This window comes from Ponticaulis profundi (assembly GCF_042659465.1).
Classification (GTDB): domain Bacteria; phylum Pseudomonadota; class Alphaproteobacteria; order Caulobacterales; family Hyphomonadaceae; genus Ponticaulis; species Ponticaulis profundi.
In genome coordinates this window covers 190013-247255 of the sequence record NZ_JBHSSW010000004.1, presented here as the reverse complement: position 1 = coordinate 247255, position 57243 = coordinate 190013, and the positions used below count along the sequence as shown (strand labels likewise).

At 55.2% G+C, this 57243-nt stretch carries 57 protein-coding genes (2 of these 57 only partly in view); 36 read left to right on the top strand and 21 right to left on the bottom strand.

The window, feature by feature from the left end; translation table 11 throughout:
• Both ACFQDM_RS04490 and ACFQDM_RS04485 read right to left on the bottom strand, forming a co-directional pair.
• On the bottom strand, nt 1-346 hold the 5' end (the start) of the coding sequence (locus ACFQDM_RS04490) for an ABC transporter permease subunit (RefSeq protein WP_377376031.1). The gene continues 626 nt to the left of window position 1, outside the view; 346 of the gene's 972 nt are visible here — the first part of the coding sequence; the start codon lies at nt 344-346; the stop codon falls past the left edge of the window.
• A gap of 30 nt (nt 347-376) precedes the next feature.
• The gene (locus ACFQDM_RS04485; protein ID WP_377376029.1) at nt 377-523 is read right to left on the bottom strand and encodes a hypothetical protein; all 147 of its coding nucleotides are present in this window, start codon (nt 521-523) and stop codon (nt 377-379) included.
• On the opposite strand from ACFQDM_RS04485, the gene ACFQDM_RS04480 reads away from it, so the two are divergent.
• The 3 genes from ACFQDM_RS04480 (at nt 522) to ACFQDM_RS04470 (ending at nt 3103) form a co-directional block, all read left to right on the top strand.
• Nucleotides 522-959, top strand: coding sequence for a TIGR01244 family sulfur transferase (locus ACFQDM_RS04480; RefSeq protein ID WP_377376025.1), 438 nt, complete (start codon nt 522-524; stop codon nt 957-959). The two genes, ACFQDM_RS04485 and ACFQDM_RS04480, sit on opposite strands and share 2 nt — an antisense overlap.
• A 275-nt stretch (nt 960-1234) precedes the next feature.
• Complete coding sequence (locus ACFQDM_RS04475) at nt 1235-2173, top strand: hypothetical protein (protein ID WP_377376023.1); 939 nt, start codon at nt 1235-1237, stop codon at nt 2171-2173.
• Between the two features lie 27 nt (nt 2174-2200).
• Nucleotides 2201-3103 carry an MBL fold metallo-hydrolase gene (locus tag ACFQDM_RS04470; RefSeq protein WP_377376021.1) on the top strand — a complete coding sequence of 301 codons (903 nt, stop codon included), beginning with the start codon at nt 2201-2203 and terminating at the stop codon, nt 3101-3103.
• Between the two features lie 28 nt (nt 3104-3131).
• On the opposite strand, the gene ACFQDM_RS04465 is transcribed toward ACFQDM_RS04470, so the two are convergent.
• Entirely contained in the window at nt 3132-3962 is an 831-nt protein-coding gene (locus ACFQDM_RS04465; RefSeq protein ID WP_377376019.1) for a DUF1499 domain-containing protein, read from the bottom strand.
• A 139-nt stretch (nt 3963-4101) separates the two neighbouring features.
• Here ACFQDM_RS04465 and ACFQDM_RS04460 point away from each other — a divergent pair, with 139 nt between their 5' ends.
• Nucleotides 4102-5415 (top strand): phospholipid carrier-dependent glycosyltransferase, encoded by a 1314-nt coding sequence (locus ACFQDM_RS04460; protein WP_377376017.1) that lies wholly within the window; start codon nt 4102-4104, stop codon nt 5413-5415.
• A 4-nt stretch (nt 5416-5419) separates the two neighbouring features.
• Here ACFQDM_RS04460 and ACFQDM_RS04455 read toward each other — a convergent pair whose 3' ends face one another.
• Nucleotides 5420-6514 carry a glycosyltransferase family 2 protein gene (locus ACFQDM_RS04455; RefSeq protein ID WP_377376015.1) on the bottom strand — a complete coding sequence of 365 codons (1095 nt, stop codon included), beginning with the start codon at nt 6512-6514 and terminating at the stop codon, nt 5420-5422.
• A gap of 127 nt (nt 6515-6641) precedes the next feature.
• Nucleotides 6642-8276 carry a long-chain-fatty-acid--CoA ligase gene (locus ACFQDM_RS04450; RefSeq protein WP_377376013.1) on the bottom strand — a complete coding sequence of 545 codons (1635 nt, stop codon included), beginning with the start codon at nt 8274-8276 and terminating at the stop codon, nt 6642-6644.
• A gap of 165 nt (nt 8277-8441) precedes the next feature.
• On the opposite strand from ACFQDM_RS04450, the gene ACFQDM_RS04445 reads away from it, so the two are divergent.
• Entirely contained in the window at nt 8442-9398 is a 957-nt protein-coding gene (locus tag ACFQDM_RS04445; protein ID WP_377376010.1) for a glycerophosphodiester phosphodiesterase family protein, read from the top strand.
• Here the strand turns inward: ACFQDM_RS04445 and ACFQDM_RS04440 are convergent.
• Both ACFQDM_RS04440 and ACFQDM_RS04435 read right to left on the bottom strand, forming a co-directional pair.
• Nucleotides 9395-10387, bottom strand: a complete 993-nt coding sequence (locus tag ACFQDM_RS04440) for an alpha/beta fold hydrolase (RefSeq protein WP_377376008.1) — start codon at nt 10385-10387, stop codon at nt 9395-9397. The genes ACFQDM_RS04445 and ACFQDM_RS04440 overlap by 4 nt on opposite strands.
• Before the next feature lie 223 nt (nt 10388-10610).
• On the bottom strand, nt 10611-11345 hold the full coding sequence (locus tag ACFQDM_RS04435; RefSeq protein ID WP_377376006.1) for a hypothetical protein: 735 nt from the start codon (nt 11343-11345) through the stop codon (nt 10611-10613).
• Between the two features lie 343 nt (nt 11346-11688).
• Between ACFQDM_RS04435 and ACFQDM_RS04430 the strand changes: the two genes are divergently transcribed.
• From ACFQDM_RS04430 to ACFQDM_RS04385, 10 genes are all read left to right on the top strand, one after another.
• The gene (locus ACFQDM_RS04430) at nt 11689-12474 is read left to right on the top strand and encodes an SDR family NAD(P)-dependent oxidoreductase (RefSeq protein WP_377376004.1); all 786 of its coding nucleotides are present in this window, start codon (nt 11689-11691) and stop codon (nt 12472-12474) included.
• Between the two features lie 136 nt (nt 12475-12610).
• A complete protein-coding gene (locus ACFQDM_RS04425) occupies nt 12611-13552 on the top strand; it encodes a DMT family transporter (RefSeq protein WP_377376002.1) in 942 nt (313 codons plus the stop codon).
• Nucleotides 13553-13562: 10 nt separating this feature from the next.
• Nucleotides 13563-14300 (top strand): RNA methyltransferase, encoded by a 738-nt coding sequence (locus ACFQDM_RS04420; RefSeq protein WP_377376000.1) that lies wholly within the window; start codon nt 13563-13565, stop codon nt 14298-14300.
• 136 nt (nt 14301-14436) lie between these two features.
• Entirely contained in the window at nt 14437-16605 is a 2169-nt protein-coding gene (locus ACFQDM_RS04415; protein WP_377375998.1) for a TonB-dependent receptor, read from the top strand.
• 55 nt (nt 16606-16660) lie between these two features.
• A complete protein-coding gene (locus ACFQDM_RS04410; RefSeq protein ID WP_377376347.1) occupies nt 16661-17797 on the top strand; it encodes a PepSY-associated TM helix domain-containing protein in 1137 nt (378 codons plus the stop codon).
• Entirely contained in the window at nt 17794-17979 is a 186-nt protein-coding gene (locus ACFQDM_RS04405; RefSeq protein ID WP_377375996.1) for a hypothetical protein, read from the top strand. The genes ACFQDM_RS04410 and ACFQDM_RS04405 overlap by 4 nt, the downstream gene beginning before the upstream one ends.
• Nucleotides 17980-18017: 38 nt before the next feature.
• Entirely contained in the window at nt 18018-18215 is a 198-nt protein-coding gene (locus tag ACFQDM_RS04400) for a hypothetical protein (protein ID WP_377375994.1), read from the top strand.
• A 74-nt stretch (nt 18216-18289) separates the two neighbouring features.
• Nucleotides 18290-18913, top strand: a complete 624-nt coding sequence (locus tag ACFQDM_RS04395) for a glutathione S-transferase family protein (protein ID WP_377375992.1) — start codon at nt 18290-18292, stop codon at nt 18911-18913.
• A gap of 51 nt (nt 18914-18964) precedes the next feature.
• Complete coding sequence (locus ACFQDM_RS04390; RefSeq protein WP_377375990.1) at nt 18965-19825, top strand: peptidylprolyl isomerase; 861 nt, start codon at nt 18965-18967, stop codon at nt 19823-19825.
• Between the two features lie 172 nt (nt 19826-19997).
• Entirely contained in the window at nt 19998-21017 is a 1020-nt protein-coding gene (locus tag ACFQDM_RS04385; RefSeq protein WP_377375988.1) for a hypothetical protein, read from the top strand.
• Nucleotides 21018-21032: 15 nt separating this feature from the next.
• On the opposite strand, the gene ACFQDM_RS04380 is transcribed toward ACFQDM_RS04385, so the two are convergent.
• On the bottom strand, nt 21033-22718 hold the full coding sequence (locus ACFQDM_RS04380) for a mechanosensitive ion channel family protein (protein WP_377375986.1): 1686 nt from the start codon (nt 22716-22718) through the stop codon (nt 21033-21035).
• A 262-nt stretch (nt 22719-22980) separates the two neighbouring features.
• A complete protein-coding gene (locus ACFQDM_RS04375) occupies nt 22981-24837 on the bottom strand; it encodes a M2 family metallopeptidase (protein ID WP_377375984.1) in 1857 nt (618 codons plus the stop codon).
• Between the two features lie 446 nt (nt 24838-25283).
• Here ACFQDM_RS04375 and ACFQDM_RS04370 point away from each other — a divergent pair, with 446 nt between their 5' ends.
• Nucleotides 25284-25901: a porin family protein gene (locus ACFQDM_RS04370; RefSeq protein WP_377375982.1), complete on the top strand. Its 618-nt coding sequence runs from the start codon at nt 25284-25286 to the stop codon at nt 25899-25901.
• Between the two features lie 60 nt (nt 25902-25961).
• On the opposite strand, the gene ACFQDM_RS04365 is transcribed toward ACFQDM_RS04370, so the two are convergent.
• The 5 genes from ACFQDM_RS04365 to ACFQDM_RS04345 all read right to left on the bottom strand — a co-directional run bounded on the left by ACFQDM_RS04365 (nt 25962) and on the right by ACFQDM_RS04345 (nt 32878).
• Nucleotides 25962-27164 (bottom strand): PQQ-dependent sugar dehydrogenase, encoded by a 1203-nt coding sequence (locus ACFQDM_RS04365; protein ID WP_377375980.1) that lies wholly within the window; start codon nt 27162-27164, stop codon nt 25962-25964.
• Between the two features lie 108 nt (nt 27165-27272).
• Complete coding sequence (gene purL / locus ACFQDM_RS04360) at nt 27273-29513, bottom strand: phosphoribosylformylglycinamidine synthase subunit PurL (protein WP_377376346.1); 2241 nt, start codon at nt 29511-29513, stop codon at nt 27273-27275.
• A gap of 138 nt (nt 29514-29651) precedes the next feature.
• Nucleotides 29652-31127 carry a tetratricopeptide repeat-containing sulfotransferase family protein gene (locus ACFQDM_RS04355; protein ID WP_377375978.1) on the bottom strand — a complete coding sequence of 492 codons (1476 nt, stop codon included), beginning with the start codon at nt 31125-31127 and terminating at the stop codon, nt 29652-29654.
• Nucleotides 31128-31139: 12 nt separating this feature from the next.
• Entirely contained in the window at nt 31140-31595 is a 456-nt protein-coding gene (locus tag ACFQDM_RS04350; RefSeq protein ID WP_377375975.1) for an ion channel, read from the bottom strand.
• Nucleotides 31596-31672: 77 nt separating this feature from the next.
• Nucleotides 31673-32878 carry a DUF3089 domain-containing protein gene (locus ACFQDM_RS04345; protein WP_377375973.1) on the bottom strand — a complete coding sequence of 402 codons (1206 nt, stop codon included), beginning with the start codon at nt 32876-32878 and terminating at the stop codon, nt 31673-31675.
• A gap of 189 nt (nt 32879-33067) precedes the next feature.
• Between ACFQDM_RS04345 and ACFQDM_RS04340 the strand changes: the two genes are divergently transcribed.
• From ACFQDM_RS04340 to ACFQDM_RS04310, 7 genes are all read left to right on the top strand, one after another.
• A complete protein-coding gene (locus ACFQDM_RS04340; RefSeq protein WP_377375971.1) occupies nt 33068-33433 on the top strand; it encodes an EthD domain-containing protein in 366 nt (121 codons plus the stop codon).
• A 91-nt stretch (nt 33434-33524) separates the two neighbouring features.
• Nucleotides 33525-34529 carry a zinc-dependent alcohol dehydrogenase family protein gene (locus ACFQDM_RS04335; RefSeq protein ID WP_377375969.1) on the top strand — a complete coding sequence of 335 codons (1005 nt, stop codon included), beginning with the start codon at nt 33525-33527 and terminating at the stop codon, nt 34527-34529.
• Nucleotides 34530-34689: 160 nt separating this feature from the next.
• Nucleotides 34690-35307 carry a 30S ribosomal protein S4 gene (rpsD, locus tag ACFQDM_RS04330; RefSeq protein WP_377375968.1) on the top strand — a complete coding sequence of 206 codons (618 nt, stop codon included), beginning with the start codon at nt 34690-34692 and terminating at the stop codon, nt 35305-35307.
• A gap of 166 nt (nt 35308-35473) precedes the next feature.
• Nucleotides 35474-36784, top strand: coding sequence for a tetratricopeptide repeat protein (locus tag ACFQDM_RS04325; RefSeq protein WP_377375965.1), 1311 nt, complete (start codon nt 35474-35476; stop codon nt 36782-36784).
• Between the two features lie 77 nt (nt 36785-36861).
• Nucleotides 36862-37692: a polyphosphate kinase 2 family protein gene (locus tag ACFQDM_RS04320; RefSeq protein ID WP_377375963.1), complete on the top strand. Its 831-nt coding sequence runs from the start codon at nt 36862-36864 to the stop codon at nt 37690-37692.
• Between the two features lie 155 nt (nt 37693-37847).
• The gene (locus ACFQDM_RS04315) at nt 37848-40037 is read left to right on the top strand and encodes a sugar-binding protein (RefSeq protein ID WP_377375960.1); all 2190 of its coding nucleotides are present in this window, start codon (nt 37848-37850) and stop codon (nt 40035-40037) included.
• 86 nt (nt 40038-40123) lie between these two features.
• Nucleotides 40124-40492: a hypothetical protein gene (locus ACFQDM_RS04310; protein ID WP_377375957.1), complete on the top strand. Its 369-nt coding sequence runs from the start codon at nt 40124-40126 to the stop codon at nt 40490-40492.
• Between the two features lie 54 nt (nt 40493-40546).
• Here ACFQDM_RS04310 and pdxH read toward each other — a convergent pair whose 3' ends face one another.
• Entirely contained in the window at nt 40547-41224 is a 678-nt protein-coding gene (gene pdxH / locus ACFQDM_RS04305; protein ID WP_377375955.1) for a pyridoxamine 5'-phosphate oxidase, read from the bottom strand.
• A gap of 61 nt (nt 41225-41285) precedes the next feature.
• On the opposite strand from pdxH, the gene ACFQDM_RS04300 reads away from it, so the two are divergent.
• The 5 genes from ACFQDM_RS04300 to ACFQDM_RS04280 all read left to right on the top strand — a co-directional run bounded on the left by ACFQDM_RS04300 (nt 41286) and on the right by ACFQDM_RS04280 (nt 44666).
• On the top strand, nt 41286-41975 hold the full coding sequence (locus ACFQDM_RS04300; protein ID WP_377375953.1) for a cyclase family protein: 690 nt from the start codon (nt 41286-41288) through the stop codon (nt 41973-41975).
• Nucleotides 41976-42015: 40 nt separating this feature from the next.
• Nucleotides 42016-43119: a chorismate synthase gene (gene aroC / locus ACFQDM_RS04295; protein WP_377375951.1), complete on the top strand. Its 1104-nt coding sequence runs from the start codon at nt 42016-42018 to the stop codon at nt 43117-43119.
• Nucleotides 43116-43616, top strand: a complete 501-nt coding sequence (locus tag ACFQDM_RS04290) for a hypothetical protein (protein ID WP_377375948.1) — start codon at nt 43116-43118, stop codon at nt 43614-43616. The genes aroC and ACFQDM_RS04290 overlap by 4 nt, the downstream gene beginning before the upstream one ends.
• 175 nt (nt 43617-43791) lie before the next feature.
• A complete protein-coding gene (locus tag ACFQDM_RS04285) occupies nt 43792-44034 on the top strand; it encodes a hypothetical protein (RefSeq protein WP_377375946.1) in 243 nt (80 codons plus the stop codon).
• Nucleotides 44035-44102: 68 nt separating this feature from the next.
• Nucleotides 44103-44666, top strand: coding sequence for an MlaC/ttg2D family ABC transporter substrate-binding protein (locus ACFQDM_RS04280; protein WP_377375943.1), 564 nt, complete (start codon nt 44103-44105; stop codon nt 44664-44666).
• Between the two features lie 70 nt (nt 44667-44736).
• On the opposite strand, the gene ACFQDM_RS04275 is transcribed toward ACFQDM_RS04280, so the two are convergent.
• From ACFQDM_RS04275 to ACFQDM_RS04260, 4 genes are all read right to left on the bottom strand, one after another.
• Complete coding sequence (locus ACFQDM_RS04275; protein ID WP_377375940.1) at nt 44737-45288, bottom strand: DUF924 family protein; 552 nt, start codon at nt 45286-45288, stop codon at nt 44737-44739.
• Entirely contained in the window at nt 45285-46352 is a 1068-nt protein-coding gene (locus tag ACFQDM_RS04270; protein WP_377375938.1) for a methyltransferase domain-containing protein, read from the bottom strand. Before ACFQDM_RS04270 ends, ACFQDM_RS04275 begins: the two co-directional genes overlap by 4 nt.
• Before the next feature lie 64 nt (nt 46353-46416).
• Entirely contained in the window at nt 46417-47142 is a 726-nt protein-coding gene (locus ACFQDM_RS04265) for a TlyA family RNA methyltransferase (RefSeq protein ID WP_377375935.1), read from the bottom strand.
• Between the two features lie 105 nt (nt 47143-47247).
• Nucleotides 47248-47385: a hypothetical protein gene (locus tag ACFQDM_RS04260; protein WP_377375931.1), complete on the bottom strand. Its 138-nt coding sequence runs from the start codon at nt 47383-47385 to the stop codon at nt 47248-47250.
• A gap of 176 nt (nt 47386-47561) precedes the next feature.
• Here ACFQDM_RS04260 and ACFQDM_RS04255 point away from each other — a divergent pair, with 176 nt between their 5' ends.
• The 8 genes from ACFQDM_RS04255 to nadC all read left to right on the top strand — a co-directional run bounded on the left by ACFQDM_RS04255 (nt 47562) and on the right by nadC (nt 54809).
• The gene (locus ACFQDM_RS04255) at nt 47562-48164 is read left to right on the top strand and encodes an HD family hydrolase (RefSeq protein WP_377375928.1); all 603 of its coding nucleotides are present in this window, start codon (nt 47562-47564) and stop codon (nt 48162-48164) included.
• Between the two features lie 26 nt (nt 48165-48190).
• Nucleotides 48191-48727 carry a tyrosine phosphatase family protein gene (locus ACFQDM_RS04250; RefSeq protein ID WP_377375926.1) on the top strand — a complete coding sequence of 179 codons (537 nt, stop codon included), beginning with the start codon at nt 48191-48193 and terminating at the stop codon, nt 48725-48727.
• Complete coding sequence (locus ACFQDM_RS04245) at nt 48727-49692, top strand: NUDIX hydrolase (protein ID WP_377375924.1); 966 nt, start codon at nt 48727-48729, stop codon at nt 49690-49692. The genes ACFQDM_RS04250 and ACFQDM_RS04245 overlap by 1 nt, the downstream gene beginning before the upstream one ends.
• A gap of 72 nt (nt 49693-49764) precedes the next feature.
• The gene (locus ACFQDM_RS04240) at nt 49765-50208 is read left to right on the top strand and encodes an acyl-CoA thioesterase (protein WP_377375921.1); all 444 of its coding nucleotides are present in this window, start codon (nt 49765-49767) and stop codon (nt 50206-50208) included.
• A 320-nt stretch (nt 50209-50528) separates the two neighbouring features.
• The gene (nadA, locus tag ACFQDM_RS04235) at nt 50529-51674 is read left to right on the top strand and encodes a quinolinate synthase NadA (protein ID WP_377375918.1); all 1146 of its coding nucleotides are present in this window, start codon (nt 50529-50531) and stop codon (nt 51672-51674) included.
• A gap of 229 nt (nt 51675-51903) precedes the next feature.
• Nucleotides 51904-52365 carry a hypothetical protein gene (locus tag ACFQDM_RS04230; RefSeq protein ID WP_377375915.1) on the top strand — a complete coding sequence of 154 codons (462 nt, stop codon included), beginning with the start codon at nt 51904-51906 and terminating at the stop codon, nt 52363-52365.
• A 48-nt stretch (nt 52366-52413) separates the two neighbouring features.
• The gene (locus ACFQDM_RS04225; RefSeq protein ID WP_377375913.1) at nt 52414-53955 is read left to right on the top strand and encodes an L-aspartate oxidase; all 1542 of its coding nucleotides are present in this window, start codon (nt 52414-52416) and stop codon (nt 53953-53955) included.
• Nucleotides 53955-54809 (top strand): carboxylating nicotinate-nucleotide diphosphorylase, encoded by an 855-nt coding sequence (gene nadC, locus ACFQDM_RS04220; protein ID WP_377375910.1) that lies wholly within the window; start codon nt 53955-53957, stop codon nt 54807-54809. The genes ACFQDM_RS04225 and nadC overlap by 1 nt, the downstream gene beginning before the upstream one ends.
• Nucleotides 54810-54860: 51 nt before the next feature.
• On the opposite strand, the gene ACFQDM_RS04215 is transcribed toward nadC, so the two are convergent.
• Complete coding sequence (locus ACFQDM_RS04215) at nt 54861-55658, bottom strand: cell wall hydrolase (protein WP_377375907.1); 798 nt, start codon at nt 55656-55658, stop codon at nt 54861-54863.
• Between the two features lie 472 nt (nt 55659-56130).
• A protein-coding gene (gene ppdK / locus ACFQDM_RS04210; protein ID WP_377375905.1) for a pyruvate, phosphate dikinase crosses the window boundary here: on the bottom strand, nt 56131-57243 show its end. The gene runs 1575 nt beyond the window's last position; the window shows 1113 of its 2688 coding nt (coding positions 1576-2688); its start codon lies off the right edge, out of view; it ends in the stop codon at nt 56131-56133.

Below are 57243 nucleotides of genomic sequence, written 5' to 3'. Positions count from 1 at the left end.
CGAGGAACATGGCAATGCCACCGATCGTGGCACTGACGGGCAGACCTTCCGAGATCAGGTCTGAAACCGTTTTGTCTCTGTTCTTGAGAGAAGGACCGAAATCGCCAGTTACAACATCGCCGAGATAGTCGACATATTGTTCAAAAACCGGCTTATCCATGCCGTATTTTTCGAGGATTTTTTGCTCAACAGCCGGTGGCAGTTTCCGATCGGTATCAAATGGCCCGCCGGGCGCTGCACGCATCATGAAAAAAGCAACGGTGATGACGAGCAACAAGGTCGGAATCGCAACGGCCAACCTTCGCAAAATAAATGAGACAGAAATTCTGGAAAGAAAACGCGGCACTTTTACAAAAATACTCCAAACATCTTATCGTCAGAGGCATACACTGATGGTGTTCACCCATCGATAAGCATTATTTTTCCGCAGAAAGCTCTTTCCCACGGCTTTACCCTGTTTCTCATCACTGGCAACAGGGTTTAAAGCATGTTTTTTAAAACTTTCCGGATTGGAAACAGTCATGGCAGATTTTCGCAAGGTCACAGAGAAATTCTACGTCGCGCCTCAAATCACGGCGGATGACGTTAAACTTGCAGCGGAACAGGGCTTTAAAAGTCTGATCATGAATCGCCCGTCTGGCGAGACCCCGGATCAACCTGCAACTGAAACGCTTGTGGCACAGGCTGAAGCCGAAGGATTAACTTTTGCTCATATTCCAATACAGGGGCCACCTGAAGTGGAAGATGTCCGAAAAACGCTTTCTGAGCTGGAAACTGCGGGCGATAACAAGGTGCTGGCCTTCTGCCGCTCCGGGACCCGTTCCATCACCTTGTGGGCGTTTGCGCAGGCCGCATCCGGAAAGATGGATGTCGCCGACATCCTGCAACATTCTGAGGCAGCCGGTTACAATCTGACCGGTATGGCACCTGCCCTCGAACACCTATCAACAACGAGCTGATCAGGCTGCCGGAACCCTCAATGTGACCACACTATTCTGAGAGGCTGGTTCTTTTGCGTCGGATTGACCAAGGGCATGCATGGCGAGAATGGCAATCAACCCGGCACATAACGGTCTTATCACGCGAAAAAGAGTATCAGTGATTTTGCCTGTCACGAGAATGTCCTAAACTGGTCCTACACAAAGCGTTACCAGCTGCATCGCAATCTTCGGGCCAGTAGACGCCCTACAAAAATTGCGACATAGGGGGTGCTGGACGCACGGGAAGATAGAGTATGAGTAAATTCTGGCTCTCAGACTTTGAATTTCAGGACGGTACATTTCTGGTCAAAAAGACCGGACACCACGTGCCCCTGAACGTCGGACTGGTGACAGATGTTCTTGTCTGGATCAGCTTTTTTACCCTGACCCAGGGCTGGCGGTTCTGGCATATGGCACGCGGCCACCGGAAACCCCGTATTGCATTCCTGCCGGACACACCGCGCCCCTGGTATTTTATCTGGCCAGTACTTCATGCGGCTGGCGCAATTATTGAAAAAGACCCGTCTCGCGCTGACGTCATCTTCCACTTTGATGACACCACGCACTGCGAGGCAAAGCTTCCTGAAAACATTCCATCACATGCAAAGCTGATCAATTTCGGCTGTCGCGACGTATCTAAAACGCATGTTGCCGAAGCGTTTGAGCGGGTTGCCGGTTATTCGCTCGCGGTCGATCCGCGCGCATTTGATGGCCCCATGGTCGAGAAATCCGAAATCAATGCGGCCCATGATGGGCGCATCATCGAAGGCCCGATGGATCCGATTGACGGCAAGACCTATCAGCGCCTGATCGACAACCGTGTTTCCGGCGGTCTGGTGGAAGATCTGCGCACTACGTTCGTGGCCGGGGAACCCACCATCGTTTTCCGTAAGCGTCGCCCACAATCACGACGCTTTGCGAACGAGAATTGCGATGTGTCGCACATGCTGCCGCACACCTGTTTCAGCAGCGACGAAATGGCCATCATCCGCAATTTCGCAAAGGAAATCGGCCTGGACTGGGGCGGCGTTGACGTGTTGCGCGACGCGACGTCCAAAAAGATCTTCATCGTCGATGCAAACAAGACGGACATGGGGCCACCCGTTGCTTTGCCGCTCGGGCAAAAGCTGCGCTCTACCCGTCTGATGGCACGCGCGTTTTCGGCGGCTTATGCGCCAAAAGTTCGAGGCTAGCTCTCGACACAATAAGAGAGAACTCACATGGCATCACCGATTCCATATGTCCGGGAAATGGACTTCGAATATGGTCAAGTCGCGCGACTTAGCCCACTTGTCCGCCGCGTTGTGGCGAACAATCCCGGCGCTTTCACCTATTACGGAACGGGCGTATACATTATCGGCAACGGCACCGTCTGTGTCATCGATCCAGGCCCTGCCATTCCAGAACATCTGGAAGCGCTGAAGGCGGCCCTGGAAGGTGAAACCATCAGCCATGTCGTTGTGACACACAGCCATATGGACCATTCCCCACTCGCCCATCCGCTGGCCGAATGGGCCGGTTGCAAAGTATATGGCCGCGCCGCTGGCGCTCCCTCCGAAGCGGAAGTGCGCATGGAAGCCGGAGACGATCTGAGCTTCAAGCCAGATGTCACGGTCGGCGACGGCGATGTGTTTGAAGGTCCGGGCTGGACGATGGATGTTATCGAAACACCAGGGCATACCTCCAACCATCTCTGCTTTGGGCTGAGAGAAGAGAAAACGCTGTTTTCCGGCGATCACATCATGGGGTGGTCCACGACGGTTATTTCGCCGCCGGACGGCGATATGGGCGATTATTTCAACAGTCTGGAAAAAGTGCGCGACATGGGCTTTTCAAAGATTGTCCCAACCCATGGCCCGCCAGTAACCGAAGACGTCACAGGCTTTATTCAGGCCTATATCGATCACCGTAAAAAGCGCGAAGCGGCTATTCTGGCGCGGCTCGAAGCGGGTGATACGCGCATCCCTGACATGGTTCGGACGATTTACGCAGATGTCGACAAGAGCCTACATCCGGCAGCATGCCATTCGGTGCTCGGTCATATGATCCATCTGGTCAAGGATGGCCGTGTGAAAGCCGAGAATGGCGCAACCATTGACGGGACATACCGCACGGCCAGCTGATAGCCGCGCGGCATTGTTTCAGCGTTTATTACTCTGGAGGTGTGCCGATCCGTGCGCGGACACCTTCCAGAATGGCATAGACCCGTTCTGCATTTGCGCCGAGATCTGACAGGCCAACACGGGACACCGAGCGGACATCCATCTCACTGCCCTCGCCTTTCGGACGAATACGAACGGCCACATCGTCTTTAAATCCGAACCATTGCGAGGTGTATGTGCCTTCGAGCACATAGTTTTCCTCATCCGCCGTGACAATCTCTATGCCGAGGTCAGCCAATGTGGAATATGCGGCCGCATAGAGCACATCTGGCGGTGCCGGTGCGATATAGGTATTCATAGGCTGATAGCTTTCGCGTTGCACCTCAGCCACGCTGCGCCCTGCCATGTCCGGCCATCTCGATTTCGCGTATTCGGCGATGACCGGATCATCTTCGACCGGGTTTACCCCGTCGACTTTCTCCCGTTCCGTCATGATGGCATCTGAGAACTGGATCGGATCTTCCCAATCTGTCTGTATGTCATGAATTGGTGGAACGTTTTCGGACACCGATCCCATATTGGCGATGCGGCCAAAAATGAGCCCGACAATGATGAGCGCCGCAATCGACAGAATAAAGGGTTTTACCCGCGGCGACTTCACAAGCCCGAGCACGAGCGAAACCACCGCAGCAATACCGACCCCGAGAATCAGCATGGGACCGAGTTGGATGGTCATGGTGCCGAGGCCAAACTGCCAGCCCCAGAGGCCATACTTGCTGCCCAGCGCGGCTGCGATGAACCAGAGCGGCAAAGCCAGTGCCAGGATAAAAACAAGCCAAGCGAACTTAACGCGCAATCCGCCCTTTTTCGTGGATGCCATGATGACTAGCCCTTTCACCCGAATGAAGATTAGTGTGTGCTTACGCGAATGCCGTATCGTCAGATCAAGCGGTTATCCGTGAGTCGGAAACACATTTACGCGATTGCGGCGTGAAGGGAATGGCTGACTCAAAAAGAGCGTGAAACAGAAAGGTGCCCCATTGGCTCAATTCCTGACCCGGCAACTGACAGGACTTTTTCTGCTCGCACTGGCCCTTCTGGCCTTCACATTTGCGCTGGGTCACCCGGAAACACTGGTGTTTGACGAGAGCCATTATGTCCCCGCCGCGCGGGCTTTGCTGGACCTTTCAGAGAACACGAACCCGGAACATCCTCTGTTTGCAAAAGAGATGATCGCGCTCGGCATCTGGCTGTTCGGTGACAACGCCTTTGGCTGGCGCATTCTTGGCGCGGTTGTTTCTGCGTTGGGCGTATATGCCTGTTTTCAGATGGCGATCAAACTGTTTCGCAGCCTGCCTCTGGCGATTTTGACCGCGCTTTTGATAACGCTGAGCATCACCTACACGGTACAGGCGCGGACTGCCATGCTCGACACCTATGCCTATCCACTGTTTGCGATATCCGCAGCATGGCTGATGGCCTCTTCAAGCAGGCACGTACCAAAAGCGATTGCGATTTTCTGTCTGCTGGTCGGCGGGGTATTTCTAGGGCTTGCTGCTGCGTCGAAATGGATTGTCGGCATTTATGCATTCATTGCGCTCTCAGGACTGGTGCTCGCGCGCTTCTTCGAAACAATGGCACGGCGGCGCCCACTGCTTCAGGTGCTGTTCGGGCGGGACTTTCGCTCCTGGCCAGATATCAGCCTGTTCGGCTGTGCGATGATCTTTGGCCTGACGAGCCTTATGGTCTATTTCTCGACCTTCCTGCCGCTTCTGTTTGTGGCGCAGGACCCTCTCTCTCTACCAGAGTTGCTAACTTTTCAGTTCGACATGCTGGATCGTCAGACGCTGCCGCTGGCGGAGAACTCCTATGAGAGCGAGTGGTGGGAATGGCCGCTCATGCTGGAGCCGATCTGGTATCATTTCGAAAGCATTGACCATGGGGGGCATGAAGCGATCTTCTATGTCGGCAATGTCGTGGTGTATTGGGGCGGACTGGTGGCCGTGGTGTTTGTCCTGCTGCAGGGGCTGCGTCGGCAAAACGGCGTGGCGATTGCTGTTAGTCTGTCGTTCCTCTCGGCCTGGCTGATCTATGTCATTCTACCGAAGCAGATCGGGTTTTTCTTCTATTATCATGGCTGCGGCATGCTGCTCTGCTTTGCCATCGCCAGCGCAATCAGCCTGTTGCCGCATGGTAGGCTGCGATCCGGACTGACAGCACTGGCCGGGCTCGGTGCGATCGGCGTGTTCGTCTATTTCCTGCCGGTCGTTTACGCGCTTGAAATGCCGCGCGACCAGTGGCTCAGCTATATATGGCTGGAAGGGTGGACCTAAGCGCCTAGAGACGTCCCCAGGTGAAGCGGGATGACATCACGAAATTCCAGACAGACCCCACCAGAATGCCGGCGAGCGCCGATAGCGACCACATGATGCCAGTCTGTTGGAAAAGATAAGCCGCCACGCCGACATTCGCGATGGCACCCAGTCCACAGACGAGCGCAAAGCTCAGCCAGCCGCGGATCATGGCCCAACCCTTCAGCCGGACATCGCGGAAGGTGAGCATGTTATTGAGAAAGAAATTATAGGTCAGCGCAACAAGGACGGCACAGATCTGTCCGGCCATAAACCCTGCACCCATCAGCCGGAAAACGGCGAACAGAACACCCATATGGACCAGCACGCCCAGCGCCCCGACAGCGGCAAAAAGGACAAAGCGTGAGGGAATGATATGCCCAAGCGCCCGGTCATAGAGCATCATTAGAAACTGAACAGCATTCGCGGAGTCGAGTTTGCTTTCACCATCCTGTCGCGAGCGAAAGACAAACGGCACTTCATGGACGCGAAGCTTACCCTGATCGGCAAAGACAAAATCCAGTAGGATCTTGAACCCGCGCCCCGTCATGCGTGGAATAGCCTTTCGAAAACGTTCGGCTGATACCGCAAAAAAGCCGCTCATCGGATCGGTCAGGTCAATCTTCAGAAAACGTGATGCCAGGGAGGTCGCCAACTCTGACTTTGCGGCCCGGTCGTCCGACAGATCGCCCATGCCACCCTGCCCCACATAGCGCGACCCTATGGCAAGATCTGCACGGCCATCAAGGACGCTGGCGACAAGCTCTGGCAAAATAGCTTCATCATGCTGAAGGTCAGCGTCCATAACCGCAATAACGCGCCCGGAAGCCGCAAGCGCCCCCTCAATGCAGGCAGATGCCAGACCGCGACGTCCGATCCTGTGCAGACAGCGCACACGCAGGTTTTCACCAGCAATCTGCCTAACGATATCAGCTGTGCCATCCGGACTGTCATCATCGACGACTATAATCTCGAAATTATAGGCGGATAGCACCTCTGAAGCGCTCGAAATCGCCGTCGCAATATTGGCTGCCTCATTGCGCGTGGGCAGGATCAGGGAGACGTCAACTGACGAACTCATAAGGCTGCGTTCTCCCGACTTTCCATTCTGCAAGTGGTAGCGGATGCCTTGTCCGGGTCAACCGTAAACAAAAACAGGTGCGGATTTCGCCGCACCTGCCTGAATTGAGATTAAAGAACAAACCGGTCTAGTAGGTCGGAAGTTTGTAATCCTTGAACTGTTCGCGAAGCGCGAGCTTGTTGATCTTACCCGTCGCGCCGAGCGGAATATTGTCCACAAAGGTCACGCCATCCGGCGTCCACCATTTGGCGATCTTGCCTTCGAGTGTTGCAAGGATTTCGTCTTTGGAAACGTCTTCACCTTCGTGAAGTTGAATGATCAGCAATGGCCGCTCATCCCATTTCGGGTGATACACCCCAATGGCAGCCGCGTTAGCGACTTTCGGGTGGCCAACCGCAATGTTTTCCAGGTCAATCGAGGAAATCCATTCGCCACCTGATTTGATGACGTCCTTTGAACGGTCCGTGATCTGCATGAAGCCGAGCTCATCAATCGTCGCGACATCACCCGTGTCGAAATAGCCCTCATCATCCAGAATCTCGCCGCCAACACCTTTAAAATAGGTATCAACCACAGCGCAGCCGCGGATCATCAGGTGACCGGACGCTTCGCCATCGAATGGCAGCTTCTTGCCATCGTCATCCTTGATGGTGAGCTCGACGCCAAATGGCATACGACCTTGCTTGAGCTTGTATTTAACCTGAGTATCCCAGTCTTCACCCTGAAGTTCTGGTGGAAGCGTGCCCAGCGTTCCAAGCGGTGACGTCTCCGTCATCCCCCAGGCGTGGATCACTTCGACATCATAGTCTTCCTTGAAGGCACGCAGGATACGCTCTGGCACGGCAGAGCCACCGATCACAACGCGGTTAAGGTGAGGCAGTTTGAGATTGTTTGCTTCCAGATGCTGGAGCAGCATGAGCCAGACCGTCGGAACGGCGGCCGAGGCGGTGACCTTGTACGTGTCCAGAAGCTCGTAAATGCTTGCGCCATCCATCTGAGCGCCTGGCATGATCATGTCAGCACCAGCCGCCGGGCATGAGAAGGTCAGTCCCCAGGCGTTGGCGTGGAACATCGGCACCACAGGCAGAAGACGGTCATTAGCAGACACACCCAGAACGTCCGTCTGCATGGTCATGAAGGTGTGAAGCACGTTCGAACGGTGCGAATACAAGACACCTTTCGGATTGCCGGTGGTGCCGGACGTATAGCAGAGGCCACATGGCGTGTTTTCATCGAAACCACCCCATTCGCATTCTTCGCTCTGATCCTTGATGTATTCCTCATAAGCCACAGCATTCTTGAGGCTTGTTTCCGGCATATGCTCCGCATCTGTGAAAACAACAAATTTTTCAATTGTCTTCAGATGACCTTCAATCTTCTCGATCAATGGCAGGAAGGTCAGGTCCACAAAGAGAATTTTGTCTTCCGCATCATTTGCAATAAAGACGATCTGCTCTGGGAACAGGCGAGGATTGATCGTGTGCAGCACAGAACCGATGTTCATCGTGCCATACCAGGCTTCCATGTGGCGGGCTGTGTTCCAGCCGAGTGTCGCGATGCGATCACCCATTTGCACGCCATCTGCTTTCAGTGCGTTCGAGACTTTTTTCGCGCGATCATGAATGTCGCTATAGCTGGTCTCCGTAATGGGCCCTTCGACCGTCCGCGTGATGACTTTGCGCTGTGGATAATTGAGTTTCGCATGCGTCAGAATCTTGTCGACCGTCAGCGGCCATTCCTGCATTTTACCGATAAGTGTCATGCCTCTCCCCGGGGTTCTAGACTTATATGATGACGTAGGTGTCATTTTTCTTTCCCCTACGCAAACCTTCAAGAGATAAAATTACTGTCATCGGGGAAGATTGTTCCGAAAGACGAAGTTTTCGGCTAAGGAATTGGCATTGCGTCAGACGAGGGGTCGCGGATCATGAAAAATCAACTACTGATGAGCATCGCAATACTGTCGCTTGCCGCCTGCTCTGACAATAAAACCGACACACCCGAACCGGCGGCGACAAAGACACCCGCGCCTGTGGTTGCACCTGCCGTGATGCCGGAAGCCCTGCCCGATATTTTCAACTGCCTGCGTGAAGAAGGTGGCCTAGCCATCGCCGCGCACCGGGGCGGCCCTTATCCCGGCTATCCAGAGAATGCGATTGAGACCTTCCAGTTTGGCTATGACCAGGGCGTACGTGTTTTCGAAATCGATATTGCCGAAAGTCGCGACGGCGTTCTCTTTCTGATGCACGACCGGACGCTGACTCGCACAACAACAGGCGAAGGCTTCGTGGCCGATGTCGACTGGACGGCTATCAAAACGATGAAACTGGTCGACAATGATGGCGCCGAGACCGGGTATGCGATCCCAACATTACGTCAGGCGCTAGATTGGGCGGTGGAAACCGGCGCGATCCTCGAACTCGACAAAAAGCCAACAACGAGTTTCCGGAACATCATCTCTGAAGTTCGGGAAGCCGGCGCCGAGAACAATGTCCTGATGATTTCCTATAATGATCAGCAGGCCGCAGAAATTGCCGGCATTGCCGACGATCTCGTCATGACGGCATCAGCCTTCAATACCGAAGATATTGCCACGCTCATCGATCTTGGCGTCAAAGAGGGCAATCTGATCGCCTGGACAGGAACGCGCGAGCCTGACCCGAGCGCCTGGCAGGCTGTACGTGCGCTGGGAATTGAGCCCGCGTTCGGAACACTTGGACGACGCGGCGAACGTCTCGACGACCAGTATCTGGCCGATGGCGACGGCTCTGAGTTTCAGGAACTGCTGGATCAGGGACTGGTGCTGATCGCAACCGATCGGCCACTCGAAGTGGCCGAAGCGACCGATGGCGATGACATCGCCTCTGCGAAGTGCGGGCTTTAATCGGCTTCCGCCAATGGCAGGACGTCATTGACCAGGGTCATGAAGACAACGCCCGGCTGTTCAATCATGCCGAGATGAGCTGAATGTTCCAGCCAGACCTGCTTTTTGAAAGGTGCCTGCAGGTCGGCCATCCAGGTTTCCGTCAGCTCGGGAGGAGTGGTTATGTCATGACGTCCAAGAAACTGAACAACCGGTACTTCAAGCGTTTCCACATCCTTGAAAGAGACATCCGCCACCTGTGGCCAAAGGTTTGAAATGGAATAGAGGCTGCCATCATTCATCGCTTCGCGGTCATCGGCGTTGTGCGTTGGCGCAAGACGCGGTGCGTGAAAATAGAAATCAGCATCTTTTCGATAGGCTGCGAGCCCGCCCAGATATACCGACCAGGAACGCTGCAGCCCTGTCTTCTCCAGTGAAAGCTGACCTTCATCCGGGTAAGGCAGAATCTCGAGCAGGCCGCCAACCGCATCAGCCTTATCGGACGTTTCAGCTGCCGCAATGACGCGTTCCGTGCCGACCTCTTCATTCTCCAGAAAATCAATGATCTGGCCCATGCCGATATAGGCGTGCAGCAAGTCCGGCCTTTCCATGGCCACGCGCAGGCCGATTACCGAACCCCAGCTATGACCAAGCAGGAATACTTTTCTCTGATCGAGATGTCCCTCCAGAAACTGGATGACATTGATGGCATCTGACGTGATCTGGTCCGGCGTCAGTGTTGGCGCAACAGCGTCGGCATCATTGATCCGATAGGTCTTGCCCGCACCGCGCTGATCCCAGTGCACAACGGTGAAATAGTCTTCCCAGGGGCGCTGGAAAGTCCAGGCGACCGGCATCTCGGTTGCACCAGGGCCGCCGTGAAGAAAGAGAAGTATAGGATTGTCGCGGTCAGTGCCGCGAATGTTCAGGACCTGCCGGATGCCGCCAATTTCGATCTCGAGCGTTTCCTGAATGCCATTCGGCGTCACGATTTCCTGAAGATCGCTCATAACGTCGCGAGCTGGCAAATACGGGTCTACTGCCGTTTCTGTTGACCGGGGCACTGTCTCAATGGGTTGATTATTGACCTGCGCCAATGCGAACTGGGCCAGGACAGGGAGGAGCATAGATAGAAAACAGGCACGCAACATGAGACATCCGAAAAGATCAGGAACAGTAAGCGTTGAGCCTAACACGCAGCTCTCAGCGGAGGGAAGAATTCGGTGATGCGGATCATTGACAAGCGGTCACTTCGCCAGTCCGCTGATTTTCGCGGATGCACAAATAGCGGCTGGTGAAGTCTTCGAGAGACATGTCCTCTCTGTCTTCAGTACGATACAGCGCGTCTTCTTCTTCGGTCAGAATATTGACGAATTCCTCATAGCTCAGCTCGGGCTTCGCCTGAGCCGCTTCGCTCCGGTAAGCCATCCCGATGCGGTCACTCCGGAAATAGGGACCTGACATAAATGCCCCGTTTCGGTCGCGATAAACCCAGCCATAGCGGTCATCTGTCATATCCGGATCATAGGCATCTTCCCGCCAGCCTCGGGCGTCTATTGCCATGCGCATATTCGCGCGCAGGATTTCCGGCGGAAAACACGCGCCGATCAATTCGTATGCTTTGATAACCCCGGTGGATCTGTGCCGATAAACCGGTTTCCCATTTTGCATTTCCTCTAAAGGCTGCCAGATTTCCAGTTCATGATTATTGTGCCGGAACTCTATTTCGCCGAGCTCCATAAGTTGAGGGCCTCTGCCAAAAGACCAGGTGGTCTGGCTGACCAATCGTCCGAACGCTTCATCGGGATGCCAGAATGCCCAAACCTGCGCCCAGACTGTGAAGAGGCTTATGGCGAACACAATATTGATGGCACCCAACAGAGCGATCAGGCGAGCCCCGGACCGGCTAAACAATCCGTCGATCATCAGGACGAGCTGAACCGCTCCGCACAAAACTGCAATGATCATGACCCATTCGACCATTGAAACCGTGGCCGATGATGGCGCCGTCCCTCGGAAGAGCTCGAAATAACACATCCGATTAAAGACCAGGTCGATCTGAAGAACTCGGCCAACAACGGCAAACGTCACAAGCACAATGAAAAGGCTCAGCGTAACACATCCAAAAATATATGGCCTTCGGGCACGATGTCGTCTGGATCGAGTCAGCATGGAAAAACGGTACAGAAGATTGCAGACCCGATCTATCTAAATCGATGCGGGTAACGCAGGCTTTGCTTTGGTCTTGCCTTATGGTCGCAAACCGCCCATCACTTTCGAGATAATGATAGTGAACTCTCGGGAGGTAGACATGGAACCATATCGCGAACTCAATCGATCAATCAAAGGTAAGACGGCCATCATCACAGGCGCAGCCAGCGGCATGGGCCGCGCGACAGCACATCTGTTCGCACGTGAAGGCGCCAATGTGGTCGTCACCGATCTTGATCAGAGCAAAGTCGACACTGTCGTCTCCGAAATCAATGACGCAGGGATCAATCATGTCGTCGGCTGGGCCCTGGACGTCGGCGATCATGACGCCATCAAAGACATTGTTGCGAAGACCGCAGACAAGTTTGGCGGTGTCGACATTATCGTCAACAATGCAGGCTTTGCGCATCTTGTCTCTTTTGAGTCAGAGGACTACGACGTGTCTTGGGAACGCTCGATCCGGGTCATGCTGACATCGCATCAGTGGATGGTACGCGCGGCTTTGCCATATCTCGAAAAATCCAGCGAAGGCGGACGGATCGTAAATGTCGCCTCGACGGAAGGTTTTGGCGCGACCCCGCTGAATTCGCCCTATGTGGCTGCCAAGCATGGTGTGATCGGCCTGACACGCGCCATGGCCGTCGAACTGGCCCCCAAGGGCATCACCGCGAACGCGATCTGTCCGGGCCCGATCCATACCGGCATCACCGAAGGCATTCAGGACGATCACAAGACGATATTCGCAAAACGTCGTGTCCCGATGCGTCGCTATGGCTTCCCGGAAGAAGTTGCGAACATCACGCTGTCCTGCGTTCTGCCGGCTGCGTCCTATCTCAACGGACAGGCGATCCGTGTGGACGGCGGTCAACTTTCGAAAAACGCTTAAGCACGCTTGTCAGACTGGCTGGCGAGGCATAAGCCCGCCAGACTGCTCGGACGTTTGAGACCGGCTGTGGGCATCCTCAGCCGGTTTTTCATGCGCCGTGTCCTCACTGTCCGCCACCCGACCGGAGCCGCCTTGTATGACAGATGACCACATGCATCCTTTGATCGGACTGACCTGCGCGGTACTCGGCACAGTGCTGTTCGGCGCGAAGGCAATTGTGTTCAAGCTCGCACTCGAAGCTGGCGCAGGCGTCGAGCAGATGATGGCATTGCGCATGGGATTTTCGTTTCCGATTTTCCTGTTCGTCGGAATCTGGAGCCTGCGCAGTCGTCCGATCCGGCCAAAACCTCTCATGTTGCTGCTCGCTGGTGGGCTAGGCATCATGACCTATCATATCGGCACCTGGCTGGATTTTCAGAGCCTGCGCTTTATCTCGGCGCAGCTGGAACGCCTCATCCTTTTCACCTATCCGGCGATTGTCGCCGTGTTGGCATGGATGGTGTTCGGCGATCGTATGACCTGGCGCCATGCGGGGGCTCTCATTTTCTCCTATGTGGGCGTCATCATCCTGTTCGGACGCGAGCTCTCTCATGCAGGGCATGATGTGATCATTGGCAGCCTGTTCGTCTTTGGCGCGGCAGTGCTGATGGCCATCAATGTCACACTGGCCAAGTCGGCAATCGGCGCACTCGGGTCGGCGCTATTTACCAGCATGGCGATGGGCTGCGCGGCCCTGACAATTCTGGTACACTCTGCCGCCACAGCAAATGCGGGACATATGCCCGCTTTCACGCCGGACATCATCATGCTTGGCGTGGTGCTGGCAATTGTCTGCACAGTGTTGCCCAGCTTTCTGCTCTCCGAAGGCATTGCGCGCCTTGGACCAGGACCTGCGAGCGCAATCGGCAATGCAGGCCCGGTGGCAACCGCGATCCTTGCCGTCTTCCTGCTGAACGAAGCGTTTGGCTGGCCACATGCTGCAGCGCTGGTGCTGACGTCGATTGGCATCAGCCTGCTAGGCACCGGCAAAAAGAAGAAGACGCCCAGCCCTTCTGGACAAGTGATCAAGAATGTCTGATGAGGCGAACATGACTGTCTCATCCCCTTCTGTCATTCTGGTTGGCCCACAAATGGGCGAAAACATTGGTGCGGCTGCCCGCGTCATGGGCAATTTCGGCCTCTCCGATCTGCGTATCGTTTCGCCAAGGGATGGATGGCCCAACCCGGCGGCTGATACCATGTCCGCAGGTGCGTTTGAGGCTGGCGTCGTCACGCCGACCGTTTTCGACACTCTGGAAGATGCCGTCGGGGACATGTCATATCTGCTGGCAACGACGGCGCGGCAACGCGGAATGGAAAAACCGGTCTTCACGACCGGACCTGCAGTCGAAAAACTGCAATCCCACGCAGGAAAGACCGGCGTTCTGTTCGGTGCAGAAAAATCCGGCCTGCCGAATGAGGCTGTTGCGCTTTGCGACGCCATTCTGACCTATCCCGTCAACAATGCCTTCGCATCGCTAAACCTCGCGCAGGCTGTCGGCGTGTTTGCACACGCCTGGGCAGCCTCCGATGCGCCCGACATCCCGGAAGGCGTCGGCGAGACAGCATCACGCGAAGAACTCGTCGGCATGATGACGCATTTTGAGGGCGAACTTGAACGCGCCGGGTTCTTCTTTCCGGAAGCCAAGAAGGCCGTCATGGTTCAGAACCTGCGCAACGCCTTCACCCGTGCCGGCTGGACCTCCCAGGAAACCCGCACGTTTCGCGGCGCAATCAAGGCCCTTGCAATTGGACGTGGCAAGGCTCGCATTCAGCGCGAAGACTAGCCCCCGCACACCCCGTCTCTCATTTGCAACAGCTCACAGTATTTTGAGAATGACTCTCAAGAAAGCGCTTGCTCGCCCGAGTCTTTTTTGCGAATGAGACGCAAAATATATTTCAGAAAAATCAGAAAGTCCTGTCATGAAGCTTTCAGCCATTCGCTGCGTATCTGCCTTGGCGCTTGCTGCCTCCCTGCCCGCCATGGCGCAAACAACAATCGACACTGATGAAGAGCTGCGCCTGGAGAGTGTCGAAGTCAGCTCTGGTTCTCAGGTTTCCCTGACCGAGCCCTATGCGGGTGGACAGGTTGCGCGCGGCGGCCGGAACGGCCTATTCGGCAATATCGACTATATGGACACGCCCTATTCCAGCACAGCCTTCACTGAAGAACTGATCCGCAACCAACAGGCGGAAAGTGTTGGAGATGTGCTGCAGAACGATCCGGTTGTTCGCCTGGCTAAAGGCTTCGGCAATTTTCAGGAACTCTATATCGTTCGCGGCTTTCCTGTTTACTCCGACGATATGACGTATAATGGCGTTTACGGCATTCTGCCCCGTCAGTTTGTTGCCGCCGAGTTCATTGAACGCGTCGAAGTGTTCAAGGGCGCCAATGCTTTCCTGAACGGCGCAGCCCCCGGAGGCTCAGCCGTTGGCGGTGCCATCAACCTCGTTCCGAAGCGCGCTCCGAATGAAGACATAAATCGTCTGACGCTCGGATATGAACAGCAATCCATTCTGTTTGGTGCACTCGATGTTGCCCGACGCTTTGGTCAGAATGATGAAGTCGGCGTCCGCGTGAATATCGCAGGTCGTGATGGCGAAACATCGATTGAGGATCAGGATCGCGAACTTGGCGTTCTGTCCTTTGGCAGCGACTATCGCGGAGACCGCTTCCGGGCATCCTTCGACATTGGTTATCAGGACAATCATATCGATGCGCCGCGCCCTCAGGTCACCCCACTTGGCGATATTCCGGACGCCCCTGCAGCTGACAGCAATTTCGCTCAGCCATGGACCTATACAGATGAGCGCCAGCTCTTTGGAGTTGTCCGTGGCGAGTATGACGTGACAGACAATGTGATGGTCTGGGCCGCCCTCGGCGCACGTAATGGTGAAGAAGACAACGTTCTGGCGAACCCAAGCGCCAATGCAGACGGCACGACAACGGCCTATCGCTTCGATAACACCCGTGAAGACGACGTCATTTCGGCCGATCTCGGCGTGCGCGCAGACTTTACCACAGGCGGGCTTGAGCACCGATTGATCCTGTCTGGTGCATCGACACAGCTCGAATCCAAAAACGCTTATGCGTTTTCAAGTTTTGCCGGATTTGCGAATGATCTCTATCGACCAACCGCCGTGACCATGCCTGATGCTGACTTCTTCATTGGCGGTGTGCTTTCAGATCCGCTCAAGACCGAAGAAGCCACCACATCAAGTATCGCACTCGCGGACATGATCACCATGCTGGATGGACGTCTGATCACGACCCTTGGCGTTCGCCAGCAATGGATCGAAACCAAGTCGTTTGACTACAATTCCGGCGCAGAACTCTCCGCCTATGACGAAAGCGCGCTTACGCCGTCTGTCGGTGTGGTCTACAAGATGACAGACGCCTTGTCCTTCTACGGTAATTATTCTGAAGCTCTGCAGCCTGGCTCAACGGCGCCGTCTGTCAGTGGTGGTGTCACCATTATCAATGCCGGTGAGGTGCTCGATCCTTACCGCAGCGAGCAATATGAAGCTGGCGTCAAATATGATGGCGGCAATTTTGGCGGTACAGTTGCCCTCTTCAATCTGTCGAAACCAAATCCGATTGTGGTCAATCAGGTCTATTCGGCATCAGGAGAGCAGGAAGTCACAGGTGTGGAAGCCAGCGTGTTCGGTGAGCCAACAGAAGGTCTTCGGATCATTGCTGGCATGACGTTGCTCGACCCGGAGCTTTCCAACACGCAGGATGGTGTGGATGAAGGCAATGACCCAATCGGCATTTCTGACCTTCAGGCAAATGCCAATATTGAGTGGGATGTGCCAACCATTTCAGGTCTCACTCTGGATGGTCGCATCGTCTATACCGGCGAACAGTATGTCGACACGGCCAACACCCAGCAACTCGATGCCTGGACACGGCTCGACATTGGCGCACGCTACACCATTCCAATGGAAACCAACGACCTGGTCCTGCGGGCACGAATCGAGAATCTGACAGGCGAAGATTACTGGGCGTCGGCAGGCGGCTTCCCGGGTGCCAACTATCTGGTACTTGGCGCACCTCAGACGATTTCCGTCTCTGCAACGGTATCCTTCTAAAACGGATCAGGGGCGGTTTTCAGAAACCGCCCCACCCTCTAAAAGTTCAATCATGATGACAGCCCGCTCCATCCGCTTCTGGTCTTTTCTCCACAAATGGACGAGCCTTATCTGCACCGTCTTCCTGCTCATGCTCTGCCTGACAGGGCTGCCTCTTATTTTTCATGACGAAATTGAAGGCGCCTTTGAAACGGGAGACGTGTGGAAGCCCGCCAATCCGGACGGTCCATTGCTGAGCCTGGATGATATCCTCGCTGCAGCCCTCGAGAACCGGCCCGGTGAAGTCCCCCTCTTCATGAGTTTTGATGAGGACCGCCCGGTTGTGAATGTGACCACCGGTCCGACGCCTGACGCACCGGGCAGCCAGATGCATTTTGAGCGATTTGACGCTACAAGCGGCGAGATCGTGCCCGCCCCCACAGTTGATGGCGGCGTTATGGAGTTCATTCTCCAGCTGCACACGGACATGTTTCTGGGCTTGCCCGGCATGCTGTTTCTCGGCGCGATGGGAATTCTGTTCGTCATCGCGACCGTATCTGGTGTCGTTCTTTACGCTCCGTTCATGCGAAAACTGGACTTCGGAACGCTGCGCCGGAAGAAATCAGCCCGCACAAAATGGCTCGACTATCACAACCTGCTGGGCATTGTGACACTTGCCTGGGTGCTGGTGGTGGGCGTGACGGGTGTGGTGAACACCATCGCTGTACCGTTGCTGGAAACCTGGAAAAATGACCGACTTGCCGATCTGACAAGCGAATTCGGTGACGCACCTGTCGCAACCCGTCTGGCATCTGTTCAGGACGCTGTTGATCGCGCGAGCGCGGAAGCGCCCGGCGCATGGGTACAGTTTGTGGCCTTTCCCGGCGGAGACTGGTCGACCGATTACCATATGGCGATTTTCATTCGCGGTAGCACCTCACTGACCAGCCATATCGTCACGCCAGTGCTGATCGAAGCGGAAACCGGCGAGTTCGCCGGCATGCGTGCCATGCCCTGGTATATGAAAGCTCTGGCCTTTTCCGGACCGCTGCATTTTGGTGATTATGGTGGCATGCCGCTGAAGGTTATCTGGGCTTTGCTTGATGTGTTCAGCATCATCATTCTTGGTAGCGGACTGTATCTCTGGCTCGCAAAGGGACGTCGCAGCCATCCGGTGCCACGTTCGCAGCTGGCTGCGGAGGCTGCCGAATGAAACGCATACCACTCATGCAGGCGACCTTTGCCTTGCCCGTTCTTCTCGCGCTGTCGAGCCTGATCGGTCTGACCCTCGCCCTGCTTGGGGATGGCCTTCTGGATGTTGGCTCCTGGATTTTTCTTGGCATTCCAGTGGCTGTGATTGTCTGGCTATATATACGTGCAGCGCGTCAGCCATAGACATTGACGTTGTCTGACGGGCGTATAGATGTCTGAACATGTCTGAAGAAGCGCGCAAACCAAGCCCCGTTCAACTCGTCCTCTGGGCGACGCCTGCACTTGTGGCTCTTGCGCTGACCATCTTCTCGCTGATCGTGCATAAAGGCGTAGAAATTGGCCTTGGCGGGCTGCTTTTCGGTATTTTGTATTTCATCATCCGGATCGGCTCATTCGGGCGCGATACACCGGCTCAATAAACAGACTGACGCCACGTCAGAACTTGCGCGATGCGGCGCTGTGTGGCCCTTCTGCTAGCCGGGAGGAACAACACATGATCACGCTTTACCACTGTGCCAATGCACGTTCATTTCGCGCGCTCTGGATGCTGGAGGAAGCCGGGCTGGACTATGAGCTGAAGCTTCTGCCCTTCCCGCCACGCGTGCGCCAGCCAGAATATCTGGAAGAAAACCCGCTTGGCACAATTCCGCTATTGATTGATGGCGAGACCCGCATGACCGAGTCTTCGGCAATCTGCGAGTATATTGCAGCCAAATACGCGCCGGAACTGGGCGTGCGTCCTGATGAAAGCAGTTTCGGCGCTTATCTTAACGCGCTACACTTTGGCGAAGCGACGCTGACCTTTCCGCAAACCCTGGTGCTTCGCTACACGATGCTGGAACCAGAGGAACGCCGTCTGCCGCAAGCTGCCGAAGATTATCGCAAATGGTTCCTTGGCCGCCTGAAAGGGCTCGGCCGCATTCTGGAAAACAGCGACTATGTTGCTGCCGACCGGTTTACCGCTGCAGATGTGTCTGTCGCTTATGCAATACTTCTCGCAGGCAGTCTGCGCATCGAAGAGGCCCTGAACGACCCGAAAATTGCGGCTTACTGGGAGCGCATGAAAGCGCGAGACGGTTTCAAGCGGGCCAAACAAGCGCAAAAATTGGACGGATAGGCAGACCGGCATTGCGCGGCTAAGCTTCAGACGGTTCATTCGGGAGGTTTCATGTTTCGCGCACTCATACTTTCAACTCTGGCAGGCACACTGTCATCAACGACGCTGGCGCATGCCGGTCCCGACAAAGACTGGCGCCCTGTACCCGCAGAGCGCCTGCTGATTCTGACCCTGGGATCCGGCGAGGTGATCCTGGAACTGAATGACGATTTCGCACCCGCGCATGTGGCGCAGTTCAGCCAGCACGTGTCTGAAGGCCTCTATGATGGCGAACGCTTCTATCGCGTCATTGATGGCTTTGTCGCGCAGGCGGGCCTGCAGGATGATGAGGTGGTCGAGGAATATCCGAAACTGACAAACGAGAATGACCGGCCACTTTCCGATACGCCGTTTGCACCGCTTGGCAATGAAGACCTCTTTGCTCCTGAAGCTGGCCATATGGCAGGCTTTCCGGTCGCGCGGGATGCAGAACTTGGGCGTGAATGGCTGCTCCATTGCCCGGGCGCCCTTGCGATGGCGCGCGATACCGATCCGGACACGGGTTCAACCGAATTCTACATCGTGCTGGATGCTCAGCGCTATCTCGATCGGAATCTGACGGTATTTGGTCGGGTGCTGTCCGGCATGAAGCATGTGCAGGCGCTGACACGCGGTGACATGTCGATTGCGGGCGGCGTGATTCAGCCACCGGCACAAGGCGACTTGATCATATCTGCAAAGCTGGCCTCTGACATGCCAGAAGCAGAGCGTCCGAGCTGGGAAGTCATGGTGACGCCATCAGATCGGTTCGAAGACTTCAAAACCTCGAAACGCGTCCGGGAAGAAGCGTTCTTTTATCGAAAGCCGCCCGAGATTCTGGATATTTGCAGCTTTTCCACCCCGGCCAGACCCGCCCCCGATAAAGGCGAATAATTTCAGAATTCCACCCCATCCTGAACATGTCCAAATGTTTAGTTGGGCCCATGCGCGCGCTCGGCTAATTCGATCCTACCGCTTTCGTTAAATCGGTGACAGATCGTCGATTTAACTTGATTCGATTCTGTTTAACGATAATTCCTTATCGATAAACAGAATTGGAGATTTTATGCCGGGCGGACCGGAGCCATTTTCCTACTTAAGCGATCCAGCATTTCATCTCTTTGATATTGATGCCGATGCCCGGCAGCTGATTTTTCTTCAGACCACCGAACAAACCCTTCGCCAGTCGGCATTCCTCGACGGGCGCACAGCCATTTCCGTTGATGGACGCCTGCACCGTCTTCCCTTGCGCAAAGCATTGGATCAGACAGCAGATACAAGTCTCGATCCCCACCCTCGCTTTTTGCTGCACACGTCATTCTGCGGATCAACTCTGCTTGCAAATGCCATACAGGCCGCCAGCAATGTGCTGGTACTGCGCGAACCAAATATACTGGTTCAGCTGTCGAATCTGAAAGCGGCGCGGCACAAGCTAAGTCTCGACAAGGCCATCTGGCCGACGCTCATACAACTGACGCTCAGCCAGCTCGGCAAGACATGGTCTCCCGGCGCTGTACTGGTCAAACCATCCAACTGGGCCAACACGCTCCTCTCCGACGTCAAAACCACAGACGGCCCCCTGTCCGCCATGTACATGACCATGAGCGAAGATGCCTATCTGCTTGCCAATCTACGCGGCGGCAAGGAAAGGCTCGCCTATTCTCTCCAGCTGATGAACCATTTGCTGAACTCAGGCCTGATGGATCGCAGCGCCGTGCTGGAGGTCGAGCGCGGGCAGCATTCTCCCATCGGGCGGTTACTGCGCTTGCTGAGCCTCACGCATCGCGCACAGCAACATATCCTCAGTGATCAGCTACCGGATGCGGTCGCGCTGACACTGCCCGACTTGCAAAATGACCTACGGGGCAATCTGCTCATTGCAGGAGACGCGCTCGGTCTGACGATAAATCCTGTCTGGGCGGACCGAAAGCTCGGCGATGTTTCTACCCAGCATGCCAAGAATGGCTCGGAAGTTTTTTCTACCGATGTGGAAGCGGCTGAAAACCGACGCCTTCGAAACACCTTTGCCGCTGACTTCGAGGATCTTGCCAACTGGAGAGATACACCTGCTCGCGACACGGCCTAGAAGGACAGTGTCCCACTAATGTGAGGGCTGGCTCTTCTCTGATGCGAGTGGATGGTTGTCCAATTGCCGGAGTTCGATGGTCTGCGTCGGGAAGGCAAACTCGATATTGCGCTCGCCAAAGACTTCCACGATCCGTCGGTTCACATCCGAACAGTGAGAGAGATAGGTGAACCAACCACGCTCAGTGTCGCGCTGGCGCTCACCCGGCTTGCCAAAGAAGTAAAAGTGGAATGCGCGAATGGTCAGCCAGCTATCGCCGAAGCCAAAGAAGGTGACATGTGGCTCGGAATCTCGTCCTTCGCGCATCGCATCTTTCACCACATCTTCGTCGTTCAGAACGTCGTGAAGGGCTTCAATCGCCCGGTCGAGCTCATTGGCGTCAGAGCGATAAGGCACAGAGATGTCGACGCTGCGACGTATATAACCGCGACCAGACAGGTTCTGAATTTCCGTGTCGATGAACATCATGTTGGGAAGCGTCACAAGCGTACCGCTCAACACGGTGACTTTGGTCGCCTGCAGCTCGATATCCTCCACAACGCCGACATGTTCGCCCATATCCCCTTTGAAGATAATCCAGTCGCCGACCACGAAGGGTCGGTTCATGAAGACGGAAATGGCCCCGAACATGTTCTTCACGGTGTCCTGTGCAGCCAGAGAAAGCACGAGCGCAACCACACCAAATCCGAGGAAAACGGCGCCGATATTCACGGAAAAAATGACCTGAAGAATGAAGATCACAACCAACAGGATCAGGGTGACGCGCGTGACTCGTTGAATGAGCGTGATCAACATGCGGTCATATGGATTTTTCTTGGCACGCAGATGGAAAAGCGACGCGGTCATGTCGATCAGCGACAGCAGAAGGAATGTCACCGCCAGCACCATGAGAAAACGCGGTATTTCATAACGCAGCGTTTCAAGCACGGGCCCCAGTTCCAGCAATCCCATTGCATAGGTAAAAACGACGGTGAAAATCGTCACAGCACCGGCCCGGCCAACACCGCGAATGGTGGCCGAAATGAATTTCCTCGGTGCTTTCTCTGAAACCCAGCTCATCCCAAAGGCAAAGCCCCAGCCTGCAATGCTACCAATGACGAGTAGCCCGACAACAGCCAGCCAGTCGAGGAATGAGTTCTTGCTCAAAAGCGGATCAAAGACCTGAACGAAATAACCTTCGGAGGCACTCGCTCCATATCGGGGCGGCAAAGGTTCGAGTGCGTCTTGTAGATCGGACAGGCCTTGCATGGTCAGTCCCGAAAAGCGCCAATCGCCCTCTCCCGACCTGACAAGCGCGACGACGGAATCTGCAGGCGGATTTGTGCGCTCCCATATCCAGCTATGAGCGTCGCCGCGTGGAAAGAACTGAAAACGATTGTCGCGGGAGCTTCGCTCTCTTGAAGGCCCTGGCGCATCAGTGGGCGCGATCGGGCCAAGACGCAGAAGTACATGATAGAGCTTCAGAGCGTCGTCAGCCGTAGCCCCGTCCGGCAAGCATCTTAGCGCGCGCTCAAAACCCACATGATTGTAACCGCGTTCGACGAGCGCCATCGCGTTCATGAAGGTCATGAGCGTATCGCGGGGGCTTTCAAGAGAATTGAAAAGCGGATCTTCAATCAGATCGCGTTCTTCGCGCGGCTGAATCTGCTGCACCAACGCTCGGCTGCCGTCGTCTATGGCGCCAATAATCTGAGAGAACACGCCGGGTTTGCTGGCTGTACTGTCCTTTTCGCTGCTCCCACCTATCGCCTGAGCGGAGCTGGTCGGGATGAGAAAAATGGAGAACAGAAAGGCAGCGATAAACTTTGGGATCGGTCAAATCTTTCGGTGAGTGCGGTCGCGGTTGCGACTGGAAAACGCCAGACCGGTCAGTTTGTTCCCGCATTCAAGCAATCGCCCTCCCTGAAAGCAAAAAGCCTCTGCGAATACGCAGAGGCTTTCGGATTTGGCATGAAACCAGCGCTTATTCCTGCCAGCCGCAAGAATTGCTCTCATTCTGCTCTTTCAGCCAGACAACCAGCGGATCGAAATACTCGACGATGGCAGAGCCATCCATCTCGCGTGTGCCAGTAAAGGCCTCCAGAACGTCTGGCCAGGGCTTGGAAGCCCCCATTTCCAGCATAGCATTGAATTTCTCGCCAACTTCCTCATTGCCGTAGATGGAACAACGGTGGAGCGGGCCTTCCCAGCCAGCTTGCTCACAAGCGGCTTTGTGGAACTGGAACTGCATGATGTAGCTGAGGAAATACCGCAGATACGGCGTGTTGCCTGGAATGTGGTATTTCGCACCCGGATCAAAGGCATCTTCCGGACGTGGCCCCGGAGGAATGATGCCCTGATTGGCTGTGCGCAGCTGCCACCAGTAATCATTGTAGGCGTCCGGCGTGGTTTCGCCATCGAGCACGCTCCAGCGCCACTCATCGACGGTCAAAGCGAATGGCAGGAAGGCGATCTTATCGAGCGCCGTGTTCAGCAGAAGCGCAATGTCTGCGTCCTCTCCCGGGATCTGATCTTCTGTGATCAGGCCGATCTGTTCGAGATAATATGGCGTGATGGACAGAGAAACAAAGTCGCCGATGGCCTCATGGAAGCCATCATGAGCGCCATCCTTATAAAGATAATCGACGTCCTTATAAGCTCGCTGATAGTAATTGTGCCCCAGCTCGTGGTGCACCGTGTAGAAGTCCTCGGCATTGACCTCCGTACACATCTTGATGCGAATATCCTCTTCGTCATCAACATCCCATGCAGACGCGTGACAGACGACTTCACGATCGTCAGGACGCACGATCATCGAACGTTCCCAGAAGGTTTCCGGCAAAGGCTCAAAGCCCAGCGAAGAGAAGAACGCCTCTCCGGTTTCCACCATCTTGATCGGATCATAATCTTTCTCGACGAGCTGCTCTGTCAGGTCATAGCTCGGCGTAACCAGATTATCGGGCTTCACGATCGGGTAGATATTGGACCAGGACTGCGACCACATATTACCCAACAGGTCCGCCCGGATCGGGCCGCTCGCAGGCTGAATCTCATCACCATAATATTCGTTAAGCTTGCCGCGTGTGTAGCAATGCAGTTCGTCGTAAAGCGGCGTAACCTGTGACCAGAGGCGGGAAACCTCTGTCTTCATGTCGTCTGCAGACATGTCGTACTTCGACAACCACATCTGATCGAGGCTTTCATAACCGAGCTCACGTGCGCCTTCATTGGCAATCTCGACCATGCGGGCATAGTCATCTTTCATCGGTGGAGAAATCGTGCGCCAGCCTTCCCAAACGGCCTTCAATTCTTCCGGGTCGCGGCTGGTTTCAATGATGGTCGACAGTTCATCGAGGTTCAGCTCTTCACCTTTGTATTCAAACGTGCCGGTCCCGTAGGTTGCGTCCAGACCCGTCGTAATCTTCGAGAGCTCTTCAGCTGCGCCTTCCGTGGACGGAGCAGGCAGAGTTATACCGGACTGCAGGCGTTGCATTTTGCGTCGAAGGTCGGCCGGGAGCTCGACATCCTTGAAGCGCTTCGTTGCGTTTGCGTATTCAACAGCAATCTTTGTCGCGCGTGCGCCTGCTTCAGCCGCTGCAGCGTTGGTTTCGTCTGTGATGTTGGTTGCCTGAGCCCAGTAGACCGGGGCTGTGTCCTTGGACAGCTGGCCTAGTTCTTCATCGGCTTTTTCCAGAAACGCACGCGCCTCTTCTACGGTCGGCAGCGCTTCCGTTGTGGTTTCTTCTGCTGCGGGTTCAGCCGGGGTTTCCGTCTCTTGTGTACAGCCAGCTGCGATCAGTGTCAGCGCGCTTGCGCTGGCGAGTATATATTTCAGTTGCATGTTGGTTCGCCCTCCATTTGCGAGAAACAAGCGCCTGCCAGCCTGTTTCGTCAATAGGAAGCCGCAAGAAGATTGCCGAGTTTCCGGCCCCCTTGAAAGGCTGGTTCACGATCGGTCGAAGCATTGGGAAAGGCTTTCACCAAGTGAACGCCCCCGCGCTGAGAAGCGCAAGGCGAGTAAATGTACGTTCACAATATTAAACCTTCTTCATTCACCATTATGACAGCCCGTTTAGAAAGCCATTTTCAACAGAAATAATCATCATTTTTTCTATTAGTTTCTGAGGGTTGCGAACATTTTCGGCTTCACTGAAATTCGTCCGAATGCGTGCTTTCACAGACACACATGAAACTTGCCCGGAATTCATTGGAACGGACCCTTTTTTTGGAGTGTTTCCCTGACCAACTCGCCGAGTGGCGGGGACAACAACTCCGAAAGGATACGACATGTTGAAGACAATTCTGGCGGCAAGCGCCGCAACCGGCCTGGCCATGACCGCACCGGCTTTCGCACAAGAAGACACAGGGTTCTATGCTGAAGGCGGGTATCAGTATCTGAACATTGAGCCGGATGGCGCAAACAGCGGCGTCGACACAAACGGCATTGGTGGCCGCCTGGGCTATCAGTTCAATCCAACCTTCTCGCTCGAAGGTGAAATCGCCACAGGGATTGATGATGGCGAGTTCGACTACAATGTCGATGAAGATGAGTTCAATCTCGATGACAACAATGACGGCGACTTCGAAGACACCATTGCTGCTGCTGGCGATATCGAAATGAACTATCTGGTCGGCATCTATGGTAAAGCGCAGGTACCGATCACAGAGCGCCTCGACGCCTATGCCCGTGCAGGCTACGCCTATATTGACGTCGACGCCAAAGTGCAGACGCCAGGCGGCACGGATCTGGCGACAATCTCAGATTCTGAAGATGGTCCGGCCTTCGGTGCTGGTCTGGAATATGACTTTACCGACAAGCTCTACGGCAAGGCCGACTACACCTATTATTCCTTCGAGGAAACGGATACCGATGGTGTGATGGTTGGCCTCGGCTATAAATTCTAGGTCCTGAGCGTCCGGAAAAAAGAAAACCTCCCAGACACATCTGGGAGGTTTTTTTATGATCTATTCCGCTGGTTCCAGGCGGATCAAGCGGCCGCCATCTTCATCTTCCAGAACGTAAATCGCACCGTCCGGGCCCTGTTCGACCTCCCGGACACGCTTGCCCCACTCATAGCGGGCGGCTTCAGTCGCCGTTGTTTCCATCGTGCTGGATTTGCCACCCGCGCCCTGATTATCGAGCGGGGTCTGCTGAAACTCGACGCGGATCAATGCCTGCGAGGAGAGACCGCCAATAAAGGCGTCGCCCTGCCAGTCTGCAAATGCCTCACCATCATAAATGATAAGGCCTGCCGGGCTGATCACTGGTGTCCAAGAGATCGCCGGGTTTTCATAGATCGGGAAATCCTCGTGATTTCCGAAGAACTGCTTTCCATTGTAATGTTCACCATTGGAAACAATGGGATAGCCATAGTTCTCACCTTTGAGGATGAGGTTCAGCTCGTCTCCGCCGGAAGGCCCCATCTCATGAACCCAGAGCTGGCCATCACCGTCAAAAGCCGCGCCAAGCATGTTCCGGTGCCCCAGCGACCAGATCGTGTCTGTCACGCCGCCCGATCCGTAAAACGGATTGTCTTCGAGCGGTTCTCCGTCTGTTGTGACGCGGATAATCTTCCCAAGATTCATATCCATATTCTGCGCCGGGGAAAATTTCTGGCGTTCACTCGATGTGATGATCAGATTGCCGTCCGGCGCCACCACGAGGCGCATGCCATAATGGCCATTTCCAGGAACTTTCTGTGACTGGCGCCAGATGACTTCCCGATCTTCGAGCGCGCCACCTGCTTCGGTCAGCGTCAGCACAGCCTTCTCGACCGCAGCGCCGCTCAGCGTGTCATCTTCCGGATCGCGCTCGACATAAGACAGAAACACGGTGTTGTTCTGCGCAAAGTCTGGATGAAGGATGATATCGCCCAATCCGCCCTGATTGCGTTTCGTCACCACCGGCACATTGGTGATTTCGCCTGCCTTGGAGCCATCAGCGTTGAGGAGCCAGATTTTACCGGCCATCTCGGTTACAAGCGCGCGCCCATCCGGCAGAAAGGTCATTGCCCAGGGGCTGTCAAAGGTTTCAAGCGGTGTCGCCATTAGGGCGGCGCCATCACTGGACAAGATCTCGAGGGCTTCTGTTTCCTGAGCAAAGGAAAATGGCGCGCACGCCAAAGCTGCGGCGGAAACCGTCGCGAGCGAAAAGGTTCGTTTCAACATGAGAGTCCTCTGGTTCGTTCTGTCACGCGCAAAAGCACGCGTGCTTCAGCAACGCCAGAGCCGCTCAAATGTTTCGTCTTCTGACAAATTTTTGAACAGATTCAGAAACTATTCACCCGCCATATATTTCGGCATCCAGCCTTCATGCGCAGCGCGCAGGTCGGCAAGCGAAACGAAGTCACCCGTGTCGATCGAGTCCAGTCCCAGGAAAACACCCGGGCCATTGTGGACATCATCTTCGAGGAAATCACCGACGTGCTGAGCCGCGACATTGTGCGACTTGATCAGCTCGTTGAAGGCATCAACCTTGTCCATAGGCAGAGCAATCAGGAAGCGACCGTGACTTTCCGCGAAGTACGCCATGATCGCAGCATTCCGGTGCGACAGCATCTGGGCATTTACGTTGCCTGACAGCGCCATTTCCGCCACCGCGCAGGCTGTGCCGCCATCGGAAACGTCATGGACAGCATTGACGAGGCCAGCCTCGATGACTGTACGGACAAAATCCGAGTTCTTCTTGTTGTCGGCGAGGTTCACGGCCGGAGCCGGACCGAGTGCATCGCCCTTCAGGCCCAGAATTTCACGGGCATAAAGCGTTGCACCAAGGTGCGGCGTTGTTTTGCCAACGAGGATGATCGCATCGCCCGGTTGCGCGCCTTTCAGAGTGGCAATTTTCGAGACATCTTCGATCAGGCCGACACCGCCCACTACAGGTGTTGGTGGAATGGCTTTGCCGTCTGTCTCGTTATAGAGCGACACATTGCCCGAAACGACTGGGAAATCCAGTGCGCCGCAAGCCTCAGCCATGCCCTCAATCGCCTTCACAATATAGCCCATTGTGTTTGGCTTTTCAGGGTTCCCGAAATTGAGGTTGTCCGTAATCGCGATCGGTTTCGCGCCAACGGCAGAAAGGTTGCGGTAGGCTTCTGCGACCACGCCCTTGCCACCTTCATAAGGATCAGCAGCGACATAGTGCGGGTTACAATCGGAACAGATCGCAAGCGCCTTCTTCGTTCCGTGGATGCGGACGATGGCGGCATCGCCGCCAGATGTGGAACTGTCGACCGTATCACCCATGACGTGACGATCATACTGTTCCCAGACCCAACGCTTGGACGCCATGTCCGGACAGGACATGAGCTTCAGGAGTGTCTGACCGTAATCTTCCGGTGCCACATATGCAGAATCGCCAAGTGGCGCGCGCTTCGGCGGCTCATTCCATGGGCGATCATAATTCGGCGCGTCTTCGGCGAGTGGCGGAACCGGAATGTCGCAAACCACTTCGCCAAACTGTTTCAGCACCATATGGCCGGTATCGGTTGTCATACCGATGACTTCGGCATCCAGGTCCCATTTGTCGAAAATGGCTTTGGCAACGTCTTCTTTTCCCGGCTTGAGAACCATGAGCATGCGCTCCTGACTCTCTGACAGCATGATTTCATACGCTGTCATGCCGTCTTCGCGCTGAGGCACCTTATCGAGATCCATCTCGACGCCGATACCGCCCTTGTCTGCCATTTCGACCGAAGACGAAGTGAGACCGGCTGCCCCCATGTCCTGAATGGCCTGAATGGCATCTGTTTCCATCAGCTCAAGGCAGGCTTCGATAAGGAGCTTCTCGGTGAATGGGTCGCCAACCTGAACAGTCGGACGTTTTTCCTCGTCACCTTCAGAAAATTCAGCCGACGCCATCGTCGCGCCGTGAATACCGTCGCGACCCGTCTTGGAGCCGACATAGAAGATCGGATTGCCGGGCGTTGCACCGCGCGCATAGAAAATCTTGTCCTGATCAGCCAGGCCAACGGCCATCGCATTCACGAGGATGTTGCCATTATAGCCTTCGTCGAACTGGGTCTCGCCAGCGACAGTTGGTACGCCGACACAATTGCCATAGCCGCCAATGCCGGCAACGACGCCTGCCACGAGACTACGGGTTTTTGGGTGATCCGGCGAACCGAAACGCAGCGCATTGACCAGAGCGATCGGTCGCGCGCCCATTGTGAAGACATCGCGCAGAATACCGCCCACGCCCGTCGCCGCGCCCTGATAAGGCTCGATGTAAGATGGGTGGTTGTGGCTCTCCATCTTGAAGATAGCCGCCTGCCCGTCACCAATATCGATCACACCAGCATTCTCGCCCGGCCCCTGAATGACAGACGCATTCTTGGTCGGGAATTTAGAGAGGTGTCGACGCGAGGATTTGTAAGAGCAATGCTCTGACCACATGACCGAGTAGATACCCAGCTCAACCAGATTTGGCTTGCGTTCAAGCCGCGTGATCAAGCGGTCCCATTCTTCGGCATTAATGCCATGTCCAGCCGCATCCGTTTCGGATTGCTCAGCCTGCATGGCAGCGATGATCTTGTCTTTGAGGTCGGCGGTATCAGTCATGACCGCTCCATACCCCCAGAATGCAAGATTCGCCAGCTTTCAAGTTATAAGAATTTCGCGGAAGCCAACAATAAATGAACGCTGGAACCGGGACGCTCATGAAAGCTCGTCAGCAACGATCGAAGTCGCAAAGCGATCTTTCAGAGGCGTGAGGAAGGCTTCATAGTTCTTCCAGCGCCTGAGCGACTGAGCATGCAAGGGTTGGCGGACCTGCCAGACACTGGCGGTCCGCACAATGCTGTCGGCTTCGTAAAAGCGCAGACAGGCATCATCCCATGGCAGACCGAGAAAGCCCAGGACGCCTACTATCGTCTCATCCGGAGCTGACACCATGTCGGCATACTTCACCGTTAGAATATCTTCGGGCCAGAGCGCTTCCCAGTGCGCCATCATTTGTCGCTCGATCATCAAGTGCTCTGCACACGCCTCCAGATCCATCGCGTAGCTGAGCGATGGGTGCAGGTTCTGGAAATACACCGACAAGCAGTTATCAAGCGGATTGCGCTGGGTGTGGATGATCTTTGCCTTAGGAAAGAGGCGTTTGATCAAACCGATATCCCAGAAATTCTCGGGACGCTTATCCGTAACGATGGGCCGCCCTTGGCCGATCTTGTCGATGATACCCTGATATTGATCCCGCGCCGATGTGATCTGCGCCTCCGACGCGGCTGCAATCCTTTCTGCTTTCCCACCAAGCGCGCGAGAAAGGTGCATCAGAAGATCCAGCTCACCGCCAGAGACCACATCCGGATGCCCGGAAAGCACTTGCTCGACCAGCGTCGAACCGGACCGAAACATCCCCAGAATGAATACCGGCTCGCTTTTACCTGCAGGATGATGCATCGAATGATCGAAAGCCGTTGGGAACGCCGCTTTTGTATCGTCGCGCCGAGCGATATCCTGCGCTTTGGAATAGCGAAATTTCGGCGCGGCTTTCTGTGCCTGTTCGTTGGCGTCACGGTAAGCCTCGAAAGCCGCTGTCCAATCGCAACGCCCATCCAGCAGCCGACCAAGTGCAAAGCCAAGTTGTGAGCGGTCTGCTGGCGAAAGATCACTGCGCTGAAGTGCTGCGCGAAGTTCTGAAATGATGGTCTCGGACGGATTACCCGCCGGTTCCACGCCTGCGCGCCGGGCTAGATATTCTGCATTTCGCGGTTCAAGCGCCAGCAATCTTTCGTATGTCGCGCGTGCCTCTTCACGCTTGCCCAGATCTTCCTGCAAGCCCCCCAGATTGAACAGGGCTGCTGTGTAGTCCGGTTTGATAGCAAGCGCTGCATTCAATTCTGCTTCACAGGCCTGCGCATCCCTTAATCCTTCGAGGAAAAGGACTGAGCGATTGAGGTGCACCTCTTCCGGTGAAGAAATACCATGGCGCAGCGCCTGATCATATGCGCCAAGCGCGCCAGGGTAGTTTCCCGTTCTGCGCAGGAGATGTGCCAGATTATACCAGCTTTCGGCATCGGCGGGAAAGGCACGCAACAGGGCGCTGTAGGCCTGAATGGCGGCCCCTGCCTGACCGGATTGGCTCAGGCTTTGCGCGCGCTGTCGCAGGCTGGCGTGATCACGGGTCATGATAAAATCCGATTAGTGCTTTTTATCTCTACGGCGACGGTTCTCGTTATAATAGCGAGACATGATTTCGAACAGGAAAGCTGTGCCCAGTCCGAAAAGAATGAATCCGGCCGTTGCTGTAAAGCCCGACAATAACCGCCATTGTTCCGGCAGGATGATGTCGCCAAAACCGAGCGTGGTAAACGAGACCAGTGAGAAATACAGAGCTTCTTCCAGACTGCTGAAAACGCCCAGTGCGAGAAACGCACCCGCCCAGATCCAGACATTCACCGTCACGACGAACACGAACCATGTCGTTGTCACGATAAGTGCCAGCATGGATTCCAGAGTGTGGTGTCCCCGCGATACCTTGTTTGCGAGGAAGAGCAGAACCTGAATCGCAGCAGCGATCAGAACGACTGAAATGATGATGGTTGAGATGATCAGCCCGGACCCAAGTGCGAGCTGAAACGTAAGATTAGAATTCATATAGCCCGGCACCACCCCCAAATGTGAAAGCCTCGCTTTTCACAATGTGATCTTGCCGGGCCAGATTCGTCAATTCATCATTGTTCGGCTTGCGCTTCAATCCAGGCGGCGCCCTGCGTTTCAGCGATCTGAAGCAGATTTCCCATGGCCATATGCATGTCACCAAGATGCAGCCCCCAATCCGCAGCTAGAGTGCCGCCGACATAAACGTCACCAGCCACGCGGTCGGTACGCGGATCAGCAGGATCAGCATGTGTTTCGACCGCGAGATAGGTATGCGTGCCATCTGACACACACTCGGCGCTCAACAGACCGGGCAGGCTCGCAAATGGTGTTGTCACAGCAATTGTATCGCCTGCAAATGCCGGGGGCTTACCAGTCGGATCTGGCGTGTTCGAGAGATAGGGATGAAGTGCACCCTCGCCCGTCAGAGCCCCCGGATTTACACACGCCGCCGGTTTGCCATCCGGGCTGGTCATCCCAAACCATGCCGATGCAGGTGGCGGTGCGTCCTTCCGGAATGAAACATAGCTGATGAGACAGCCCGTCTGGGTCTTGCTCTCGCAAAGCGGCATGCCGTTGAATGCATGCGTCTCTGCATCAACCGGAATGGTGTAGCCAATCGGCATGGCAGAGATCACCAAGTCCTCAGCCTCACTGCCCAGAATATCATTCGCGAGCAGAAGCTGGATCATGTTTGCGCCCTGTGAATGTCCAACCAGAACGACGCCGCGTCCATTGTTTTCGTGTTCCAGATAGTGTTCCCAGGCAGCCTTCACATCGAGATAGCCCATCGCCGGATCGAACGCGTCCTGCTTACCGGACATGGATTCGAAAAGACCTTTGAGCGTGATCTGGCGATACATCGGCGCAAATGTGCGACATACCGAACCAAACCTCGCAAACTGTACATAAGTGACACGTTTTTCAGCTGCATCGGCAATCATATCGCTATTGCCAGACTGATCCGTCGAGACCGTTGGATAAACATAGAAGCAATCAATGGCGGGATCCGTTGCAGCAACAAAAGGTTCGACCTCTGTCAGCGGCTCCACGCTTCCATCGCCTGCACGCACAATCGTCGTCGTCAGATCGCCAGAACAAGCATCATCTCCCGCTTTACCCGGGTGGCAGAGCCAGCTGTCAGAATTGCCATAATCAGGACGCTCGGACGCCCCGGTCTGCGCCGTCTCTTCCATGCTCACGCCCGGTGTTGTCTCATCCTGAGCAAGCGCCGACAGGCTCAGCAAAGCGGCCGCACATGGCCAAAGAATTGATTTCATCATGCTCCCCCCAAGTCTTTCTGTTTATCGCATCATGCCAAGGCTGACGCTGGGTAAGCCTGCAAGAAACACTGACCCGGCCTGATTTGGCAATGAAAAACAGCAATGATTGGCGCAACGTAAACGGTTTTCATAATGCTGCCACCCGCTCATACTTGATCAAAAAGATATGAGAATTGGGAGGAATACATGATCAAGCTTGTTTACTGCATCACCCGGAAAGACGGCATGAGCCGCGCAGACTTTCTGAAAACCTGGCTCGAAGACCATGGTCCTCTGGTAAAAAGCTATGCCGAGACCATTGGAGCCAAACGCTATGTTCAGAGCCATACGGGTATGGATGAAATCAATGAAAGCTTCATCCCGACGCGCGGTCTGAAACAGCCTTATGATGGCATCACCGAAATCTGGTGGGACTCACTCGAAGCCATGCAGGCGGGCTCGACCTCCGACGCTGGCAAAGCTGCCGCACGGGCTCTGCTCGAAGATGAAAAGCGCTTCATCGAATTCTCGAAGTCAGCTGTCTTCATGACGGAAGAACACGAAATCTTCTGATGCAGAAAACCGCATCGGGCTGACGCTGCGAGAGGATTGTCGCACGCCCCACAGCCCCTTATCTCGGAATCAAGGAATTGGGAGGAACACTATGAAAGTTGCTGCGCTGAAAAAGCCAGGTGGACTGGAAAACATTGTCATCGAAGAGCGTCCGGATCCAAAACCCGGCAAAGGCGAAGTCCTGATGCGCGTACATGCGTCATCGCTCAACTATCATGACTTTATCGTTGCGATTGGCGGCATGCCAGCGGATGACGGTCGCATTCTGATGTCAGATGGTGCTGGCGAAATCGTCGACGTTGGCGAAGGCGTCACACGCTTTAAAAAGGGTGACAAGGTTCTGTCGACCTTCTTCCCGAACTGGCGAGATGGACGCCCTGCGCTCGACAAACTGCTCGGCGTGCCCGGTGATCATGCCGATGGCTTTGCCGCTGAACTGGTCGCCTGCTCAGAACAGGTGCTGACAAAAATTCCAGAAGGCTGGAGCTATGCAGAGGCTGCGACACTGCCGTGTGCGGCTCTGACAGCCTGGCGCGGCATGGTGACAGAATGCGGGTTGAAAGCTGGCGACTGGGTGCTGACCCAGGGCACTGGCGGTGTTTCGATCTTTGCCCTGCAATTTGCCAAAGCTATGGGTTGCCGTGTGATTTCAACCTCCTCTTCCAATGAGAAGCTCGAGAAATTGAAGGCTCTCGGCGCAGACCATGTGATCAACTACAAGGAAACGCCGGAATGGGGCCGTGAAGCGAAGAAGCTGACCGGCGGCATTGGCGTGGACGAAGTGGTCGAAATCGGTGGTCCAGGCACGATGGCCCAGTCCATCCAGGCGAGCCGCGTTGGCGGTCATATCTCGCTGATCGGCGTTCTGACCGGCGTATCAGGTGAAGTGCCAACGGCCGCACTCTTCTCGGCGAATATCACCGTATCTGGTATTTCCGTCGGCTCTCGTCAGGAGCAGGAAGATATGATCGACGCGATCGATGCGAGCGACATCAAACCCGTCATTTACAAGAGCTTCCCGCTGGAAGAGCTGGCCAAGGCGTTCGAGCTGCAGGCATCACAGCAGCATTTCGGCAAAATCGTCGTCGAGTGGTAATCGAACGGGGCACTTGACACAGCTGCCCCTTTCAGGCTTTTAGCGCGCTTCGCCCCGTTTATTCGGGTGCGGAGCTATGACGGGTAGGTTGGTTTCCGCCGTTGAGATCGTTCGCTGCAAACCTGTGGTGAACCGGAGCCAGTCACATATTGAGGTTATTATGTCTCGCAGACATTCCACGAAGTACAAAATTGACCGCCGCGTCGGCGAAAACATCTGGGGCCGCCCAAAGTCCCCTGTAAACAAACGTCCAAACCGTCCAGGTCAACACGGCGGCGCACGTCGCGGCAAACTGTCTGACTTCGGTACGCAGCTCATGGCAAAGCAGAAACTGAAATTCTACTATGGTGACATCACCGAGAAGCAGTTCCGCAAAACCTATGACGAAGCAAACCGCCGTAAAGGTAACACTGCCGAGCTTCTGATCGGTCTGCTCGAGTGCCGTCTGGACGCATTCGTTTACCGCTCTAAATTCGTTCCAACAATCTTCGCTGCGCGTCAGTTCGTGAACCACGCTCACGTGAAGGTTAATGGCGTTCGCACGAACATTCCTTCCTATCGCCTGAAGCCAGGTGACGTGGTTGAAGTTCGCGACCGCGCAAAGAACATGGCGCTGGTTCTGGAAGCTCTCGGCTCTGCTGAGCGTGACATTCCTGACTATATCGACGTCGATCCAAAAGCGATGTCAGCGACATTCGTTCGCATCCCAACCCTGTCTGACGTTCCATACCCAGTGAAAATGGAACCAAACCTGGTTGTCGAATTCTACTCCTCATAAGAGGACTGAAAGTCGAAGAAAATTCAAAGCCGTCCGGACGATCCGGGCGGCTTTTTTCATGGCCGTCCGTTCGCGGCCAAATGCCATGCACCTCCCCCTTTCGGGGGATAGCGCCACTCAGGTCTCAGCCGCATGCTTCCCCATCGAAGATGGGAAGATAAGCACCATGAAGACCAAAACACTCCTTCGAGCGCTCTGCGCCGTTCCGCTCCTCGCAATTATGGTCAGCTTCCAGCAATTGCCGGCCAGCGCGCAGGCTGCCGACGAAGCTGATTGTCTCGCCGGAAACGCCGAAGCCTGTTTCTATACTGCAGCCGCATACGCCAACGGAGACGGCGTTGAGGCGAACAAGCAGACAACCGTGAAATACTTCTTGAAAGCATGCGAAATGGGCATTCCGGACGGCTGCACGTACGCAGGCTCCATATATCTGCGCGGTGAAGGCAATGTCGGACAGGATCTGGATCTTGCCATTCATCACTATGAAACAGCATGCTCAATGGCCCACGTGGATGGGTGTAACTATGCATACTCTGTGACGACTAATCCGAAATACGGTGTGAACGATCCGGCCCGGGCGATGCGCGCCCTCACCGGAGGCTGCGAAGCCGGTTATGCTCAGGCCTGCAGCTGGGCTGCCGGTCTCGGTTATGATGGTGCGGACGGCAAATTCCCGGACTTCACAGATTGGGCCGGAGCAGCTCCCAATGCAGCATCTGCCTGCGAAGCCGACGACAAATACTATTGTCTGGTCGCTTCTATTCTTTTCGCGAACCCGGAATCTCCAGCTTTTGATGCTCAGCGCTCGATCCGTTATCTGAGCATCACCTGCGACGACGGCGTGGCCACAAACTGCCAGAATCTCGGCGGCATCTATCAGGGCCTTGAAGAATGGGAACTGGCGGCCGCATCCTATGAGAAAGCCTGCTCATCTGCGGAAAAGAAAGCATGTGACCACGCGCAGGACGTGCGTCGCTACCTTCGCGAGGAAGCTGAGCGAGAACGCATTCTGGCAGAACGCGAATCGACCATGAACAGTCTGATTTCGAGCGGACGCTATGCAGATGCTGTTCACACAGCGCTATATGACTATGGTTCTGTCAGGCTTGCAGAGCGCGCAGTGACCTCCGCGGCAAATGCAGGCGCATTGTCTTCGATCAGCACACAGGACCTTTACGGCCTTGCGAGCTGGGCCCTCTCGGGTGCGGCCAGTGGGGCGGTCAATCGTGAACTCGCCAACCGTGGAACGGGCCTTGAAGGTCGATTTGGCGAGGGAACGAACACGCCAGGCGCAGCCGCACGTCGATATCAGGAACTCTATGGCGCCTCAGCACCAGGTTATTCCGCCTCTGCCGGACCACCACCGCCTTCCAAACCGATGTTAAGCGCCGCGGAAGCATCCGCCCAGACAAAAGCGAAATATCGCTCGGCATGGTGTACGATGAATGGAAACGCCAATCGAAACGTCTGCAACTGATCCGTTCGTCATGTGTCTCGAAACATCAAAGCCGTCCGGACTATCCGGGCGGCTTTTTTCATTGCATGTTTTCATACATGTCATTCGAGATTCCCACTTCCGAGGACGTCGTCGACGCCCTCATCGCAAAGCCTGGCAAATCCTTCGACCTCAAGGACCGCCCGACCCGCAATGAAGACCTGTTTGCAGACAAACATGTCGCCCGGGCGAGCACGGAAGAAGATGCACACGCCATCAACACCCTTCAGGATACACTGTTCGCAGAAGGCAAGCAGGCTTTGCTGGTCATTCTGCAAGGCATTGATACGGCGGGGAAAAGCGGCACGATCAAATCCGTCTTCTCGGTTACCAGCCCGCTCGGTTTGAATGTCACAGCGTTCAAGAAGCCAACAGGCCTGGAGCTGGAGCATGATTATCTCTGGCGCGTCCATAAGGCTGCGCCCCGAAAGGGATTTATCGGTATTTTTGACCGGTCACACTATGAAGATGTTCTCGTCGTCAAAGTCCGCGAACTTGCCGATAAGGACACGATCAAACGTCGCTACGACCAGATCAATGCCTTCGAAAAGCATCTGACGGAAAACGGTACGCGCATCCTCAAATTCATGCTGCACATTTCGAAGGACACACAGGCGGAACGATTGCGCTCTCGCCTGGAAGAGCCGCACAAGAGGTGGAAGTTCAATCCGGGAGATCTTGCTGACAGAGAGCTCTGGGACGATTTCATGGATGCCTACGAAACAATGGTCGAGAAATGTTCGACCGATCATGCGCCCTGGTATGTCGTGCCTTCCGATTCAAAATCCCGCCGGAATGCAATGATCGCACGAATCATTCGTGGCACGCTCGAGGAAATGGCGCCAGAATATCCCGATCCCGGCTGGAAATCCGAGGACTACAACTTCTGATCAGACGCCACAGCCCAATAATCGGGCTCTTCTGAACAGGCTTTCACAGCTGTGGGCAGAAAAGCACGCAGCTAACGACAAACGATTGTCCCCCATTGCGACGGCGCTGCGGACGTCTAAAAGGTTGCAGAAACAATCTTTGGGGGAAACTGGCGTTGCGTACACTCAGCCTTTTGAGCGGCTTGTGTTTGTGCCTGACTGCGCTCGGAACACAGGTCAGCGCTCAGGAAGAAAGCACACGGGACTTTGCGACCTATCAGCCGGAAGTCCGACCGACGCGGCTCGCTCGGATCGATGCACCGGAAATCGACGGCATTCTGGACGATGTGGCCTGGACAAAAGCAGCCGTCATTACAGAGTTTTACGAGGTGGAACCGGATATCGGCCCGCCAGACGAAGAAACCGTCGTTTATCTCGCCTATGATTCGCAAAACCTCTACATCGCCATCCGGGCGTATGACAAAAATCCCGATTCCATTCTGACATCGATCCTGGAACGCGATGGCGAAGTCTGGCGCGATGACATGCTCCGCTTCTATATCGATCCGTTCAACACGGGAAACAGCGGCTTTGCATTTGGCATCAACGCGTTGGGTGCACGTCTCGATCGCCTGTTGCAGCAAGGCCGCAGTCCGAATGTCGCCTGGGATACGATCTGGGACGTCGCCTCCAATATTGATGACGAAGGCTGGACGTCAGAAATCGCCATCCCGTTCCGCTCGATCAGCTTCAATCCAAATGCCGAAAGCTGGAACATCATGATCACCCGCGAAATTTCTCACAAAAGTGAGGAGGTTCGCTGGGCCGCAATCGACCCGGGGATTCTGCCCTGGGAGTTCCGGCGCCCCGGCAAAATGGTTGGCATCAGGGATGTTGATCAGGGCATGGGTCTCGACATCGAGGTACAGGGAAAGATCACCGCATCGCGAGACTGGGACCGTCCACGCGATGACGATCTGAGTTTCGACCCGTCCGGCAGTCTCTATTACAAGTTCACGCCGGGACTGACGGGGCTTCTGACCTATAACGCGGATTTCTCCGATACGCCGCTCGACACCCGACAGATCAATACGGGTCGCTTCTCGCTCTTTCGCGCAGAAACGCGCGACTTCTTCCTTCAGGATGCATCCGTCTTTGAATTTGCTGGCGAAACCTTTGCTGAGTCACCAAATGGCCAGCCATTTTTCTCCCGGCGCATTGGCATTGTGAACGGATCTGCGGTCGATCTGAAATATGGTGGGAAGCTCAGTGGACGCTATGCCGGTTTCGACGTCGGCGTCCTAACCGCCAGAATGGGAGAAGCCGAAGGCATCGACGCACAAACCCTGTCTGTTGCACGCGCCACCCGCAATCTGACGCCATCAAACCGTCTTGGTTTCATCGCAACGAATGGCGACCCAACGGGCAGGACGGACAATTCCGTCTTTGGCATCGACTATATGTATACCAATCGCAATCTGCTTGGCGGCTTCTTTCAGGCGGATGCCTTTTATCAGCGGAGCATCACCTCCAATGAAGATGACGACTCCTTTGGTGTACGCATTGATGCACCGAATGACAAATGGAACTGGACGGTGCGCGCACGGCAGATCGGCGAGGATTTCCGCCCTGCCCTCGGTTTTGTAAATCGGGCCGGTATTCGCGATTATGTTGCGCAATGGCGTCGCCGTTTCCGGCCTCAGGACAGCATGTTTCTGTGGTATCAGTTTGGAACGGACAATCAGTATATCACCGATCTGGACGGATCGCTCCAGACCCGCGAAAACTCGGCGAGCTTCGAGTTTCAGAACCGCGCCACTGACGAGTTTAAATTCAAGATCTTTGAGAATCTCGAAGTCGTGAATGCCCCCTTCAACCTGCCGGACGGTATCGTCGTCCCGGTTGGCGAATATCAGAGTTATGGCGCGTGGGGGCGACTTCAATCATCCTTCTTCCGTGCCTGGGGGCTGAATGCCGAAGTCGAATACAAAGACTTTTACGGTGGTGAGAATTTCAAATACGACATCACCGCCATGGCCCGTCCATCCCCTTACTGGAACATCCGGGCCCAGTATTCTGAGGAAGACATTTCCGTGCCCAACGGCGATGTGACCATTCGAATCGCCTCTGTGAATGGGGTGGTGAATTTCACGCCGGACCTCTCCATGTCCATTCAGGCGCAATACGATAACATCTCCGAGGCATTCTCACTGTTTAATCGTCTGCGCTGGGAAATTCGTCCTCAAACCGAGCTGTTTGTCGCGTTCGGCCATGGCGCCATCATTTCTTCTGACGATTTCCCACATGATTTTCAGTCTGTGCAGTCTCAGCTTGTCTTGCGGCTTGGCAATCGTTTCCAGTTCTGACGTCAGACCATTCGAAAAAGACACTTGACCGTTATTATTGAAAAGCGATAAGGATGATTATCGCTTTTCAATAAGGTTTTTCTCACATGAAATCTCTCGCTCTTTTTGGCGCAGCAGGTCTGACACTCCTCTCCGCAGGCTGCGTCATTGTCGATGCAGATGTCGATGAGCACCGCATGCGCTATTCTGAAGATGCAGAACGCTTTTACGCGGCAGACATTGCTGACAATGAAATCTCAATTCGCGTTGCGGCGTCCGGCTGTACGACGAAGGAATTTTTTGACGTCGATATCGACCACCAGGGCGGTGACACATTCGAAATTGAATTCGAACGGGAACGCCGCGACTTTTGCAAAATGAGCCAGCCCAATGGTGAAAAGCTCACCTACAGTTTTGCTGAGCTTGGTCTGCCTGACGGCGCAAAAATCATCCTGAAGAATCCTGTCGGACGCTGATCGCCCAAAAACAGCTCGACAGTCCTTGGCGCGTGCCTGATGGCACGCGTTTTTTTATGGATAGAGCCGTTTAGTCGTCCAGCCCGAAGATGTCGTTTCGCGACTGAAGACAAGTCGGTCGTGGAGGCGGAATGGCCGATCGCGCCAGAACTCGATGGAAACGGGCTTTATCAGAAAGCCAGACCAATGCGGGGGTCTTGGCACCTTGCCCAGACCAAACTTCCCCGCAAATTGCGCAACGCGCTTTTCCAGCGCAAAGCGCCCTTCCAGAGGACGCGACTGTTCGCTTGCCCAGGCACCAATCCGGCTGTCTCGCGCGCGGGACTGGAAATAGGCGTCTGCCTCATCATCACCGACTGGCTCGACCAATCCGCGAACTCGAACCGACCGGCGCAGAGACTTCCAGTGGAAACAGAGCGCAGCTTTTGGCTGGCCAAGCAATTCCTGTCCCTTCTGGCTTTCGAAATTTGTGTAAAATACAAACCCGTCGGGATCGGCATGCTTCAAAAGAACCATGCGAACATTCGGCATGCCATCGTCATCCACTGTCGCAATCGACATGGCATTCGGATCATTCAATTCACTCTTTGACGCCTCAGCGAGCCAGTCCGCGAACAGATCGAACGGATCGTCCTTCGCGAAGAACACCTTATCATCAGGCGGCGGCGCATCCTTGCGGTCTTCATAGTCTGGGGACGCTGGAATGAATTGATCGATTTCCTTGCCGGACATAGTCTCTTCTTTCTCCTGGACGGAAAAATTCACTTTGCGCCTACACAGGTATGCGCCAAAGGTGAAAGGAACAAGCATCAAGGCGAGATTGGTGATGCGTTATATCGACCTGTCCCACACCATCGAGAATGGTCTGACGACCTATAAAGGGCTTCCGGCACCCATCATTTGTGACTGGATGACATTCGAAAAGTCGCACGACACCTATGCCGACGGCACCGAATTTTCGATGCAATGGCTGTGTATGCACTCGAATACAGGCACTTATATCGATACGCCGCGACACCGTTATCGCGATGGTCATGATCTGACAGGTCTCGAACTCTCACGCGTGTCCAGCATTCCCGGCCTTTGCGTACGAATGCCAAAACGGGATGACCGCGTTGCTGACATCGACCTCTTCGATGGGCTGAAAGTCAAAGGTCATGCCGTTCTGATCCGCACCGGCTGGTCACAACATTTCGGTACTGATCAGTATTTTGAAGACCACCCATATCTGTCTGTGGCGGCTGCTGAGTATCTGGCCGACAAAGGCGCATTGCTGGTCGGCATCGACAGTCTCAACATCGACAACACCGAGACAGGCGAGCGCCCTGTGCATTCGCTTCTGCTGGGGCAAGGCATTCCGATCGTCGAACACCTGACCAATCTGGACGCCCTTCCTAATATCGGCTTTCGATTTTCGGCGGTTCCACCGCGGATAAAGGACGTCGGGACCTTTCCAGTGCGCGCACATGCCATTATGGAATGAGGCCTTGCGATCCCGCACGGTTTTATCCAGTTTCTAGGCCATGTCACACAACACCTTCGGACATCTGTTTCGCGTTACCACCTGGGGAGAAAGCCACGGCCCGGCCATTGGCTGTGTCGTTGATGGGTGTCCTCCAGGCGTTCGACTTGACGCGGAGCAGGTGCAGGCCTTTCTGGACCTTCGCAAGCCTGGCACATCGCGCTTTGTCACACAGCGCCGGGAACCCGATCAGGTAAAGATCCTGTCTGGCGTGTTCCAGGATGACCGCACGGAGGCGACCTATGGCGGGCAAGTGACGACAGGCACCCCGATCTGTCTGATGATTGAGAATGTGGACCAGCGCTCCAAGGACTATTCAGAAATTCGAGACCGATATCGTCCGGGTCATGCCGACTATACTTACGACGAGAAATATGGCGTGCGCGATTATCGCGGTGGTGGACGTTCATCTGCCCGCGAAACGGCTTCGCGCGTTGCAGCGGGCGCGGTTGCTCGCGCCGTACTTGGCGACGAGATCAAAATCCGCGCGGCGCTTGTCCAGATCGGCGATCAGACCATTGATCGTGAGAAATGGGATTGGGACGAAACCGAGAAGAACCCGTTCTGGTGCCCCGACGCGGAGGCGGCAAAAGATTGGGAAGTCTATCTGGACGACATTCGCAAGTCCGGCTCTTCAGTTGGCGCTGTCATTGAAGTCGTTGCAGAGAATGTCCCGGTTGGCTGGGGCGCGCCGATCTATGGCAAGCTCGACTCCGACCTTGCTATGGCCATGATGAGCATCAATGCCGTGAAAGGTGTCGAGATCGGTGCAGGCTTCGCATCTGCGGCGCTGACGGGTGAAGCAAATGCCGATGAAATGCGGGCTGGAAATGATGCGCCTCGCTTCCTCTCAAACAACAATGGCGGCGTGCTGGGCGGTCTGTCGACCGGCCAACCACTTGTCACCCGCTTTGCTGTGAAGCCAACCTCTTCCATCCTGACGCCCCGCCAATCTGTAACCGCTCAGGGCGATGAGGTGGACGTTCGAACAAAAGGCCGCCATGATCCCTGCGTAGGCATACGTGCGGCGCCCGTTGCCGAGGCGATGATGGCGTGCGTACTTGCGGATCACAAACTCCGACATCGGGGACAGACCGGTTCATGACAGGACGTGTTTTCACAGCCGACTATGACAAACAGGATATCATGACACGCGTATGGCTGCCGCTCGGCGCCGCAGCCATTCTCGGCATGGGTGGATTGCTGCTGAACTTTCCGGTCGCATCTTTCCTCGCCGCGTTTCTGACATTCATCGCGCTTCGTTTCTGGCCGCTTGCGCGCGATAACCGTCCAGCCCTGACACTTTCCAACGAAGGCGCAGAGATTGATGGGCTCGGACTGGTTAAGTGGAACGACATTTCCAGTGTAGAAGGCGGCGTCGTGAACATCCGGTCCGAAAAGCGCCCAGCTCTTGATCTCGATTTTCGCCGACCGATTGCCGATGTCTTTCAGGCGACGACCGCAACGCGACTGCGTCCATGGGAAATCCGGATTTTCAAACTTCGCCGAGATGGCAAGCTCCGCCTTGATCTCAGCAAGGTCGAAGATAACCCGGACGAGATTCAATCGGCCTTCCGGCACTTCTTCTCCGGATTGAACTAGCTTTCCATTTCGTTAATTCCGCACGCACCCGAAGTGCTAATTATTCCTATTCTTACAGCGCCTTAAGTATAAGCTGGTCAGCTAAGCGACGAACTTCGCCCTACTCTCGTCTAATCTGACAAGGAACCGCTTCTGTTTTTGAGTGTTCTTGAAACATTACAGACAGGAGCTGAAAATGGGACGCAACCCAATCACTTTTATCCTTGGCGCCATCGTTCTCGTCTTTGTGGCAGCCATGGGATTCTTCTATCTTCAGGAAGGCTCGTTCGAAGGAGCTGGCGCTCGCATGGATACCACAATGAGTGAGCTTGCCGACGAGACTGGCGACGCACTCGATCGCGCCGGTGATGCGACTGAAGACGTCATCAAGGACATCACCGAAGACGAAGCCACCACGGAAGACGTGACCAACAATTAATTCAACACCGGGAACCGAGCGCACAGATCGTTCGTTCTCATCCCACGTTGATCGTGAAAGGAAAGACCATGCTGAATAAAATGATCGTCAGCGCGTTTGCTGTTGCGGCAGTCGCAACACCTGCCTTCGCAATGGCCTCTGACTCAGCTGAAGCTGTTGTAGAAGCGGCCAATAACGATATTCAATCCTATCTCAGCGATGGCACACTTGATGCCACGGAAGCTGAACAGCTCCTCGAATACATCAATGTCGAGGAAATCGGTCGCTTCGCTCTGGGATCTGCAGCCCGCTCCGCATCTGACGCAGAACTGGCCGCTTATCAGGATGCCTTTCGCGGCTATCTCGCCGAACAGCTGCAGACACATCTGAGCGATATGGCAGGTGTCTCCTTTGAAATTGAAGATACCGTTGAGCGTCGCGAAGACGACGTGGTGGTCGAAACGACCGCCAAAGGCGATGGCTCCGAGGATCTGGAAGATGTCAGCTGGCGCCTGAAGAATGATAATGGCAGCTGGAAAGTCATCGACATTCAGGCAATGGACCTGTGGCTTGCCATTGAGCAGCGCTCACAGTTCGAAGCGAAGCTCGATGAAAACGGCGGTGATATTTCCGCGCTCACAGCTTCGCTCTAACTGAGCAAAACTTTAAACGAACAAGAGAAACCGCGTCCGGACTGTACATCCAGGATGCGGTTTTTCGTATTCAGTGGCTCGCGCCGAAACCACCCGTCTCCAGATAAGCGCGCTCTGCGTCTGTTGTTTCCCGGCCCAACACAGCATTGCGGTGCGGGAACCGGCCGAAGCGGGCAATCGCATCCATATGGAGCAGCGCAAAATAATAGTGTTGCATGCTGTCGAGTGGCCTCAACAGGTCACAACATTTCAGCTGATCTTCAAGATTTTCCGAATGCATGAAGGGCAGATAATAGAAATTCTTCACCGGCATCATTTGTGAATGATCAAAGCCAGCATCCAACGCCAGACCCGCAAGGCCCAGTGCTTTTGCATCCGTCGAGAACTGCTTGGCTTCGCCACGAAAAATGTTTCTCGGTATCTGGTCGAGCAGGATCAATAGGGCAAGCATGCCCGAAGCCGTCTCTGCCCAATGGTGGAGCTCACCATCACGGCCGGCCTCCCAAAGCGCCTCATATGCACGGCATGCATCGTCAAAGGCTTCCCCGCCATTGAACCATTTCTCTGGCCCGGCAGATATCCAGAAGTCCAGCAGTTTCAATGCGTCTGGCTGTTCACTCATAGAGGCTTCTTCCATCTTTGTATGCGCGTCAGAAAAACAGGCTGCACCTTGTCTGGCACCAGCCCCTGCTTTGAAAAGAGGCTATCAAAATCCTCGCGCAGGTAAGATTTGTAGTACGGCTCATGGAAGCCTTCCGGAAAGTATTCCAGCAAGGCGTTCAGCTCAGGCGTATCGTCGAACTGCAGCGAGTCCGCAAAGATGAAGACACCGCCAGATTTCAGAACACGCGCAATTTCACCCGCGACCGCTTTTCTGATTTTCGGCGGCAATTCATGGAACATATAAATGCTGACAATCATATCCATGCTGGAATCAGGAAGCGGCATGGCTTCAGCCTGCCCCTGAATGATGTCTGCCTGCGGCCAGTCTCGGACTGCGCTGCGAGCCTTCTCCGTGTAGTTAGGCGACAGATCCAGGCCGCTGGCGGCCAGCCTCGGGAATGCATCGAGCACAAGGTTCAAAAACCGGCCATTGCCACACGCCAGATCAAGAAAGGACGTCGCGCGCTGATCACGCCCCTTCATCTGACGAGCAACTTCACCGAGTACACACCGGCGCATTACATCAGCCGCGCCTCCGAACAGCACCTCGACCTGCGTGTCGTAAATGTCCGCGCTGTCATCGCTGAACCATCCACCCGACTGATAATGGAAGTTCTGGCGGTAATAAGTGGGATAAACACTAGCGTCCGCAGCGTCGCGAACCTCGGAACCATTGCGATGCAGACGCCGGTCATCAACGTCGCGTGCATCCTTCAGGAAACGCCGAGACCGTTTCAACGTTCTGCGGAGCTGAGAGAGCCGGACGTCGCGAGGGCGCGGATACAGACCCGCCTCTATATTGGCAAGATCGGTTTCGAACGCTTTGAGATAAGCTCTGCGCATCGCTTTCATGTCTGGGATGCCGTGCTCGGGACGGAATGGAGGCTCGCCCGGTCGGGTAAAGCCGCCAGCGCTTCGCCGGACATAGGTGTAATGACCGCCATACCAGAGGCTTCGCAGCCCCTGCGCGCCAATATATTTCGCACGAGACAAGGATTTCGAGATTGGGCTGGCTTCAGACATGAAACGGCTCCTTCCCCCTAACATATGATACATTCAGACGCGGAGAAAAGGAAAGCGGATCAGTTCATCCGGCTCGACAGGCCCAGACCAGCCATTCCTGATTGCCATCTGAACCAGTAATCGGTGATGGTGCCCAGGCCTTCACCAGCCAACCCTGATGTTCCAGCCAGTCCTGAAAGTTGGCCTTTGCCTGATCCACAGCTGCCTCGTCGTTCACGATACCGCCCTTGCCAACATGTTTGGGTCCAACCTGAAACTGAGGTTTGAAAAGCAGAACAGCCTGAGCTTCCGGCCCGGTCATATGCAAGGCAGGCAGCAGGACTTTCTCAAGGCCGATGAAGCTCGCATCACACACGATAAGATCAATTAGCAACGGAATCAGCGCTTCACTGATTTCGCGTGCATCGGTCTGCTCGAATAAAGAAATGCGCGGCTCATCCCGAAGTGATTTGTGAAACTGGTCGCGGCCGACATCAATCGCGTAAACATGCTCTGCACCCGCTTCGATGAGCACCTGACTGAAACCACCCGTCGAAGCTCCGACATCCAGGCAGACCTTGCCATTCACAGCGACCGGAAACTGCTCAAGCGCGCCTTGGAGTTTGAGTGCCGCACGCGAGACAAAGGGATGTGCTTTCTCCGCCTCAACATGATCATCCGGGCTGATCTTGAATGATGCCTTCGTCACGACCTGACCATTCACGAGCACCTTACCGGCAACGATCGCCGCCTGTGCCTCTGTACGGCTGCTCATCAGGCCTTCGTCAAAGAGAAATTTATCGAGTCGCATGGATGTGCTCATGGCCTGTTTTAGCGCGGCTGCCCGAAATGAAAACGGGCGGCTCGATGGCCGCCCGCTTTTCATTATATTATCACCCGCGCCTCAAATGGACGCTTATTCGTCGAACAGATCGCTCCACAGCGCTTCACGGCTGACACGGAGTGCCTCAAACACCACCGCGACACCTGCCACGCAAAGTACGATCAGAGGTACAGCTGGTTGCTGCACCAGGTTCACCATCACATCAAACATTATTCTTATCTCTCTCCCTCGGAGTGTGGACAGAGTACACCGCACAGCCTTAATGAAGCGTATCGAAAATACGATTTCCTTAGGCTCAATTATGACGAAACTATCTGTTTTCATTCATATTTTGACAGATTTTCTTTACGTTTCATTGACCTTTTCCACAGTCCGGAGAGCCCAGAATGGCTGCTAAAAAAAAGGTCCCACCACGTGCCTGGCAACGCATGCTTTCGGGCCGCAGACTGGACCTTCTTGATCCGTCACCGCTCGATATCGAAGTCGAGGATATTGCTCATGGTCTCGCCCGTGTCGCGCGCTGGAACGGACAAACCCTTGGTGAACATGCCTTTTCTGTCGCCCAGCACAGCATCCTCGTCGAAGAACTCTGCCGTGAACTATCACCGGGTCTTTCGATCGATGCATGCCTGACCGCCTTGCTGCATGACGGCGCCGAATATGTAATTGGCGATATGATTTCGCCGTTCAAAGCAGCGCTTGGAGTAGATTATCGGGTCTTCGAAGACCGTCTGGAACGGGCCATTCACATCCGTTTCGGTCTTCCTGCAGTGATGCCAAAAAATTTACACAAGCTGATAAAACGCGCAGATCACATCAGTGCCTGGCATGAGGCCGTCGTGCTGGCAGGCTTCAGCGCCGACGAAGCTGACGAGATTTTTGGCAAACCGGATATCCGACTGACCGACCCGCTTGTCCCAATGACGGCGCCGCAAGCGCAGTCCGAATTCCTGAAAAGGTTTCACGCTCTGCAGAATATGGTTAAATAGCGCGGCATGAAACAAGCGGGGGAAACATGACAATCTGGGTGACGTCTCGCACGCATGCCGCCAACTATGCACGCCAGCATGGCGCCAGGCGCGTTGTCAGCTTGCTGGCGCCCGGTGACGCCTTCCCGGTTGTCGACGGGCTCGGTGATGACCAGCACCTGAAACTTTCATTTGATGACATTGATGAACCGATGGCGGGCCTGAAGCCACCTGAAGAAGATGATGTCGTGCGGCTGATCGAATTCGTGAAAGACTGGGACCGGAATGATCCGCTGCTGATCCACTGCTGGGCTGGCATAAGCCGATCCTCCGCCAGCGCCTTTATCACAGCCTGCCTGCACAATCCCGACATTGATGAACGCAATATCGCAAATGCTATCCGGCGCGCCTCAAGAACCGCCAAGCCCAACCGCCGCATCATTCAGATGGCCGACCGGATTTTGAAGCGTGAAGGTCGGATGATGGACGCCGTTGCTGGCATGAATGCGCATGAATTCGCGGAAGAAGCCGTGCCCTTCAATATTCCATCGCGTTACGATCAGGTGCGAGGCCATTGGGTCTGATGAGTCTGCGTGTCGGTCTGACAGCGGTGATCGTCGCCGCCATTGATGGCGTGCCTCACGTTCTGGCAACACGTGCCACTGGTCCGCTGGGACTGGATGGCTTGCCTTTTGGTCCATTCGATCCGGAAGGTCACCGCACATTTGAGATCGGCCTGCGTGATTGGGTGACGGCGCAAACCGGTTTCGATCTCGGCTATGTGGAGCAACTTTATACATTCGGCGACAGGGGGCGCGAACTTCCGACCGCACGTCTTGATGATGTCTCGCCATTGTCGAGGATCATCTCGGTCGGATACCTTGCTCTGACACCGGAAGCGACCGAGATTGGCGCGTTCGAAGCCGTCTGGAGAGACTGGTATCGTTACTTCCCGTGGGAAGATCACCGAAAATCACTGCCTGATTTTATAAACACCGATCTCAGCCCGCTTCTCAAGGCCTGGGCAGAACGCCTGCCCTCACGCGATGAACAGCAGGAAGCCTGGGCACGGGCATGCCTCGCTTTCGGTCTGGACGGACGCAGCTGGGTCGAGGAGCGCGTGCTGGAGCGCTACGAATTGCTCTATGAAGCACAGATTGTTCCGGAAGCCTGGCGTGATCGCGGGGAAGACTATCCGCACGGCCTCTCGGAGCGCGTGATCGGCGCACAGATGCGGTCCGATCACCGGCGCATTCTGGCAACCGGCATGGGGCGACTGCGCGGCAAGATCAAATACCGTCCAGTCGTGTTCGAGCTCATGCCCGACACGTTTACGCTGTCAGAGCTGCAGGAGACTGTGGAAGGCATTTTAGGCCTGCGCATTCACAAGCAGAACTTCAGAAGGTCCCTGGAAAAATCCAATTTTGTCGAAGGAACTGGAGAGTTTGAAACCGCAACAGGCGGCCGCCCCGCTGAGCGCTTCCGCTTTCGCCGCGAAATCCTGAATGAGAAAGCGGCATTGGGTGTTCAGACCCCTCGAAAGAAATAGGTCACGGGTTGAACGTCCGGCTCCAGGCCGTAAATCTGTCTCGTCCCAGTAAAACGTCTCCGGAGTTGTCCCTTGTCCCGACCGCGCGCCAGGCGATCTGACTACCTACACTTTTCCACGCTCACAACGCGGTGGAACGATAACGACGCTTACGGGCACATGAACAATGTCGTCTATTATGAATATGTCGACACGGCGGTGAACAACTGGCTGAGACATGCCGCGCAAATGCCTGTTCCGCATGGAGATATTGTCGGACTGGTCGTTGAAACCGCCTGCACCTATCATGCAAGCCTCAGCTGGCCGGAGCGTATTGATGCGGGCCTGTGTGTCACAAAGATCGGGCGCAGCTCGATCACCTACGGCATCGGGTTGTTTTCAGAAGGTTCGGACGACGCTGCCGGTGAAGCACGCTTCACACATGTGTATGTCGATGAGAAAACACGCCGCCCCGCTGAAATCCCGCAGACGCTACGCAAAGCGGCCGAACAAATCTTGCGTCCCGGCAACAATTGAAGTCGGCGCGCAAGCATCAGAATATCGCCGCTGATGGATGAGTTTTTCTCAAACCTCGCCTTTTTTGGCAGATTTTGATCGCCAAACAAAATCAAGTTCACGAAATTGGGAACTCTTGCCGCTCAAAATCGTCCAATTAAGAACTTGCCAGAGCAATAACTTTGACGTATTTGTGACGCCCTGAGTTTTGCTCAAATTGGGCAAAAGGGTTCTCAAATCTCCTCTTCAAGGCCGAACGATCTTGAATTGGCGTCTTTGTCTACCCATATAATACTCAGATTGAGCAAAAGGGGTCCTGCCCCAGAGTAAAGGAGGGAATGATGGCCCGAATTATTGATGCTGCACCTGGTTGCGATATGCCGGCTCTACGCCGCACGCCCAGCGCGCTGGAACAACGTGGCCTCTCCTATAATGATGAGGTTCGTGCTGCGACCGACCATTTGTATGATGACGTGAAAGACTTCATCACCCCGATGGAATGGCCAGGCATTGCGCCACTCGTTCATGGTATCAACCAGCTCAAGAAGTCCCGCAACGCGGTCGTGCTGGCTCACAACTACATGACACCTGATATCTTCAACCTGATCGGCGATTTTCGCGGTGACTCGCTTCAGCTTGCACGCGAAGCCGCAAGTGTTGATGCCGAAGTCATTGTTCAGGCTGGAGTGCACTTCATGGCCGAGACATCCAAGATTCTCGCACCGGAGAAAACGGTTCTCATTCCGGACATGGAAGCAGGCTGCTCATTGGCTGAATCTATCACGGGTGCAGATATTCGTCTGATCAAACAGAAATATCCCGGCATCCCTGTTGTGACTTATGTGAACACAACCGCCGACGTGAAAGCGGAAACGGATGTGTGCTGCACCTCGTCAAACGCGGTTCAGGTAGTTGAGCATGTCGCAGCCGAATGGGGCGTCGACAAAGTGATCCTGATCCCTGACAAATATCTCGCTCGCAATGTCGCGGCGGTAACAGATATCGAGATCATCACCTGGGACGGCCGGTGCGAAGTGCATGAGCAATTCACCGCTGAGGATATTCACGGCCTGCGTGACGCTCACCCTGGCGTGCTGATCCTTGCGCACCCGGAGTGCCCGCCAGACGTTCTCGAGGCTGCTGACTTTGCTGGCTCGACCTCAGCTCTGTCGAACTATGTGTCGGAGCGCTCGCCGAACAAGGTGGTCTTGCTGACCGAATGTTCGATGAGTGACAATGTGGCGTCAGCCAATCCAGGCGTCGAGTTTGTAAAACCGTGTAATCTGTGCCCGCACATGAAGCGCATTACGCTGGAAAACATCTATGACTCTTTGAAAGAGATGAAGCATGAAGTGCTGGTAGATGAAGACGTTCGGATCGAGGCAAAGAAAGCCATCGACGCAATGCTCGCGCTTCCGAACCCAAAGACAGCGCGCCCATTCGAAACCGGTCTCGCTCCGAAAGAGATCGAAACACTGGGTGCCTGATCACAAAGGCCCCTGAAAGAGACAGGATCTCGATCAGGGGCCGCTTGCTGACAGTCTGCGCATGCACAAACCAGCACCAACGCCGAAAATGCGCCCCGAACAGTCTGGACACAAACGTGATTTCGATTTCAACTGAATGTGTGCGTATTCTGGCGTTTTAGACGAGGCGAATGTTCCACGCTGAACGCCTATTAGCGTTGAAAGCCCGGGACAGATAAGGAGGCATTCCGTGAGACAGTCGATCCGTATTGCCAGCCTGCTGGCCGCTGCTCAACTGATCGCTGCGCCTGCATTGGCGCAAAGCTCTCAGGCCTCATCGCCCATTACCGATGCCGAAATCGCTGGCGAATGGACGTTTATCGCCAATACGGGGCCGGAATGCACATTCTCTGGCAATGCGCTTTTGCTGCAAACGGATACGCCGTCACGGTTTTCTTGCGAGCTCACAGCAACACAGGTTTGCATGACCGACACCTGGCAAGTCCGCCAATCCTGCACAGCAACGCAGGTAAACGATCAGCTCGTCATCACCTCTCAGATCGAAGAGTTCGTTCAGGGCGAGCCAAACGGCGGCTACAAGCCGGACAATTTCAAACTGACGATCAAATCAGCTGACCTCATGAAAGGTGTTCTCGTTTCATGGGGGTTTCATATGGCTGAATTTCGCCGATCTGATGGGACCATTTCCTAACATTATGAAACAGCGTTCGAGTATGAGTGCAGTGCGGGACCCGATCGCATGACGGATCGCGTGGATGTTTTAATCGTTGGTGCGGGCCTTGCCGGCCTCTTCCTTGCGCTGCGCCTTGCACCGCGCCGCTGCAGGGTGATCTGCCCTGCCCCCATCGGTACAGCCGCCTCAAGCGCTTGGGCGCAAGGCGGGCTTGCCGCCGCTTTAGGTCCTCAGGATTCGCCGGAATCGCATGCTCAGGACACGCTGATTGCAGGCGACGGCCTCGTTGATCCCGTGACAGCCAGACTGATTGCGGAAGCCGGGCCGGAACGTGTGCGCGATCTGCTTGAGATGGGAGTCCCCTTCGACAAGACGCCCAATGGCGCCCTCGCCCTGTCATTGGAAGCCGCACACAGTCATCCGCGTGTGGCACGGGTTGCCGGCGACCTCGCCGGGAAAGCCATCATGGAAGCCTTGTCTGCAGCGGTACTGCAGGCATCACATATTGAAATCTCAAATGGACTTCGCGCCATTGAGCTCCTGAAGGACGAGCATGGCCGGGTGGCTGGCGTCCTCGCTGAAGATACTGATGGCGAGCAAATCGCGCTGCCCGCTGACGAAACCGTGTTCTGCACAGGCGGTTCAGGCGGCCTCTTTTCTGTAACGACCAATCCGAAAGAGGCACGCGGCGACGCCATTGCCATGGCCTATCGCGCAGGCGCTCTTCTGTCGGATCTGGAATTCGTCCAATTCCATCCTACCGCCATTGATATTGGCCGCGATCCAGCGCCCCTGGCGACCGAAGCGCTACGCGGCGAAGGCGCCCGCCTCGTCAATCGCGATGGCACCCCCTTTATGCCGAAATACGACCCTGCCGGCGAATTGGCGCCACGAGACCGCGTTGCCCGTGCCGTTCACAAGGAATGGCTATCCCCAAATGGCGCGTTTCTGGACGCACGCGAAGCCGTCGGATCGCACTTCATCGACCATTTCCCCACCGTGTATGCCACGTGCCAATCGGCAGGGATCGATCCAGTGACACAGATCATCCCGATCGCACCCGCGGCGCACTATCATATGGGCGGCATCGTGACGGACATCTGGGGGCGTACCAGCCTGGCAGGTCTGTCAGCCTGCGGCGAGTGTTCTTCGACCGGAGCGCACGGCGCAAACCGACTTGCGTCGAACTCTCTTCTCGAAGCGGTGGTCTTCTCAGCGCGCATTGCTGATCGACTGCGAGACAGCGATATCCCTGCAGCTGGCAGCATTACGCCTTACACGCCGCCGGCGTCTCTAAGCTCAGACAATATGCAGCTGCTCCGCCGCGCCATGTCCAAGGACTGCGGCGTCGTTCGTAACAGAGACGGACTCACCAGCCTTTCGAAACGACTTGGCGAGATGTCCAGCATGCACTTCACACCGCAAACAGAGCCTGCACCTGTGACCGTCGCAAAGCTGATTGTGGCCTGCGCGCTCGAACGCGAAGAGAGCCGCGGTGGGCATTTCCGGGAAGATTTCCCTGACCACGCAGCCACTGCGAGACGAACCTTCCTTTATAAAGGGGCCAATGCAGCCCCCGTTTTTCAGACCGGATTCGAGATTGCCTGATGAAGATACTTCCTCCCCCGCTCCCGGATATCGTGCTTGAGCCGATTGTCAGACTTGCTCTGGCAGAAGACCTCGGTCGTGCTGGAGACCTGACAACAGACGCCACCATTCCCGTCGGTACAAAATTTCGCGCCCAGATCACTGGACGCAAACACGGTGTCATTGCCGGTCTTGATGCCGCCGCGCTGGCACTCAAACTCGTAGACCCGACCGTCAGCCTCTCTATTCAGACCCAGGACGGCGAAGCGGTTTCGCCCGGTCAGGCTGTCGCCACGCTGGAGGGCGAAGCACGCTCTATCCTGATTGCTGAGCGGACCATGCTGAACTTCATGGGGCGGCTCTCAGGCATTGCGACGCTGACATCGGCATTTGTTGATGCAATCGGGGAATCCAAAACCCGCATAGTCTGCACGCGCAAGACAACACCTGGGCATCGCGCACTTGAAAAGCGCGCTGTGCGTTGCGGAGGTGGCACAAGCCATCGCTATGGTCTCGATGACGCGATCATGATCAAGGACAACCACATCGCCGCCTGCGGCGACATTGCAACGGCCGTGGAACGCGCCCTCGCCTATGCTGGCCATCTGCGCATGGTTGAAGTCGAAGTGGACTCGCTTGATCAGCTCGAGATCGTCATCCCGCTCAAGCCACATGCCGTCCTGCTCGATAATATGCCTGTTGATCAGTTGAAAACCGCCGTAAGCATGGTGAATGGCGCCTTTGTGACCGAAGCCTCGGGCGGCGTTACCCTTGAGACCGTACGCGCAATTTCAGAAACTGGCGTTGATTTCATCTCGTCAGGCGCTCTCACGCATTCCGCGATCAATCTCGATCTCGGTATGGATGCGCTCTGAATCAAAAAAGAGCGCCAGTTGGCGCTCTTCTGAAACTCTCTTCGAAGACTTCTAAGTCTCGCGTGACGTACGTTCGCGCACTTCTGTCCATTCCTTCCCTTTTGGGAAGCGGTAGAAGATATGCGTACCGATCGTTTTCGTGCGGATCAGGTGCTGGTTCCAGACCGGATCAACGTAATCGGTGTGATAGTGCGTCGCTGTGCCTGTCAGAGGCTTGTTGAGGCCCATCATGACATGCGCAGCAACCGTTTGCGCGCGCTTCCATGTCTTGCCGCGTGGGACGCGATCCATGGCACCATCACAGGTGAAGGAGAACTGGCAACCCGTTGAGCGTTCAGAGCCCTGGAAGACCACGCCACAGACGGAGTCTGGATAGCGATAGTCGCTCACGCGGTTCATGATCACTTCAGCAACGGCAATCTGGCCAAGCACGTTTTCGCTGCGCGCTTCATAGTAGATCGCCTTGGACAGACAATCGACTTCCTTGCCAGACTTGTCCGCCAGCTCGAGATGAGCAGGATCGAAGGACGCGAAGGAGGCAAGCGCAGCAAGGTCACGATAACGCTGACCAAACTTGTCGAGCATGGAATCAGGCTCACGCTTCAACGCATACTCAACGGTCCGCATCCACGGGTTATTCAGAACAGCAGCATCGTCTTTGCTCTGAACAGGCGCACGTGTCTCGATGCGCTCCGCAAGGAATTGCGCTTCTTCACGGAACTCAGCTTTAGAAGCTTCGTTCTCTACACGTCCCTGAAGGGTCGGCAGAGCAACGGCAGCTGTAATCACGCAAGCCGAAATGGCAGCACCACGCTTCAGCGTGACGCGTTGGTCTTTGTCAGACAGCATTGTCCACATTGCGGTAGCGCGGCTCCGAAGTGACCGCTGACGCAGACCAATACGTGAAGAAGTCTTAGAAGAGTTTAACATCTCTAAAACAATCCCCAACTTGTGTTCTTGCCCGAATTGCTTCGGTTTGTCTTGAGTAGTTGGCAAAAGTTACAAAGTCGAACCATGCCAATGATTGTGCAAAGTCGGTCGTAGATACTGGTTTTATCCTCGAAGGCAAGGCCTGAAAGGCAGTTGCGCATGCAACCCTTTCGCGAGTTATGCATTAGAACTCGCTTACTTATATGTTTTTCTTGGAGTTTTATGTCGCAGCCCGGAGCGCAGAAAAGACGATTCTTCACAAAAATTTAAGCAAAAGACAGCGATTAGCCGGCTCTCAGCAGAAGGTTTTCACGTTCAGAATCGCAAAAAAAGACCCGGCCTGCGTTTGTTTCAGACCGGGTCCTTTGTTTTTTGTGCTCAGAAAACCGACTTAGTCAGCTTTTCTCAGAGCGGCATGCGCTGCGGCCAGACGCGCGATCGGCACGCGGAATGGGGAGCAGGAAACATAATCCAGGCCCGTGTTGTGGCAGAAATAGATGGAAGCCGGATCGCCGCCATGCTCACCACAAATGCCAAGCTTGATACCCGGGCGGGTCTGACGACCACGCTCCACACCGATTTTCACCAGTTCGCCAACGCCATCCTGATCGATCGTGACGAATGGATCTTTCTCGTAGATGCCCGCTTCTTCATAGGCCTTGAGGAAGCGACCCGCGTCGTCGCGGCTGATGCCGAGCGCTGTCTGGGTCAGATCGTTCGTGCCGAATGAGAAGAACTCAGCTTCTTCTGCAATATCTCCGGCGCGCAGAGCAGCGCGCGGCAGCTCAATCATCGTACCGATGAGATATTCCAGCTCAGTTGAAGCTGCCGCGAACACAGACTTCGCAACGCCTTCAATCTTTCCTTTGAGGATTTCGAGCTCTTTCTTCGTGCCAACCAACGGGATCATGATTTCCGGAATTGGCTTATGGCCTGTTTCTTCGGCAACCCTGATGGCGGCCTCAAAAATAGCCTGTGCCTGCATCTCGTAGATCTCAGGATAGGTGATACCGAGGCGGCAACCGCGGTGACCGAGCATCGGGTTTGATTCCTGGAGCTCATCTGCGCGAGCTTTGAGCGCTTTCACGTCAAGGCCGGTGCCTTTCGCGACTTCCTCAATGTCCGCGTCTGTATGCGGCAGGAATTCGTGAAGCGGCGGGTCGAGCAGACGGATCGTGCAAGGACGGTCTTCCATGATGCGGAAGATCTCCGCGAAGTCATCACGCTGGAATGGCAGAAGCTTGCCAAGCGCAGCTTTACGGCCTGCCGTGTCCGACGCGAGGATCATTGCACGAACAACCGGAATACGCTCAGCGTCGAAGAACATGTGCTCAGTCCGGCAAAGGCCAATGCCTTCTGCGCCAAAGGATTTCGCTGTCTCGACGTCTGCTGGTGTTTCCGCATTGGTGCGGACTTTCAGCTTGCGTGCACGGTCTGCCCAGACCATCAGCTCACCGAAATCACCGGAGAGATCCGGCTGAGACATCTCGACTTCACCGAAAAG

Coding starts and splice junctions, on each gene's coding strand:
- ACFQDM_RS04215 (WP_377375907.1), bottom strand. CDS start 55,658: ATGCTGTCTGACAAAGACCAACGCGTCACGCTGAAGCGTGGTGCTGCC.
- ACFQDM_RS04250 (WP_377375926.1), top strand. CDS start 48,191: ATGACAATCTGGGTGACGTCTCGCACGCATGCCGCCAACTATGCACGC.
- ACFQDM_RS04420 (WP_377376000.1), top strand. CDS start 13,563: ATGACTGTCTCATCCCCTTCTGTCATTCTGGTTGGCCCACAAATGGGC.
- ACFQDM_RS04245 (WP_377375924.1), top strand. CDS start 48,727: ATGAGTCTGCGTGTCGGTCTGACAGCGGTGATCGTCGCCGCCATTGAT.
- ACFQDM_RS04270 (WP_377375938.1), bottom strand. CDS start 46,352: ATGTCTGAAGCCAGCCCAATCTCGAAATCCTTGTCTCGTGCGAAATAT.
- ACFQDM_RS04465 (WP_377376019.1), bottom strand. CDS start 3,962: ATGGCATCCACGAAAAAGGGCGGATTGCGCGTTAAGTTCGCTTGGCTT.
- ACFQDM_RS04340 (WP_377375971.1), top strand. CDS start 33,068: ATGATCAAGCTTGTTTACTGCATCACCCGGAAAGACGGCATGAGCCGC.
- ACFQDM_RS04425 (WP_377376002.1), top strand. CDS start 12,611: ATGACAGATGACCACATGCATCCTTTGATCGGACTGACCTGCGCGGTA.
- ACFQDM_RS04405 (WP_377375996.1), top strand. CDS start 17,794: ATGAAACGCATACCACTCATGCAGGCGACCTTTGCCTTGCCCGTTCTT.
- ACFQDM_RS04370 (WP_377375982.1), top strand. CDS start 25,284: ATGTTGAAGACAATTCTGGCGGCAAGCGCCGCAACCGGCCTGGCCATG.
- ACFQDM_RS04285 (WP_377375946.1), top strand. CDS start 43,792: ATGGGACGCAACCCAATCACTTTTATCCTTGGCGCCATCGTTCTCGTC.
- aroC (WP_377375951.1), top strand. CDS start 42,016: ATGTCACACAACACCTTCGGACATCTGTTTCGCGTTACCACCTGGGGA.
- ACFQDM_RS04280 (WP_377375943.1), top strand. CDS start 44,103: ATGCTGAATAAAATGATCGTCAGCGCGTTTGCTGTTGCGGCAGTCGCA.
- ACFQDM_RS04475 (WP_377376023.1), top strand. CDS start 1,235: ATGAGTAAATTCTGGCTCTCAGACTTTGAATTTCAGGACGGTACATTT.
- nadA (WP_377375918.1), top strand. CDS start 50,529: ATGGCCCGAATTATTGATGCTGCACCTGGTTGCGATATGCCGGCTCTA.
- ACFQDM_RS04290 (WP_377375948.1), top strand. CDS start 43,116: ATGACAGGACGTGTTTTCACAGCCGACTATGACAAACAGGATATCATG.
- ACFQDM_RS04480 (WP_377376025.1), top strand. CDS start 522: ATGGCAGATTTTCGCAAGGTCACAGAGAAATTCTACGTCGCGCCTCAA.
- ACFQDM_RS04310 (WP_377375957.1), top strand. CDS start 40,124: ATGAAATCTCTCGCTCTTTTTGGCGCAGCAGGTCTGACACTCCTCTCC.
- ACFQDM_RS04265 (WP_377375935.1), bottom strand. CDS start 47,142: ATGCGACTCGATAAATTTCTCTTTGACGAAGGCCTGATGAGCAGCCGT.
- ACFQDM_RS04390 (WP_377375990.1), top strand. CDS start 18,965: ATGTTTCGCGCACTCATACTTTCAACTCTGGCAGGCACACTGTCATCA.
- pdxH (WP_377375955.1), bottom strand. CDS start 41,224: ATGTCCGGCAAGGAAATCGATCAATTCATTCCAGCGTCCCCAGACTAT.
- ACFQDM_RS04325 (WP_377375965.1), top strand. CDS start 35,474: ATGAAGACCAAAACACTCCTTCGAGCGCTCTGCGCCGTTCCGCTCCTC.
- ACFQDM_RS04400 (WP_377375994.1), top strand. CDS start 18,018: ATGTCTGAAGAAGCGCGCAAACCAAGCCCCGTTCAACTCGTCCTCTGG.
- ACFQDM_RS04485 (WP_377376029.1), bottom strand. CDS start 523: ATGACTGTTTCCAATCCGGAAAGTTTTAAAAAACATGCTTTAAACCCT.
- ACFQDM_RS04415 (WP_377375998.1), top strand. CDS start 14,437: ATGAAGCTTTCAGCCATTCGCTGCGTATCTGCCTTGGCGCTTGCTGCC.
- ACFQDM_RS04440 (WP_377376008.1), bottom strand. CDS start 10,387: ATGAGCGATCTTCAGGAAATCGTGACGCCGAATGGCATTCAGGAAACG.
- ACFQDM_RS04365 (WP_377375980.1), bottom strand. CDS start 27,164: ATGTTGAAACGAACCTTTTCGCTCGCGACGGTTTCCGCCGCAGCTTTG.
- ACFQDM_RS04335 (WP_377375969.1), top strand. CDS start 33,525: ATGAAAGTTGCTGCGCTGAAAAAGCCAGGTGGACTGGAAAACATTGTC.
- ACFQDM_RS04450 (WP_377376013.1), bottom strand. CDS start 8,276: ATGACACTTATCGGTAAAATGCAGGAATGGCCGCTGACGGTCGACAAG.
- ACFQDM_RS04350 (WP_377375975.1), bottom strand. CDS start 31,595: ATGAATTCTAATCTTACGTTTCAGCTCGCACTTGGGTCCGGGCTGATC.
- purL (WP_377376346.1), bottom strand. CDS start 29,513: ATGCAGGCTGAGCAATCCGAAACGGATGCGGCTGGACATGGCATTAAT.
- ACFQDM_RS04345 (WP_377375973.1), bottom strand. CDS start 32,878: ATGAAATCAATTCTTTGGCCATGTGCGGCCGCTTTGCTGAGCCTGTCG.
- ACFQDM_RS04445 (WP_377376010.1), top strand. CDS start 8,442: ATGAAAAATCAACTACTGATGAGCATCGCAATACTGTCGCTTGCCGCC.
- ACFQDM_RS04455 (WP_377376015.1), bottom strand. CDS start 6,514: ATGAGTTCGTCAGTTGACGTCTCCCTGATCCTGCCCACGCGCAATGAG.
- ACFQDM_RS04260 (WP_377375931.1), bottom strand. CDS start 47,385: ATGTTTGATGTGATGGTGAACCTGGTGCAGCAACCAGCTGTACCTCTG.
- rpsD (WP_377375968.1), top strand. CDS start 34,690: ATGTCTCGCAGACATTCCACGAAGTACAAAATTGACCGCCGCGTCGGC.
- ACFQDM_RS04410 (WP_377376347.1), top strand. CDS start 16,661: ATGACAGCCCGCTCCATCCGCTTCTGGTCTTTTCTCCACAAATGGACG.
- ACFQDM_RS04385 (WP_377375988.1), top strand. CDS start 19,998: ATGCCGGGCGGACCGGAGCCATTTTCCTACTTAAGCGATCCAGCATTT.
- ACFQDM_RS04470 (WP_377376021.1), top strand. CDS start 2,201: ATGGCATCACCGATTCCATATGTCCGGGAAATGGACTTCGAATATGGT.
- ACFQDM_RS04225 (WP_377375913.1), top strand. CDS start 52,414: ATGACGGATCGCGTGGATGTTTTAATCGTTGGTGCGGGCCTTGCCGGC.
- ACFQDM_RS04255 (WP_377375928.1), top strand. CDS start 47,562: ATGGCTGCTAAAAAAAAGGTCCCACCACGTGCCTGGCAACGCATGCTT.
- ACFQDM_RS04375 (WP_377375984.1), bottom strand. CDS start 24,837: ATGCAACTGAAATATATACTCGCCAGCGCAAGCGCGCTGACACTGATC.
- nadC (WP_377375910.1), top strand. CDS start 53,955: ATGAAGATACTTCCTCCCCCGCTCCCGGATATCGTGCTTGAGCCGATT.
- ACFQDM_RS04395 (WP_377375992.1), top strand. CDS start 18,290: ATGATCACGCTTTACCACTGTGCCAATGCACGTTCATTTCGCGCGCTC.
- ACFQDM_RS04320 (WP_377375963.1), top strand. CDS start 36,862: ATGTCATTCGAGATTCCCACTTCCGAGGACGTCGTCGACGCCCTCATC.
- ACFQDM_RS04430 (WP_377376004.1), top strand. CDS start 11,689: ATGGAACCATATCGCGAACTCAATCGATCAATCAAAGGTAAGACGGCC.
- ACFQDM_RS04435 (WP_377376006.1), bottom strand. CDS start 11,345: ATGATCATTGCAGTTTTGTGCGGAGCGGTTCAGCTCGTCCTGATGATC.
- ACFQDM_RS04275 (WP_377375940.1), bottom strand. CDS start 45,288: ATGAGTGAACAGCCAGACGCATTGAAACTGCTGGACTTCTGGATATCT.
- ACFQDM_RS04355 (WP_377375978.1), bottom strand. CDS start 31,127: ATGACCCGTGATCACGCCAGCCTGCGACAGCGCGCGCAAAGCCTGAGC.